General features: G+C 72.5%; 51 protein-coding genes (2 of these 51 cut by a window edge). 35 read left to right on the top strand and 16 right to left on the bottom strand.

All coding sequences use genetic code 11. The annotated features are described in order from the left end of the window. From ACZ6J5_RS26620 to ACZ6J5_RS26650, 7 genes are all read left to right on the top strand, one after another. Positions 1-1609 carry the 3' portion of a putative bifunctional diguanylate cyclase/phosphodiesterase gene (locus ACZ6J5_RS26620; RefSeq protein ID WP_469395600.1) on the top strand. 527 nt of this gene lie to the left of the window's left edge, so only the last 1609 of its 2136 coding nucleotides appear in the window; its start codon lies beyond the left edge, outside the window; its stop codon occupies positions 1607-1609. Between the two features lie 104 nt (positions 1610-1713). Then, positions 1714-2010 (top strand): Asp-tRNA(Asn)/Glu-tRNA(Gln) amidotransferase subunit GatC, encoded by a 297-nt coding sequence (gene gatC, locus ACZ6J5_RS26625; protein ID WP_362470412.1) that lies wholly within the window; start codon positions 1714-1716, stop codon positions 2008-2010. Positions 2011-2016: 6 nt separating this feature from the next. Next, entirely contained in the window at positions 2017-3519 is a 1503-nt protein-coding gene (gene gatA / locus ACZ6J5_RS26630; RefSeq protein ID WP_469395603.1) for an Asp-tRNA(Asn)/Glu-tRNA(Gln) amidotransferase subunit GatA, read from the top strand. 62 nt (positions 3520-3581) lie between these two features. After that, on the top strand, positions 3582-3761 hold the full coding sequence (locus ACZ6J5_RS26635) for a hypothetical protein (protein WP_469395709.1): 180 nt from the start codon (positions 3582-3584) through the stop codon (positions 3759-3761). Positions 3762-3776: 15 nt separating this feature from the next. After that, positions 3777-5288 carry an Asp-tRNA(Asn)/Glu-tRNA(Gln) amidotransferase subunit GatB gene (gene gatB / locus ACZ6J5_RS26640; RefSeq protein ID WP_469395605.1) on the top strand — a complete coding sequence of 504 codons (1512 nt, stop codon included), beginning with the start codon at positions 3777-3779 and terminating at the stop codon, positions 5286-5288. Between the two features lie 154 nt (positions 5289-5442). Further along, positions 5443-6729 (top strand): AAA family ATPase, encoded by a 1287-nt coding sequence (locus ACZ6J5_RS26645; protein ID WP_469395606.1) that lies wholly within the window; start codon positions 5443-5445, stop codon positions 6727-6729. Next, complete coding sequence (locus ACZ6J5_RS26650) at positions 6726-7361, top strand: hypothetical protein (RefSeq protein WP_469395608.1); 636 nt, start codon at positions 6726-6728, stop codon at positions 7359-7361. Before ACZ6J5_RS26645 ends, ACZ6J5_RS26650 begins: the two co-directional genes overlap by 4 nt. A gap of 22 nt (positions 7362-7383) precedes the next feature. Here the strand turns inward: ACZ6J5_RS26650 and ACZ6J5_RS26655 are convergent, their stop codons facing one another. Further along, a complete protein-coding gene (locus ACZ6J5_RS26655) occupies positions 7384-8031 on the bottom strand; it encodes an RICIN domain-containing protein (RefSeq protein WP_469395610.1) in 648 nt (215 codons plus the stop codon). A gap of 146 nt (positions 8032-8177) precedes the next feature. Here ACZ6J5_RS26655 and ACZ6J5_RS26660 point away from each other — a divergent pair, with 146 nt between their 5' ends. Then, complete coding sequence (locus ACZ6J5_RS26660; RefSeq protein WP_469395612.1) at positions 8178-8729, top strand: DinB family protein; 552 nt, start codon at positions 8178-8180, stop codon at positions 8727-8729. A gap of 43 nt (positions 8730-8772) precedes the next feature. On the opposite strand, the gene ACZ6J5_RS26665 is transcribed toward ACZ6J5_RS26660, so the two are convergent. Beyond that, positions 8773-9096: a DUF397 domain-containing protein gene (locus tag ACZ6J5_RS26665; protein ID WP_469395613.1), complete on the bottom strand. Its 324-nt coding sequence runs from the start codon at positions 9094-9096 to the stop codon at positions 8773-8775. Beyond that, positions 9093-9833: a DUF5753 domain-containing protein gene (locus ACZ6J5_RS26670; RefSeq protein WP_469395615.1), complete on the bottom strand. Its 741-nt coding sequence runs from the start codon at positions 9831-9833 to the stop codon at positions 9093-9095. Before ACZ6J5_RS26670 ends, ACZ6J5_RS26665 begins: the two co-directional genes overlap by 4 nt. 200 nt (positions 9834-10033) lie before the next feature. Between ACZ6J5_RS26670 and ACZ6J5_RS26675 the strand changes: the two genes are divergently transcribed. The 4 genes from ACZ6J5_RS26675 (at position 10034) to ACZ6J5_RS26690 (ending at position 16725) form a co-directional block, all read left to right on the top strand. Further along, positions 10034-10447: an ATP-binding protein gene (locus tag ACZ6J5_RS26675; protein WP_469395617.1), complete on the top strand. Its 414-nt coding sequence runs from the start codon at positions 10034-10036 to the stop codon at positions 10445-10447. 133 nt (positions 10448-10580) lie between these two features. After that, the gene (locus tag ACZ6J5_RS26680) at positions 10581-11999 is read left to right on the top strand and encodes a ricin-type beta-trefoil lectin domain protein (RefSeq protein ID WP_469395619.1); all 1419 of its coding nucleotides are present in this window, start codon (positions 10581-10583) and stop codon (positions 11997-11999) included. A gap of 245 nt (positions 12000-12244) precedes the next feature. After that, a complete protein-coding gene (locus tag ACZ6J5_RS26685; protein WP_469395710.1) occupies positions 12245-14341 on the top strand; it encodes a phosphocholine-specific phospholipase C in 2097 nt (698 codons plus the stop codon). Between the two features lie 134 nt (positions 14342-14475). After that, positions 14476-16725 (top strand): MMPL family transporter, encoded by a 2250-nt coding sequence (locus ACZ6J5_RS26690; RefSeq protein ID WP_469395621.1) that lies wholly within the window; start codon positions 14476-14478, stop codon positions 16723-16725. A 25-nt stretch (positions 16726-16750) separates the two neighbouring features. Here the strand turns inward: ACZ6J5_RS26690 and ACZ6J5_RS26695 are convergent, their stop codons facing one another. From ACZ6J5_RS26695 to ACZ6J5_RS26710, 4 genes are read right to left on the bottom strand one after another with little or no spacing between them, the layout of a single operon-like run. Continuing rightward, positions 16751-17509 (bottom strand): iron ABC transporter ATP-binding protein, encoded by a 759-nt coding sequence (locus ACZ6J5_RS26695; protein WP_469395623.1) that lies wholly within the window; start codon positions 17507-17509, stop codon positions 16751-16753. Next, positions 17506-18471 carry an iron chelate uptake ABC transporter family permease subunit gene (locus ACZ6J5_RS26700; protein ID WP_469395625.1) on the bottom strand — a complete coding sequence of 322 codons (966 nt, stop codon included), beginning with the start codon at positions 18469-18471 and terminating at the stop codon, positions 17506-17508. Before ACZ6J5_RS26700 ends, ACZ6J5_RS26695 begins: the two co-directional genes overlap by 4 nt. After that, on the bottom strand, positions 18464-19429 hold the full coding sequence (locus tag ACZ6J5_RS26705; protein WP_469395627.1) for an ABC transporter permease: 966 nt from the start codon (positions 19427-19429) through the stop codon (positions 18464-18466). Before ACZ6J5_RS26705 ends, ACZ6J5_RS26700 begins: the two co-directional genes overlap by 8 nt. Before the next feature lie 14 nt (positions 19430-19443). Continuing rightward, positions 19444-20445 (bottom strand): ABC transporter substrate-binding protein, encoded by a 1002-nt coding sequence (locus ACZ6J5_RS26710; protein WP_469395628.1) that lies wholly within the window; start codon positions 20443-20445, stop codon positions 19444-19446. Between the two features lie 351 nt (positions 20446-20796). On the opposite strand from ACZ6J5_RS26710, the gene ACZ6J5_RS26715 reads away from it, so the two are divergent. Both ACZ6J5_RS26715 and ACZ6J5_RS26720 read left to right on the top strand, forming a co-directional pair. Beyond that, positions 20797-20973, top strand: a complete 177-nt coding sequence (locus ACZ6J5_RS26715) for a hypothetical protein (protein ID WP_469395630.1) — start codon at positions 20797-20799, stop codon at positions 20971-20973. 7 nt (positions 20974-20980) lie between these two features. Next, positions 20981-24040: a helix-turn-helix transcriptional regulator gene (locus ACZ6J5_RS26720; RefSeq protein WP_469395632.1), complete on the top strand. Its 3060-nt coding sequence runs from the start codon at positions 20981-20983 to the stop codon at positions 24038-24040. On the opposite strand, the gene ACZ6J5_RS26725 is transcribed toward ACZ6J5_RS26720, so the two are convergent. From ACZ6J5_RS26725 to ACZ6J5_RS26735, 3 genes are all read right to left on the bottom strand, one after another. Then, positions 24037-24261, bottom strand: coding sequence for a DUF6191 domain-containing protein (locus ACZ6J5_RS26725; protein ID WP_469395634.1), 225 nt, complete (start codon positions 24259-24261; stop codon positions 24037-24039). The genes ACZ6J5_RS26720 and ACZ6J5_RS26725 overlap by 4 nt on opposite strands. Positions 24262-24274: 13 nt before the next feature. Continuing rightward, entirely contained in the window at positions 24275-25393 is a 1119-nt protein-coding gene (locus ACZ6J5_RS26730; RefSeq protein WP_469395636.1) for a PQQ-dependent sugar dehydrogenase, read from the bottom strand. 357 nt (positions 25394-25750) lie between these two features. Then, positions 25751-26755 (bottom strand): aldo/keto reductase, encoded by a 1005-nt coding sequence (locus tag ACZ6J5_RS26735; protein WP_469395638.1) that lies wholly within the window; start codon positions 26753-26755, stop codon positions 25751-25753. A 75-nt stretch (positions 26756-26830) separates the two neighbouring features. On the opposite strand from ACZ6J5_RS26735, the gene ACZ6J5_RS26740 reads away from it, so the two are divergent. The 8 genes from ACZ6J5_RS26740 (at position 26831) to ACZ6J5_RS26775 (ending at position 37780) form a co-directional block, all read left to right on the top strand. Next, positions 26831-27793, top strand: coding sequence for a 2-hydroxyacid dehydrogenase (locus ACZ6J5_RS26740; protein ID WP_469395640.1), 963 nt, complete (start codon positions 26831-26833; stop codon positions 27791-27793). A 701-nt stretch (positions 27794-28494) separates the two neighbouring features. Next, positions 28495-31251, top strand: coding sequence for a putative bifunctional diguanylate cyclase/phosphodiesterase (locus ACZ6J5_RS26745; protein ID WP_469395712.1), 2757 nt, complete (start codon positions 28495-28497; stop codon positions 31249-31251). A 221-nt stretch (positions 31252-31472) separates the two neighbouring features. Then, a complete protein-coding gene (locus tag ACZ6J5_RS26750) occupies positions 31473-33320 on the top strand; it encodes an acetolactate synthase large subunit (protein ID WP_469395642.1) in 1848 nt (615 codons plus the stop codon). A 38-nt stretch (positions 33321-33358) separates the two neighbouring features. Next, positions 33359-33886, top strand: coding sequence for an acetolactate synthase small subunit (gene ilvN / locus ACZ6J5_RS26755; RefSeq protein ID WP_362470351.1), 528 nt, complete (start codon positions 33359-33361; stop codon positions 33884-33886). Positions 33887-34014: 128 nt separating this feature from the next. Then, positions 34015-35016 carry a ketol-acid reductoisomerase gene (gene ilvC / locus ACZ6J5_RS26760; RefSeq protein ID WP_362470349.1) on the top strand — a complete coding sequence of 334 codons (1002 nt, stop codon included), beginning with the start codon at positions 34015-34017 and terminating at the stop codon, positions 35014-35016. 236 nt (positions 35017-35252) lie between these two features. Further along, a complete protein-coding gene (serA, locus tag ACZ6J5_RS26765; RefSeq protein WP_469395644.1) occupies positions 35253-36842 on the top strand; it encodes a phosphoglycerate dehydrogenase in 1590 nt (529 codons plus the stop codon). Between the two features lie 96 nt (positions 36843-36938). Next, entirely contained in the window at positions 36939-37517 is a 579-nt protein-coding gene (locus tag ACZ6J5_RS26770; RefSeq protein WP_469395646.1) for a TetR/AcrR family transcriptional regulator, read from the top strand. Positions 37518-37630: 113 nt separating this feature from the next. Beyond that, the gene (locus ACZ6J5_RS26775; protein WP_469395648.1) at positions 37631-37780 is read left to right on the top strand and encodes a hypothetical protein; all 150 of its coding nucleotides are present in this window, start codon (positions 37631-37633) and stop codon (positions 37778-37780) included. 11 nt (positions 37781-37791) lie between these two features. On the opposite strand, the gene ACZ6J5_RS26780 is transcribed toward ACZ6J5_RS26775, so the two are convergent. Beyond that, positions 37792-38994 (bottom strand): PucR family transcriptional regulator, encoded by a 1203-nt coding sequence (locus ACZ6J5_RS26780; protein ID WP_469395650.1) that lies wholly within the window; start codon positions 38992-38994, stop codon positions 37792-37794. A 194-nt stretch (positions 38995-39188) separates the two neighbouring features. On the opposite strand from ACZ6J5_RS26780, the gene ACZ6J5_RS26785 reads away from it, so the two are divergent. Next, the gene (locus ACZ6J5_RS26785) at positions 39189-40130 is read left to right on the top strand and encodes a proline dehydrogenase family protein (RefSeq protein ID WP_469395652.1); all 942 of its coding nucleotides are present in this window, start codon (positions 39189-39191) and stop codon (positions 40128-40130) included. Between the two features lie 35 nt (positions 40131-40165). Continuing rightward, positions 40166-41806 carry an L-glutamate gamma-semialdehyde dehydrogenase gene (pruA, locus tag ACZ6J5_RS26790; RefSeq protein ID WP_469395654.1) on the top strand — a complete coding sequence of 547 codons (1641 nt, stop codon included), beginning with the start codon at positions 40166-40168 and terminating at the stop codon, positions 41804-41806. Between the two features lie 407 nt (positions 41807-42213). Here pruA and ACZ6J5_RS26795 read toward each other — a convergent pair whose 3' ends face one another. After that, positions 42214-42699, bottom strand: coding sequence for a glycine-rich domain-containing protein (locus ACZ6J5_RS26795; protein ID WP_469395656.1), 486 nt, complete (start codon positions 42697-42699; stop codon positions 42214-42216). Positions 42700-43113: 414 nt separating this feature from the next. Between ACZ6J5_RS26795 and ACZ6J5_RS26800 the strand changes: the two genes are divergently transcribed. The 4 genes from ACZ6J5_RS26800 (at position 43114) to ACZ6J5_RS26815 (ending at position 45364) form a co-directional block, all read left to right on the top strand. Beyond that, positions 43114-43482: a hypothetical protein gene (locus ACZ6J5_RS26800; RefSeq protein WP_469395657.1), complete on the top strand. Its 369-nt coding sequence runs from the start codon at positions 43114-43116 to the stop codon at positions 43480-43482. Beyond that, positions 43451-43987, top strand: coding sequence for a DUF6879 family protein (locus ACZ6J5_RS26805; RefSeq protein ID WP_469395659.1), 537 nt, complete (start codon positions 43451-43453; stop codon positions 43985-43987). Before ACZ6J5_RS26800 ends, ACZ6J5_RS26805 begins: the two co-directional genes overlap by 32 nt. An 11-nt stretch (positions 43988-43998) precedes the next feature. After that, positions 43999-44865: a helix-turn-helix domain-containing protein gene (locus ACZ6J5_RS26810; protein WP_469395661.1), complete on the top strand. Its 867-nt coding sequence runs from the start codon at positions 43999-44001 to the stop codon at positions 44863-44865. A gap of 70 nt (positions 44866-44935) precedes the next feature. Then, positions 44936-45364, top strand: coding sequence for an ester cyclase (locus ACZ6J5_RS26815; protein ID WP_469395663.1), 429 nt, complete (start codon positions 44936-44938; stop codon positions 45362-45364). Between the two features lie 107 nt (positions 45365-45471). Here the strand turns inward: ACZ6J5_RS26815 and ACZ6J5_RS26820 are convergent, their stop codons facing one another. Then, positions 45472-46257, bottom strand: coding sequence for a hypothetical protein (locus ACZ6J5_RS26820; protein WP_469395665.1), 786 nt, complete (start codon positions 46255-46257; stop codon positions 45472-45474). Next, complete coding sequence (locus ACZ6J5_RS26825; protein WP_469395667.1) at positions 46254-46595, bottom strand: PadR family transcriptional regulator; 342 nt, start codon at positions 46593-46595, stop codon at positions 46254-46256. The genes ACZ6J5_RS26820 and ACZ6J5_RS26825 overlap by 4 nt, the downstream gene beginning before the upstream one ends. Before the next feature lie 255 nt (positions 46596-46850). On the opposite strand from ACZ6J5_RS26825, the gene ACZ6J5_RS26830 reads away from it, so the two are divergent. Further along, entirely contained in the window at positions 46851-46982 is a 132-nt protein-coding gene (locus tag ACZ6J5_RS26830) for a hypothetical protein (protein ID WP_469395669.1), read from the top strand. Here ACZ6J5_RS26830 and ACZ6J5_RS26835 read toward each other — a convergent pair. Then, positions 46976-47755 (bottom strand): class I SAM-dependent methyltransferase, encoded by a 780-nt coding sequence (locus ACZ6J5_RS26835; protein ID WP_469395671.1) that lies wholly within the window; start codon positions 47753-47755, stop codon positions 46976-46978. The two genes, ACZ6J5_RS26830 and ACZ6J5_RS26835, sit on opposite strands and share 7 nt — an antisense overlap. Before the next feature lie 134 nt (positions 47756-47889). Here ACZ6J5_RS26835 and ACZ6J5_RS26840 point away from each other — a divergent pair, with 134 nt between their 5' ends. Together ACZ6J5_RS26840 and ACZ6J5_RS26845 are read left to right on the top strand one after the other, a co-directional pair. Continuing rightward, the gene (locus ACZ6J5_RS26840) at positions 47890-48930 is read left to right on the top strand and encodes a 3-isopropylmalate dehydrogenase (RefSeq protein WP_469395673.1); all 1041 of its coding nucleotides are present in this window, start codon (positions 47890-47892) and stop codon (positions 48928-48930) included. Positions 48931-49176: 246 nt separating this feature from the next. Beyond that, positions 49177-50268, top strand: a complete 1092-nt coding sequence (locus tag ACZ6J5_RS26845; RefSeq protein WP_469395675.1) for a branched-chain amino acid aminotransferase — start codon at positions 49177-49179, stop codon at positions 50266-50268. A 3-nt stretch (positions 50269-50271) separates the two neighbouring features. On the opposite strand, the gene ACZ6J5_RS26850 is transcribed toward ACZ6J5_RS26845, so the two are convergent. Further along, positions 50272-51702 (bottom strand): cytosine permease, encoded by a 1431-nt coding sequence (locus tag ACZ6J5_RS26850; protein WP_469395677.1) that lies wholly within the window; start codon positions 51700-51702, stop codon positions 50272-50274. Between the two features lie 220 nt (positions 51703-51922). Between ACZ6J5_RS26850 and ACZ6J5_RS26855 the strand changes: the two genes are divergently transcribed. The 4 genes from ACZ6J5_RS26855 to cimA form a co-directional block, all read left to right on the top strand. Beyond that, positions 51923-52942 (top strand): agmatine deiminase family protein, encoded by a 1020-nt coding sequence (locus tag ACZ6J5_RS26855; protein WP_469395678.1) that lies wholly within the window; start codon positions 51923-51925, stop codon positions 52940-52942. Between the two features lie 285 nt (positions 52943-53227). Then, positions 53228-53782, top strand: a complete 555-nt coding sequence (locus ACZ6J5_RS26860) for a TetR/AcrR family transcriptional regulator (protein ID WP_469395714.1) — start codon at positions 53228-53230, stop codon at positions 53780-53782. Between the two features lie 66 nt (positions 53783-53848). Then, positions 53849-55180, top strand: coding sequence for an MFS transporter (locus ACZ6J5_RS26865; RefSeq protein WP_469395680.1), 1332 nt, complete (start codon positions 53849-53851; stop codon positions 55178-55180). Between the two features lie 281 nt (positions 55181-55461). Further along, positions 55462-56006, top strand: the 5' end (the start) of a protein-coding gene (gene cimA, locus ACZ6J5_RS26870) for a citramalate synthase (protein ID WP_469395682.1). It continues 1072 nt past the right edge of the window; 545 of the gene's 1617 nt are visible here — the first part of the coding sequence; the start codon lies at positions 55462-55464; the stop codon falls past the right edge of the window.

Raw genomic sequence — 56006 nt, forward strand, 5'->3', positions numbered from 1 at the left:
CTACCTCGTGGTGACCCGGCTGCTCCTGTGGTACGCCCTCGCCCCCCAGGGCGGCTCGCTGCCCACCGCCGCCCGCACCGCCCTGCTCCGGCAGGGCCTGGTCGCCGTCGCCCTGCTCGGCATCGCGCCCCTGATCTGCGTCGTCGCCGTCGCCCACCCGGCCCTGCTGCCCCTCTTCGTCGTCCCGCTGATCGCCCTCGACTCCACCCTGTGGATCGCCCGCGCCCGCGCCGAGGAGCAGCTCCGCGACCCGCTCACCGGCCTGCCCAACCGCCAGTGGCTGCTGGAACGCACCTGGACGGCCCTGGAGGAGGCCGAGGGCCAGGGCGTGCGCTCCGCGCTCGTCCTCATCGACCTCGACCGCTTCCGCTCGGTCAACGACACCCTCGGGCACCTCGCGGGCGACCGGCTGCTCCTCCAGATCGCCGAGCGGCTCCGGCTCGCCCTGCCGCGCGGCGCCGAGGCCGCCCGGCTCGGCGGCGACGAGTTCGCCGTCCTGCTGCCCACCGCCGACTCCACCACCAGCGCCCAGCGGGTCGCCCGCCACCTGGTCGCCGAGCTGTCCTCCCCGCTCGACCTCGACGGCCTCACCCTGGTCCTGGAGGCCAGCGCGGGTGTCGCCGTCTTCCCCGAGCACGCCCTGGACGCCGAGGGACTGCTGCGCCGCGCCGACGTGGCCATGTACCAGGCCAAGCGCGACCGCACCGGCGTCGAGGTGTACGAGTCGAAGCGCGACTCCAACACCCCGGACCGCCTCGGCCTCCTCGGCGACCTGCGCCGCGCCCTCGACGCCGGCGAGGTCGAGCTGCACTACCAGCCCAAGGTCCGTTTCGACGGCCAGGTGGCCGGCCTGGAGGCGCTGGTCCGCTGGGTGCACCCCGAGCGCGGCAAGGTCCCCCCGGACGAGTTCATCGCCATCGCCGAGTCCTCGGGCCTGATGCCCCACCTCACCGAGTACGTCCTGGAGACCGCCCTGGCCCAGGTGGCCCGCTGGCGCGCCCAGGGGCTCAACGTGCCGGTCGCGGTCAACGTCAGCCCCCGGGACGTGCACACCCCCGGCTTCGCGGGCGCCGTCGCCGCCCGGCTGGCCCGGCACGGCGTCCCGGCGGGCGCCCTCCAGCTGGAGATAACGGAGCACGTCCTCCTGGAGGACCCGCAGCGGGCCGCCGACACCATGGCCGGGCTCACCGGCCACGGCGTCAAGATGTCCCTCGACGACTTCGGCACGGGCTACTCCTCCCTCGTCCACCTGCGCCGCCTGCCGGTCAGCGAGCTGAAGATCGACCGCTCCTTCGTGGCCCGGCTCGCCGTGGACAACGAGGACGCCGAGATCGTCCGCTGCACGGTGGACCTGGCGCACTCGCTGGGCCTGCTCGTGGTCGCCGAGGGCGTCGAGGACGACGAGACCTGGGAGCGGCTGCGGGACCTGGGCTGCGACGCCGTCCAGGGCTGGCTGGTGGCCGCCGCCATGCCGCCCGGCGAGACCACCGCCTGGCTGCGCGCCCGGGGCGAGCACGGCTGGCGCCGCCCCTCGGAGATCGCGGCGGCCGCCGCCGCGCTGGAGGCCGCCTCGGCCGTCGAGCACCCCTCGGGACACGTGGTGCAGTGACCCTCCGCCCGCGCCGGGAGACCGGCGCGGGCAACCGTTTCACGGGCAGCGGCGCGGGCCCCCTAGGATTGGGCCAACACCATCAAGCACCCCTGAGGATCCGCATGCCTGGCATCACGCGCGAGGAGGTCGCCCACCTCGCCCGGCTGGCGCGTCTGGAACTCGCCGACGAAGAGCTCGATCACTTCGCCGGCCAGCTCGACGACATCATCGGCGCGGTCGCCCGCGTCTCCGAGGTCGCCGACCAAGACGTACCGCCGACCTCCCACCCGCTGCCGCTGACCAACGTCATGCGCGCGGACGAGGTCCGTCCGTCGCTCACCCCCGCGCAGGCGCTCTCCGGCGCCCCGGCCCAGGAGCAGCAGCGTTTCAAGGTGCCGCAGATCCTGGGGGAGGACTAAGAAGTCATGACGGACAACAGCATCATCATCAAGCTCACCGCCGCCGAGACCGCGGCGAAGATCGCCTCCGGCGAGCTCACCGCCGTCCAGGTCGCCGAGGCCCACCTGGCCCGGATCGACGCCGTCGACGAGAAGGTGCACGCCTTCCTGCACGTCGACCGCGAGGGCGCGCTGGCCCAGGCCCGCGCCGTCGACGAGAAGCGCGCCCGGGGCGAGAAGCTGGGCCCGCTGGCCGGTGTCCCGCTGGCGCTGAAGGACATCTTCACCACCGAGGGCATCCCGACCACGGTCGGCTCCAAGATGCTCGAAGGGTGGATCCCGCCCTACGACGCGACGCTGGTCAAGCGCCTGAAGGCCGCCGACGTGGTCATCCTGGGCAAGACGAACATGGACGAGTTCGCGATGGGCTCCTCCACGGAGAACAGCGCGTACGGCCCGACCGGCAACCCCTGGGACCTCACCCGGATCCCCGGCGGCTCCGGCGGCGGCTCCTCGGCCGCGCTCGCCGCGTACGAGGCCCCGCTGGCCATCGGCACGGACACCGGCGGTTCGATCCGGCAGCCCGCCGCCGTCACCGGCACGGTCGGCGTCAAGCCGACCTACGGCGCGGTCTCCCGCTACGGCATGGTGGCCTTCTCGTCCTCGCTCGACCAGGGCGGCCCCTGTGCCCGCACGGTCCTCGACGCGGCCCTGCTGCACGAGGTCATCGCCGGGCACGACCCGCTGGACTCGACCTCCATCGACGCCCCGGTCCCGCCGGTCGTCGAGGCGGCCCGCAACGGCTCGGTGGCCGGGATGCGCGTCGGCGTCGTCAAGCAGTTCCGGGGCGAGGGCTACCAGGCCGGCGTCGTGCAGCGCTTCGACGAGTCCGTCGAGCTGCTGAAGTCGCTGGGCGCCGAGATCGTGGAGCTGGACTGCCCCACCTTCGACCTGGCGCTCTCCGCGTACTACCTGATCGCGCCGTCGGAGTGCTCCTCCAACCTGGCCCGCTTCGACGGTCTGCGCTACGGCCTGCGGGCCGGCGACGACGGCACCCGCTCCGCCGAGGACGTCACCGCGCTGACCCGCGAGGCCGGTTTCGGCCCCGAGGTGAAGCGCCGCATCATCCTCGGTACGTACGCGCTGAGCTCGGGCTACTACGACGCCTGGTTCGGCTCGGCGCAGAAGGTCCGCACGCTCATCACCCGCGAGTTCGAGGCCGCCTTCGAGCAGGTCGACGTGATCGTCTCGCCGACGACCCCGACCACCGCCTTCGCGATCGGCGAGCGCGCCGACGACCCGATGGCGATGTACCTCGCGGACCTGTGCACCATCCCGACCAACCTGGCGGGCAACGCCGCCATGTCGCTGCCCTGCGGCCTCGCGCCGGAGGACGGGCTGCCGGTCGGTCTGCAGATCATCGCCCCCGCCCTGAAGGACGACCGCCTGTACAAGGTCGGTGCCGCCGTCGAGGCCGCCTTCGTGGAAAAGTGGGGCCACCCGCTGCTTGAGGAGGCTCCGTCGCTGTGAGTACCAGTGCACTGCAGAAGGCCAAGGGCTTCAAGAAGTCCAAGACCGGCACGTACGTGTCGATGGGCACCACCGCCTTCGGCGCGTTCACCGTGGCCAAGCAGGTCAGGAAGGCGCGCGCCGAGCACGACACGCTGAAGCTCGTCGACGCCGTCGTGTCCGCCGCCGCCATCGTCACCGGCCTCGCGATCCTGTACCGCGAGCTGAAGCGCCTCGGCGACGACGACGTCCTGCTGGGCTGAGAGGGAAGTTCCACCGTGACTGTCACTGAACTGCTGTCGTACGAAGCCGCGCTGGCCGCGTACGACCCCGTCATGGGCCTTGAGGTCCATGTCGAGCTGGGCACCAAGACCAAGATGTTCTGCGGCTGCTCGACCGAGCTCGGCCAGGACGCCAACACCCAGACCTGCCCGACCTGCCTCGGCCTGCCGGGCGCGCTCCCGGTCGTCAACGCGATCGGCGTGGAGTCCGCCGTCAAGATCGGTCTCGCGCTGAACTGCGAGATCGCCGAGTGGTGCCGCTTCGCCCGGAAGAACTACTTCTATCCGGACATGCCGAAGAACTTCCAGACCTCCCAGTACGACGAGCCGATCGCCTTCGACGGCTACCTCGACGTGCAGCTGGAGGACGGCGAGATCTTCCGCGTGGAGATCGAGCGCGCCCACATGGAGGAGGACACCGGCAAGTCCACCCACATCGGTGGCGCGACCGGCCGCATCCACGGCGCCTCGCACTCGCTGCTCGACTACAACCGGGCCGGCATCCCGCTGATCGAGATCGTCACCAAGCCGATCGTCGGCGCGGGCGAGCGCGCTCCCGAGGTCGCCAAGGCGTACGTCGCGGAGCTGCGCGAGCTGATCAAGGCCCTGGGTGTCTCCGAGGCGCGCATGGACAAGGGCCAGATGCGCTGCGACGTCAACCTGTCGCTGATGCCGAAGGGCACCGAGACCTTCGGTACGCGCTCGGAGACGAAGAACGTGAACTCGCTGCGCTCCGTGGAGCGGGCGGCGCGCTTCGAGATCCAGCGGCACGCGGCCGTCCTCCAGTCGGGCGGCTCGATCCTCCAGGAGACCCGTCACTTCCACGAGGAGGACGGCTCCACCACCTCCGGCCGGATCAAGGACAACGCCGAGGACTACCGCTACTTCCCGGAGCCGGACCTGGTCCCGGTCGCCCCGGCCCGCGCCTGGGTCGAGGAGCTGCGGGCGGCCCTGCCCGAGCTGCCCCGGGTGCGCCGCAACCGGCTGCGCGAGGAGTGGGGCGTGTCCGAGCTGGACATGCAGGCCATCCTCAACGCGGGCGCGGTCGAGCCGATCGTCGCCACCATCGAGGCGGGCGCCGACGCGGCGTCGGCGCGCAAGTGGTGGATGGGCGAGCTGGCCCGCAACGCGAACGAGCGGGGCGGCGCGCTCGACGAGCTCCCGATCACCCCGGCGGACGTGGCCCGCGTGTCGGCCCTGGTCGCCTCCGGCGACCTGAACGACAAGCTGGCCCGCCAGGTCATCGAGGGCGTCCTCGGTGGCGAGGGCACCCCGGACGAGGTCGTCGAGAAGCGCGGTCTGAAGGTCGTCTCCGACGACGGCGCGCTCGGCACGGCCGTGGACGAGGCCATCGCGGGCAACGCGGCCATCGCGGACAAGATCCGAGGCGGCAAGGTCGCGGCGGTCGGCGCCCTGGTCGGCGCGGTCATGAAGGCCACCCGTGGCCAGGCCGACGCGGCGAAGGTCAAGGACCTGATCCTGGAGAAGCTGGGCGTCAGCGAAGGCTGATCCCGTACGGCTCACGGGGGCGGCCCCGCACCGGAACTCCGGTGCGGGGCCGCCTTCGTCGTACGGCGTGCGCCCACGTGGCCGGGGGAGCCGGCGCCGTTAGGGTGGGAAGGGACGCTGCCGAGGTACGGCGACACGAGGAGCAGAGCCCAGGATGATCACCCAGATCCGGATCAACGGGTTCAAGTCGTTCCGCGACTTCCGGCTCGACGTGCCGCCGACGCTGATCATGCTGGGTGCGAACGGGGCCGGGAAGTCCAACCTCCTCGACGCCCTCCGGCTCGTCGCCGGAACGGCGGACCGGGGCTTCGAGGAGACCGTCCGCAGGGACCGGCGGCTGGCGCCCGTCGACCTGTTCCGCAAGGACCAGGGCCGGGAGTTCCGGGGGCTGACCATCACCGTCGGCTCGCTGGTGGCGTCCCCTTACGGGCCGCTGCCCCTGCGGATCCGGCTCCTCGTCACGCGCCTCGGGTCGGGCCGGGTGGCCCTCGGGCCGAAGAGCGGCGTCTGGGTCGGCACCGTGGGCGAGTTCGACGGGGGGACGGACGGTTTCGGACCCGACGCCGAACTGCGGGATGCCGTGACGCGGGCCCGCACGGAGTTCATCGCCGCGGACAAGGCCGCGTTCGTGCCGCTCCAGGGGTCCCTGGGCAGCCCCTTGACCGTCGAAGAGGAGGAGTTCCTCCGGTCGGAGGACTCGGAAGCCTTCCTCGGGGATCCCGGTGCGGGCCTGCGGCTGCTGGCCGCGCGTGAGTGCGCGTCCTGGGCCCCCCTCGTCCTCGATCCCTCGGCCATGCGCCTGCCGTCCCCCGCCTTCGTCCATGGCCGGCTCGCCCCCGACGGGGGGAACCTGGCCCCGGTGCTCCAGCGGATCGAGGAGCGCCCGCCGCTCTGGCGCCGGTTCGTCGCGGATCTCGCCGCGCTGGTCGACGGGGTCGAGGACGTACGGGTCGTGTACGACGAGCGCCGCCAGGAGCTCGACTTCGAGGTGGCCTTCAGCCATACGGGATGGCTGGCGCCGCCCGCCCTCTCGGACGGCACGCTGCGCATGGCGGCCCTGCTCGCGGCGGCGGCCGATCCGGGCTGGCCCGGCGGGATGTGCGTCGAGGAGATCGAGAACGGGATGAACCCCGAGTACGTCGCCGAGCTGGTGCGCCGGCTGCGGCGCGGGACCGGGGTGCTGCCCGAGGCGTCCGCGTACCGCCAGCTCATCGCCACGACCCACTCTCCGGCCCTGCTCGGCGCGCTCCGGCACGACCTGTCCGGCAGCCTCGTCTTCCTGGAACAGGCGGACCGCGTCGATCCGGCCGACGGGACGATCTCCCGCGCGACCGTGGCCAGGCCGCTGCGGGCCTTCGACCGGGAGCGGGAGCCGGGGGAGAGCGTGTCTCCGGAGCGGGTGGAGCGGCTGCTGCGGAAGCTGAACGGGGCCGGGGAATGAGGACGTTGCTGCCGGGGCTTCTCGTCGAGGGCAGCGACGGGCCCTATCTGCGCAGCCTGGTCAAGCGACAGCTCGACGAACTCGTGCTCGCGGGCGGCGCGGGGACGGTGGACGTGCTCGCGTGCGAGGTCTCCCCGGTCCGCTCCAACGACCGGCCGGAGCGGGTCCTGGCGGCGGCCGAGGAGCTCGCGGCCGACTGCGACATCGTCTTCGTCCACGGCGACCAGGACGCCGCCGAGGCCCGCCACAAGCTGGTCGCCGAGCTGGAGCGGCGGCTGGCCGCCGCCCCGCGCGCCGGGGTGTCCGTCCCCCTCGTGCCCGTCCTGACGACCGAGTCGTGGATGCTGGCCGACCGGAAGGCCCTGGAGTCGGTCGTGGGCGAGCTCGCCGCGTACCCGTACTCCGGGCCCCAGGCGGTGGAGAAGCGCGTCGCGCTCAAGGGCGGCAACACCAGGCTGACCCCCAAGGAGGTCTGGAAGGCCCTGCTGGGCGGCGACGGGCCGGAGGTGCTGCACGACGGCGCGGAGCTGCTGGTGCGCCGTACGGATCTCGCCGTGCTCGCGCAGGTGCCCTCGTACCGGACCTGGTACGAGGACACGGAACGCGCCCTGCGCGAGCGGCGGTTCCTGTAGGACCCGGCGCCGCGCCGCGCGGCTACTTCCAGTAGTGGTCGCGGTAGGTGCCGCAGGTGTACTGGATGACGGGCGCCGTGGCGTCCGTTCTGCCGTTCAGGACCGCGAGGCACTTGCCGCTGTTCCAGTTCACGAACTGGTTGGCCTGCTTGGCGCTGTCGTAGCGGAGCGCCCAGTACTGGTCCACGTACAGGCCGCAGGGGTACTGCGTGGCCGGGACGAGGTCGCCGGTGCCGGCGGCGTCGACGGACAGGCACATGCCGCTGTTCTTGTTCCGGACCGAGTACCAGCGCTCGCCGCGCCCGTCGCCCTCGTACCGGACCTCCCAGTAGTGGTCGGCCCAGCTTCCGCATCCGTACTGGTTGAGCTGCGTGGCGGGGTTCTGGCTGCCGCCGGGCACGGCGAGACAGAGACCGGAGTTGTAGTTCCGGATCCAGCCGTACGCGTTGATCCCGAGCGGTGCGACGGACTTGGGGTCCACTCCGGGCCGGGGCACCGGCTTGTCGCCGGTGGCGGCGGCGGCGCGGGCCGCGGCGCGGGCGTCGACGGGGGCCGGCGCCTTCTCCGCGGCGGCGGAGCCGGTCGCGGCGGCGCCCAGGAGCAGTCCGGCGGCGGCGGCGAGCGCGAGGGCGGGGCGGCTGAGCGACCGTGCGATCTGTCGGGTGTTCACGAGTCCTCCCATGTGGAGATCCGATGACCCGGACATGCTGGCAGCGGCCCGACAGCGGTAGCTGACATTCCGTCAGGTCTGGCCGGTACTCGCGATCCGCCCCCTCGCGCGGGCGCGCCCCCACCTGTTCGCTAAGGTCTCCGGCCATGACCGAGAGCACGAACGAAGCATGGCCGGAACCTCCCCTCGCCGGCACCGAGGCGGCGGCGATCCTCGGCGCCCTCGAACGGCAGCGGGCCACCCTCGCCTGGAAGTGCTCCGGCCTGGACGCCGCCGGTCTGCGCGCCACGCTCGGCCCCTCCGCCCTCACTCTGGGCGGTCTGCTCAAGCACCTGGCGCACGTGGAGGACAGCCACTTCGCCCGGCTGTGGCTCGGCGCCCCCGTCGGGGCTCCCTGGGACACCGTCGACTGGGAGGACACGCCCGACTGGGACTACCGCTCCGCCGCCGAGGACACCCCCGAGCGACTGCGCCTTCTGTGGGCGGAGTCGGTCGCCCGGTCACGGGCCGTCGTCGCCGAGGCGCTCGACGCGGGAGGGCTGGACCAGCTCGGCGCCTACGTCACGCGCGGCGGCGAACGCCCGAACCTGCGCCGCATCCTCCTCGACCTCATCGAGGAGTACGCCCGCCATGCCGGTCACGCCGACCTCATCCGCGAATCCGTCGACGGGCTGACGGGCGAGGACCCGCCGAGGTGAACCACGCGGCGGGCCCCGGCCGGCGGCCGGGGCCCGCCTGCTCCTAGGCGATGACCTCGGCGACCTCGCCGACCTCGGCCAGGAAGCCCGACCAGGCGGCGGGGGAGACGGTGAAGACGGGGCTGACGTCGCCCAGCTTGGAGTCCCGGACGTGCACGGCGGCGGGGTGAGCGGCCACCTCGACGCAGTTGCCGCCCTCGTCGCCGCTGTAGCTGGACTTGGACCAGTCATAGGCGACTTCCAGGCAGTTGCCGCCCTCATCGCTGCTGTAGCTCGACTTGCGCCACTCGTAGGCGACTTCGAGGCAAGCGCCGCCCTCGCTGCCGCTGTAGCTGGACTTGAACCACGACAGTACTGCTGTGCTCATGTCTCTCCTGCCAGACGATCCAGCAGGCCCATGGTGTCTTCGGGTGTCAGGGCCTGCGATCGCAGCATTCCATATTTGGCCTGGAGGATGCCGACCTCGTCGGGATCGTCGATGAGGAAGCTCACCCGCTGGCCCTCGATGTAGGCGACGTGTTCGTGGGCGGGGGTCTCGATGAGCACCATGGGCCCGTCGAGCCCGGCGTGCTTCGTGCGCGCCTTGGGGATGATCTGGAGTGCTAGGAAGGGGAGTTCGGCCAACTCGCGCAGGTGTTGGATCTGGTCGCGCAGCACCTCACGCCCGCCGATAGCTCGCTCCAGGACGGACTCGTCCAGCAGGAAGGACATCATCGGCGGCCACGGCTTCTGCTCGAAGATCCGCTGTCGGTCCAGCCGGTCGAGCATCCGTTCCTCCGCCTCCTGCGGAGTGATCGGGGGGTACAGGCAGTCGAAGACCGCGCGGGCGTAGTCGGGGGTCTGGAGCAGGCCGGGGACGACGCCGTTCTCGTACCAGCACAGGCTGAGCGCCTGCGCCTCCAGCTCGATGAACTCCTGCACGAACGCCGGGAAGCGCTCCTTCTTCGGCGCCTTCTCCACCAGCACCGTCAGCGCGCCGCCGGTGTTCAGGATGCCGTCGAACTCACCCGCCAGCACCAGGCGCAGCGCCCGCCGCCCCTGCTCGATCGAGCCGAGCGTCTCCAGGGCCACACATGCCTCGGTGGCCAACTGGGGCTGGGTCATCCCCGCCTGTCTCCGGTAATGCGCCACCAAAGCGCCGGTCGCCACCCATGCGGGCACCTTCTTCCTGGGATTCGTCGCGCCTGTCATGAGGCGTGGATTCCCCGCGCCGCGCCCGCGCGACGCATCCGGAACCCGTACAAAGAATTTGTACGGGTCGGAGCGCTGGGGCGCGTGGGGCGCGCGTCGCCACCGTGATCGCCATGAACGACGAACTTCCCCTGTTCCGCGAGGTTTTCTACCGCCGCGAGCACCGTTCCGTGCCCCTCGCCCGCGACTTCGTCCGCAAGGCGCTGGCCGACTGGGGAGTGGACGCCCGCACGGACGACGTACTGGTGTGCGTCAGCGAGCTCGCCACCAACGCCCTCCGGCACGGCGTCCCGCCGGGCCGCGGCTACCGGCTCCACCTCTACCTGGAGCGCCCCGGCCCGCTCCGGATCGAGGTCCACGACAGCGGCGACGGCACGCCCGCCGTCGTCCGTACCCCTGCGGGCGAGTCCGGGCGCGGGCTGCTGCTCGTCGAGGCGCTCGCGGACCGGTGGGGGGTGGGGGAGCGGGACCCCGGGAAGATCGTCTGGTGCGAGTTCGGGGGAGCTGAGGGGTTGAGCCGCGGGTGAGCCATGGGTGAGCCACGGGTGATCCGTCGGGCGGAGGCGCGATGCGGTGGCGCGATGCGGTGGCGCGATGTGGATACGATCGCGCGGATCCGCAAACGATCTTCCATTCGCATCGAACCCACGGGGAAACGCCTTGTCCGTCTCATCCACCTCACGCAGAGCCCTGGCCTTCCTGGCCGCGGGCTGCCTCTCGCTCATAGGGCTCCAGGCCGGGCCGCTGGCGTCCGAGGCCGCCGCGGCCACGGACAGCGGCCGGTTCCAGGGCGTCAACTGGGCCGACCCGCGCGACAACTACGCGAGTGACGAGCTGGTCCTGTCGGGGCTCTCGAAGACCGACGACTTCTCGACCACGTACGCCAAGTCGGCGGCGATCGTCGGGCAGTTCCAGAGCAAGTTCGGCGTCAACACGGTCCGGCTGCCGGTCAACCCGGCCACCGTCAACGGCCCGTACTGGCAGTCGTACACCGGCGCCATCGACGCCGCCCTCCACAAGGGCGTCAAGGTCCTCCTCGGCTACTGGGAGGCCCCGGGCACCAAGGACGGGAAGATCGACGACCAGGCGTCCTACGACGCCATGTGGACGACGATCCTCGCCAAGTACGGGGACTCCCAGCAGGTCTACTTCGAGCCGATGAACGAGCCGTTCGGCTACACGGCCGCCCAGTGGACCGACGTGGCGGCCGGCTGGCTCGGCACCCACGGCCGCAACATCTCCCGCGAGCGGGTCTTCGTCGGCGGCACCGGCTACAGCGAGGACGTGCGCCCGGTCTGCGCCGACTCCCGCCTCGCCGGCACCCACCTCTCGCTGCACCACTACGGCTTCTGGCACGGCGACTGGACCGACCGCGCCCAGTGGGCGGCCGACCTGCGCACCAAGGTCGGCGGCTGCGCCTCCCGCACGGTCCTGACCGAGTTCGGCTCCAACCTGGCGAGCGGGCTCGACTACAACGGACCGGTCAACGGCTCGAACGAGATCGCGTACCTCCAGGGCGACACCGACACCCTGCGCGAGCTCGGCATGGGCTCGGTCTACTGGCCCGGTCTGCGCAACGGCGACTGGTACAGCCTCACCGAGCTCCAGGGCACCGGCACCGACCTCACCCTGCGCACCACCAACCAGTCCGCCGCCGACCGGCTCGCCTGGGCCTGGTTCGGCACCGGCCGCCCGGCCGTCCAGAACGGCGTGCTGCGCGGCGTCGGCTCCGGCCACTGCCTCGACGTGCCCGGCGCCTCCAAGGAGGCCGGCAGCTCGCTGATCGTCTGGTGGTGCACGGAGGGCTCGCCCAACCAGCAGTGGGCGTACACCCCGGAGAAGGAGCTGCGGGTCTACGGCACCATGTGCCTGGACGCCGACCACGGCGGGCGCGGGCTGATCATCTGGTACTGCAACGGCGGCGACAACCAGAAGTGGACCTTCAACGCCGACGGCACGGTGACCAACCGGATGAACGGCTTCAACATCGACGTCTCCGGCGAGGCCACGGCCCCCGGCAGCTCGGTCGCCCTCTGGTACGGCAACGGCGCCCCCAACCAGCGGTGGCAGCGCAGCTGACCCGGGGCTGATGCGGGGCTGACGGGGGCTGACCAGGGCTGACCAGGGCTGACCGGGGCCGATCCGGCCACCCGGGCGCGCGGCGGTGTACGGCGGTCTTCCGGCCTCCGTTCACCGCCGCGCCGTCACGAGGTCTTCTCGTGGACACCCGGTCTCATTAGCGTCCCTGACGTACCAAGCCAATGGCTCGAAGGCGAACCATTGGCTGTCAGGTCCGCTACTGGAGGTCGGTCTTGTCCACGGAGATGAACCCTGAGCTGTCCCGCAGGAGGCTGTTCGCGCTGGGCGGCGGCGCCCTCGGGGTCGCCGCCGCCGGATCGCTGCTGCCGCCGTCGCTCCAGGCGGCGATGGCCGCCGAGCCGGCCGCCGGGGGGCTCTCGGCGGTGAAGCACGTGGTGATCCTCATGCAGGAGAACCGGTCCTTCGACCACTACTTCGGCACCCTGCGCGGCGTCCGGGGCTTCGGCGACCGCAACGCCATCGAACTGCCCAGCGGAAAGCCGGTCTTCGAGCAGCCCGCCGCCGGACGGACCGTGCTGCCCTTCCCGGTGCGCGGCGCCGCCGAGACGCAGCAGAAGGACCTCCAGTACATAGGCGACCTCGACCACTCCTGGAGCGGCGGCGCGAAGGCCTGGCGGGGCGGCTGGATGGACGGCTGGGTCACCGCCAAGACCGCCGCCACCATGGCGTACTACGACCGGCGGGACATCCCGCTGCACTACGAGCTCGCCGACACCTTCACCATCTGCGACGCCTACCACTCCTCCATCCACTCCTCCACCAGCCCCAACCGCAACCATCTGTGGTCCGGCTGGACCGGATTCGAGGCCGACGGCAGCCGTGCCGTCAGCAACGCCGCCTACGCGGAGGGCACCCACCCCGGCTACGGCTGGTCCACCTACGCCGAGCGGCTCGAAGCCGCCGGGCGGAGCTGGAAGACGTACACCGAGTGGGAGAACTTCACCGACAACAACATCGAGTTCTTCACCAGCTTCAAGAAGATCGCCCGCAAGGCGCTCGCGCCCACCGGCGGGCACACCTTCATGGAGTCCTTCTACGCAGCCGTCCGCGGCACGGACGACCTCGCCGAGCGGGCCAGGCTCCTCGGACTCCTGGAGCGGGGCGTCGCCACGCTCACCGCCGCCGAGCGCTCCCTCTTCGAGCGCGGGCTGCGCCGGGTCGAGACCGGCACCCTCGCCGACGCCTTCCGCGCCGACGTCGCCGCCGGGACCCTCCCCGAGGTCTCCTACCTGGTGCCCTCCGCCGTGGACTCCGAGCACCCCGGCGCCTCCTCCCCGGTCGCCTCCGCCTCCCTCGTCTACAAGGTGCTCGACGCCCTCGGCGCCCACCCGGACGTCTGGCGGCACACCGTCGTGCTGATCAACTACGACGAGAACGACGGCTTCTTCGACCACGTGCCCCCGCCGGTCCCCGCCGCCGACGACCCCGCCGGGGACGCCGAGCGCTACAAGGGCCAGCCCACCGGCCTCGGCATCCGGGTCCCGCTGCTCGTCGTCTCCCCGTGGACCGTCGGCGGCTACGTCTGCTCCGAGACCTTCGACCACACCTCCGTGATCCGCTTCCTGGAGCGCCTCACCGGCGTCCGCGAGTCCAACATCACCCCCTGGCGCCGCGCCGTCACCGGCGACCTCACCTCCGCCTTCGACTTCAAGCGCACCCGGCGGCAGCCGCCCGTCGAGCGCCCCGGCGCCATCCCGCCCTTCACCGGCCGCTGGCGCCCCCAGCCGCCCGCCGTGCAGACCATGCCCGTCCAGGAGCCCGGCTGCCGCCCGGCCCGCCCGCTGCCCTACCAGCCGGACGCCTCCGCCACGGTCGGCGACGGCGCCGTCACGCTGGCGCTGCGCAACACCGGCCGGTCGAGCGCGCACCTCGCGCTCTACCCGTACGCGGGCGAGTTCGCCGTCCCGCAGCACCGGGACGTGCGGGGCACCGCCGAGTGGACCGTCCCCCTCACCCGGGACCGCTACCGCTTCACCGTCACCGGGCCCAACGGCTTCCGCCGCGAGTTCGAGGGCCCGGCGGCCGGGGGCGCCCAGCTCGCCTCGCGCGTCGACCACCACGACCGCGACCTCCACCTCACCCTCCGCAACGAGTCCCGGACCGCCGTCGCCTTCACCGTGCGCCCGCTCGGCTACGTCGACGAGCGGGACCTGCGGGGCTGGACCCGCACGGTCACCGTGAAGGCCGGCCGGAGCCGTACCGTCGTGCACTCCGCCGCCGACGCCCACGGCTGGTACGACATCGAGGTCACCGGCCCCGACGGCTTCCGGCGGCGGCTGATGGGCCACATCGAGAACGGGCGTGCCAGCGTCTCCGGGTAGCCCGTCCCAAGGGGGCCGGGACCTCCGTCCCGACCCCCTCCGGACCCTCTGTGAGGATCGCCACGAAACGGACAAACGATCACGTTTGGCTGTAACAGTGGGGCCAGTACCGATCCACCCAGGGAGCGCGTCCGTTGGCAGCCATCGCACGGTGGTGCATCAAGCACCGCCTCGTCGCCGTCCTGATCTGGCTGCTCGCCCTCGGAGGCGCCGCGACCGGCGCGGCGATCGCCGGCACCGCGTACTCCAACGACTACGAGGTCCCCGGCACCGAGTCCGGCCGCGCCACCGCCCTGCTCGAACGGGGCTTCCACGGCGCGGGCGGCGACACCGACACCATCGTCTGGCACACCGACCGGGGCAGCGTCCGCGCCGAGGGCGTCGAGCGGCGGATGACCGCCATGCTCGACAAGGTCGCCCACCTCCCCGGCATCGCCTCCGTCACCTCCCCGTACGGCCCCGACCGGGGCCAGATCAGCGAGGACGGGCGCACCGCCTACGCCACCGTCGTCCTCGACGCGCAGGCCGCCGACATGCCGGTCGGCCAGGCCGAGGCCCTGGTGGACACCGCCCGCGCCGCCGCGACCGACGACGTCCGGGTCGCCCTCGGCGGCAGCGCCGTCGCCCTCACCGAGGCCCCCGGCGGGCACATCGCCGAAGCCGTGGGCGTCGTCGTCGCCGCCCTCGTCCTCTTCGTCGCCTTCGGCTCGTTCGCCGCCTCCCTGCTGCCCATCGCGACCGCCCTCGTCAGCGTCGGCATCGCCTACTCCGGCATCGTGCTCCTCGGGCACCTCATGACGGTCGCCGACTTCGCCCCGATGCTCGGGATGCTCATCGGCCTCGGCGTCGGCATCGACTACGCGCTCTTCATCGTCACCCGGCACCGCAAGGGCCTCAAACGCGGCCTGCCCGTGCCCGAGGCGGCCAGGATCGCCGTCGCCACCACCGGCCGCGCCGTCGTCTTCGCGGGCGCCACCGTCTGCATCGCCCTGCTCGGGATGCTGATCCTGCGGCTGAGCTTCCTCAACGGCGTCGCCATCGCCGCCTCCCTCACCGTCGTCCTCACGGTCGCCGCCTCCGTCACCCTGCTGCCCGCGCTGCTCTCCCTCATCGGGATGCGCGCGCTCAGCCGCAAGGAGCGCCGCCGGCTCGCCGAGCACGGCCCCCAGCCCGAGCTGCCCACCGGCTTCGCCGCCCGCTGGTCCGCCTTCGTCGAGCGGCACCCCAAGCTGCTCGGCGGGATCGCCGCCGTCGTCATGCTCGTCCTCGCGCTGCCGACCCTCTCGCTCCACCTCGGCACCTCCGACCAGGGCAACAACCCCGCCTCCGCGACCACCCGGCAGGCCTACGACCTGCTCGCCGACGGCTTCGGGCCCGGCGTCAACGGGCCGCTGACGCTCGTCGCCTCGCTCGACGGCGCCGAGGCCAAGGTCGCCATGAACGAGCTGCCCGCCGCCCTCGCCCACACCAAGGGCGTCGCCTCGGTCTCCCCGGTCACCTACAACGGCACCGGCGACACCGCCGTGCTCACCGTCGTACCCGAGTCCTCGCCGCAGTCGAGGGCCACCAGCGAGCTCGTCGACCGGCTCCGCGACGACGTCCTCCCGGCCGCCTCCGAGGGCACCTCGCTCCAGGTCCACGTCGGCGGCGTCACCGCCTCGTACGACGACTTCGCCGCGATCATCGTCGGCAAGCTGCCGCTCTTCGTCGGCGTCGTCATCGCCCTCGGCTGCGCGCTCCTGCTGCTCGCCTTCCGCTCCATCGGCATCCCGCTCAAGGCCGCCGCCATGAACGTCGCCGCCGTCGCCTCCGCCTTCGGCGTCGTCGTCGCGATCTTCCAGTGGGGCTGGGGCAGCGAACTCCTCGGCCTCGGCAGCGCCGGACCGATCGAGCCCTTCCTGCCCGTGATCATGGTCTCGGTGCTCTTCGGCCTCTCCATGGACTACCAGGTCTTCCTGGTCAGCCGGATGTACGAGGAGTGGCTGGAGACCGGCGACAACCGGCGGGCGGTCCGGGTCGGCCTCGCGGAGACCGGCCGCGTGATCAACTCCGCGGCGGTCATCATGATCTCCGTCTTCCTCGCCTTCGTCCTCACCGGCGACCGGGTGATCGCGATGTTCGGCATCGCCCTCGCCGCCGCCGTCGCCCTCGACGCCTTCGTCCTGCGCACCCTGCTCGTCCCCGCCCTCATGCACATGCTCGGCGGCGCCAACTGGTGGCTGCCCCGCTGGCTCGACCGCCGGCTGCCCCGCATCAGCATCGAGCCCCCGGAGTGCCGGGCGGCGGCGGACGCGCGGGAGGGCGCGGCCGGGACGGACACGGCCGACCACCCGGCGATCCCCGGACAGCGGGCCACGCCGGAGGCGCCGGCCCGGCGGCCCTAGGGCCGGGTCCGGTGCGCCTCAGACGTCACGCGTAGTAGACGGCCGTCCGGCGCCCGTCCACGTCGTGGACCCGCACGGGGGTGTCGTAGACCTCGCTGAGCACCTCGGCCCGCATCATCTCGGCCACGGTCCCGGCGGCGGCGACGCGGCCGTCGCGCAGCGCGAGGATGCGGTCGGAGTAGGCGGCGGCGAAGTTGATGTCGTGCACGACCATGACGACGGTCTTGCCCAGCTCGTCCGCGGCCCGGCGCAGCTGGGACATCATCCGGACCGAGTGCTTCAGGTCGAGGTTGTTCAGCGGCTCGTCGAGCAGGACGTAGTCGGTGTCCTGGGCGACCACCATGGCGACGTAGGCGCGCTGCCGCTGGCCGCCGGAGAGCTGGTCGAGGAAGCGGTGCGCGAGGTCGCCGAGGTCGAGGAAGTCCAAGGCGTCGTCGATGTGCGCCTGGTCGGCGGGGGTCAGCCGGCCCCGCGAGTGGGGGAAGCGGCCGAAGGCGACGAGCTCCCGCACGGTCACCCGGGCGGTGAAGTGGTTCTCCTGCCGCAGTACGGACAGCACGCGGGCCACGTCGCGGGTCCTGGCGCGGTGCACGTCCAGGCCGTCCACCGTCACGCGACCGGTGGTGGGCTCGGCGAGCCGGCCGATGAGGGTGAGCAGGGTCGACTTCCCCGCGCCGTTGGGGCCGATGAGCGAGGTGAACCCGCCCTTGGGGATGGTCCCCGAGAGGGGGCCGAGGACCACGGTGTCCCCGTAGGTCTTGCTGAGGTCGGTGAACTCGATCACAGGGCGCCCTTCCGGAGCAGGTGGACGAGGAAGACGGCGCCGCCGAGGAACTCGATCACCACGGTGAGCATCCCCGCCGCGTAGAAGACGTGTTCCATGATGAACTGGCCGGTCACCAGGGTGAGAAGGCCGAGCAGGAAGGCCATGGGCAGGACGACGGCGTGCCGGTGGGTGCCCGCCACCCGGTAGGCGAGCATCGCCACGACGAACCCGAAGAAGGTCATCGGCCCCGCCAGCGCCGTGGACATCGCGACCAGCACCGACACCAGGGCCAGCATGGCCACCAGCTCCCGGCGGTGGGCGACGCCCAGCCCGGTGGCCGCGTCCCGGCCGAGGAGCAGGGCGTCCAGGTGGTGGCGGCGGGTCCAGACGACGCCGCCGGCGACCAGGCAGACCGCGGCGGCCAGCGGCAGATGGGTGGCCTCGACGCTGCCGAGCCGCATGAAGAGCCGGGCGGAGAGCACGTCGAAGTCGGCGGTGGAGAGCATCCGCTGGAGGAAGACCGACAGGCTGCCGAAGGCGAGACCGAGGACCACGCCCACGAGGAGCAGCACGTGCAGGTTGCCGCCCCGGCCGAAGAGCCTGCCGAAGAGCAGGGTGGTGAAGGCGACCATCAGCAGGGTCTGGGCGATCAGCTTGGGCAGTCCGTCGGTCGCGGCGAGCGCGCTGCCGCCGAGGACGAAGACCATCAGGGTCTGCGTCAGGGTGTAGACCGAGTCGAAACCCATGATCGACGGGGTGAGGATGCGGTTCCCGGTGACGGTCTGGAAGACCACGGTGCCCACCGCGTGGGCGAACGCGGCGACCGTCATCGCGCCGAGCAGGGTCAGCCGCCGGTCGATCGCGAAGGCCAGGTCCCCCTCCACGAAGAGGAGGAGGAAGGCGGCGATCGCGACGGCGGCCAGCCCGGCGACCGTCCAGAGCCTGACGGAGCTCGTCGGCGAGGCGCTTTTCTCAGGCATGGGCCCTCCCGTGCTGTCGCAGGGTCATCACCACGAAGACCACCGCTCCCACGACGCCGAGCACCACGGAGACCGGGATCTCCATGGGGAAGATCACCAGGCGGCCGATCAGATCGCAGACGATCAGCAGCGCCACGCTGCCGAGCACCACCCAGAAGAGGTTCTTCCGGACGTCGTCGCCCCGGACGAGGGAGACCATGTTGGGCACGATCAGCCCGAGGAAGGGGAGGAAGCCCACCACCACGGCGGTGACGCCGGTCGCCAGCGAGACCAGGGCGAGCCCGGTGAACAGGGTGCGCCGGTAGGGCAGTCCGAGGCCGGTGGCCGTGTCGCGGCCGAGCCCGGCGAGGGTGAAGCGGTCGGCCGCCACGTACAGCACGGCGACGATGCCGGCGACCACCCAGATCGGTTCGTAGCCGCCTCGGACGACGGAGCTGAAGCCTCCGGAGCGCCAGGTCGCCAGCATCTGGAGCAGGTCGGTGCGGGCGGCGACGTAGAGCGTGACGGCGCCGACGACGGCACCGAGCATGATGCCCACGATGGGGACGATGACCTGTGACCTGAGCGCCACCCGGTCGAGCACGGCCAGGAAGGCCATCGCCCCGGCGAGGGCGAAGAGGCTCGCGACGCTCATCTTCACCAGGGGCGGGGCGGCGGGCGCCCAGATCGTGAGCAGCAGCACGCCCAGGGCCGCCCATTCGCTGGTCCCCGTGGTCGTCGGCTCGACGAAACGGTTCTGGACGAGCATCTGCATGATCAGGCCGGACACGGCCATGGCGGCGGCCGCGAAGACCAGGGCGAGGGTGCGCGGGACCCGGGAGATGAGGAACATGTTCCGGGCGGCCGGGTCGGTGAGGAGCGCGGGGACGTCGATGTCGTAGCCGCCGACCATGAGCGAGGCGCAGACCAGCGCCAGGACGAGGAGCACGGCGAGCGCGGCGGGGATACGGCGGCGCATGGGGGCCTCCGGGACTAGCGGGAGGCGGTGAAGGCGGCCGTCAGCTGCTCGAAGGCCTTGGTGTACGCCTCGATCCCCTCGGTGAGGTAGAAGTCGGACGGCAGATAGACGACCTGGTTCTTCTTCCGGAACGTGGTGTCGGCCCAGGCCTCCTGCCCCTCGACCAGCCGGCGCGCCGGGGTGCCCTTGTCGCCGCCCTCGGCGACGGCGGAGTCCCGGTCGAGCAGGATCATCCACTCGGGGTCGAGCTGGGCGATCGTCTCGGGCGCGAGTCCGGAGTTGTTGTGCACCGAGGTGCTGTCCTTGCCCTCGGCCGGCAGGACGTTCCGCAGGTCGAGCCGTTCGAGGAGGCGGCCGATGCGGCTCGCGCCGTTGTCGATCCGTCCGGCGCTGGTGACGCCGAGGAAGACCCGCTCCCCGTGGACGGCCTTCGCGGCGGCGTCCTCGGCCGCGTCGAGCTTCGCGACGAGCTCCCCGGCCTTCTTCTCCTGGCCGAAGATGCGGCCCAGGGTCGCGGTCTGCTTGCGCAGGGCGTCGACGTACTTCTCGTCGGAGGGGGCGATGTCGATCGTCGTGGCGATCTTCGAGAGCTTGTCGTGGTGGCTGGAGAAGCGGTAGCCGCCGATGATCAGGTCGGGCCTGGCGGCGTTGAGCGCCTCCAGCCTCGGCTCCTTGTGGTCGCCGACGTCCTTGATGGCGGAGCTCTTCTTCCAGTCCTGGTAGCCCTGGCGCGGCAGCAGCCCCTTCGGGACGGCGACCGGCTCGACGCCGAAGGCCCGGACCGTCGCGAACGCCGTGTTGTCGAGCACCGCCACGCGTATCGGCTTCACCGGGACCTCGACGTCCCCCTTGTTGGTGGAGACCGTGGTCGTCCGCCCGCCGGACGCGCCTTCGCCGCCGCCCGGGGCGCCGCAGGAGGCGAGCGACAGCCCGGCGGCGAGGGTGGCGGCGGTGGCGACGAGCGGGCCGCGGAGACGGGTGCGGAGGCGGAGACGGGCGCGGGGACGGGGACGCACGGGGAGGGCTCCTGTCGTCAGGGAGGGGGGGACGCGGGCGGAGGCAGCCGGGCACAACGGTGTGAACGGGGCAATTCGCACGCCACGAGTTAGGCAAACCTAACCCAGTGGCGATCTTCTCGGCAAAAGCCCCCCTTCGGGCACCCTGAGGGGGCCTCAGGGCATCCCTAAGGCCCCCTCGCCGCCGCCTAAGGCCCCCCGGGCGCCGAACATCCGGCACTCGCCCGATGTGGCCGCACCCCCTGGCGGACGAAAGTAGAGGCATCGCAGGGAGCGCCACCGGAACCGGAGCCGCTGCCGACACCGAAGCCGCTGCCGACACCGGTACGGCGAGAGCCCGAGGAGCACGCCATGTTCACCTACGAACTCCACACCCTCCGCCACGCCGAGCTCCTCCGTGAGGCCGCCGCCGAGCGCCTGGCCCACGAGGCCGCCCGGGCCGGCAAGGGCCGCCGCTGGACGCGCCGCCAGGATCCCGAGGGGCGGGTGAGCGCCACCGCCCAGCACCGCTTCGCCCGGGCCGCGTGACCCCCTTATGGGTGCGAACGCGGACGCCTGTGCGATGCTCGGCGCCGTGGAGACCAAGTCAGTGAGTCCCGTGTTCGTCGGCCGGGCCGGCGAACTGACCGCCCTCACCGAGGCGCTCTCCCGCGCGACCGCGGGAGAGCCCCAGGCCCTGCTCGTCGGCGGTGAGGCGGGTGTCGGGAAGACCCGCCTCATCGAGGAGTTCACCGCCCTCGCCCACACCCAGGGCGCGGTCGTCGCCCTCGGCGGCTGCGTCGAGATCGGCGCCGACGGACTCCCCTTCGCACCCTTCTCGACCGCCCTGCGCGCCCTGCACCGCCGCCTCCCCGAGGAGCTGGCCGCGGCCGCCGACGGACACCAGGGCGAACTGGCCCGGCTCCTCCCCGAGTTCGGCGACCTCACCCACCACGAGCCGGCCGCCGAGGACTCCACCGCCCGCCTCTTCGAGCTGACCGTACGGCTCCTGGAGCGCGTCGCCGCCGACCGCACCGTCGTCCTCGTCCTGGAGGACCTGCACTGGGCCGACGCCTCCACCCGGCACCTGCTCGCCTACCTCTTCCGCACCCTGCACCGGGGCCGGATCGTGGTCGTCGCCACCTACCGCGCCGACGACATCCACCGCCGCCACCCGCTGCGCCCCCTCCTCGCCGAACTGGACCGGCTGCGCTCCGTCCGGCGCATCGAACTCGCCCGCTTCACCCGCACCGAGGTGCACCGCCAGCTCACCGGCATCCTCGCCGCCGAACCCGCCCCCGCCCTCCTCGACGAGGTCTTCGAACGCTCCGACGGCAACGCCTTCTTCGTCGAGGAGCTCATCGCCTCCCACGGGTGCGGCACCGCCCTCGGCTCCCTCAGCGAATCCCTCCGCGACCTCCTCCTCGTCCGCGTCGAGGCCCTCCCCGACGACGCCCAGCGCGTCGTCCGGGTCGTCGCCGAGGGCGGCTCCACCGTCGAGTTCGACCTGCTCGCCGCCGTCGCCCGACTCGCGGAGGACGAGCTCATCGAGGCCCTGCGCGCCGCCGTCGGCGCCAACATCCTGCACGCCGCGCCCGACGGCGACGGCTACCGCTTCCGCCACTCCCTCGTCCGCGAGGCCGTCAGCGACGACCTGCTGCCCGGCGAGCGCTCCCGGCTCAACCGGCGCTACGCCGAGGCCCTGGAGGCCGGACCCGGCCTGGTCCGCGCCGACGTCCGCGCCAACCGGCTCGCCACGTACTGGTACCACGCCCACGACGCCGCCCGCGCCCTGCCCGCCGTGCTGCGCGCCTCCGTCGAGACCCGCAAGCGCTACGCCTACGCCGAGCAGCTCCGGCTCCTCGAACGCGCCATGGAACTCTGGGACGACGCCCCCGCCGAGGTCCGCCGCGCCCTGCGCCCCATGGACTACGCGGAGGCCTACCCCTCCTGCGGCTGCGACCCCGAGACCCCGCTGAGCTATCTCGACCTGCTCGCCGAGGCCGCCGTCGCCGCCCGGCTTTGCGGCGAGCGCGAACGCGCCCTGAAGATCGCCAAGATGGCCCACCGGCTGCTCGACGGCGCCGGGGACGACGACCCGCTGCGCTCCGCCTGGTTCTGGGTCGAACGGGCCCGCCTCCAGTCCAACCTCGCCCGGGGCGACGGCTGGGACGAGATCGCCCGCGCGCAGGAGCTCGTCCGAGGTCTGCCGCCGTCCGCCGTCCACGCCGTCGTGCTCGCCTTCGCCGCGAGCTGGGGAATGCTCCGCAAGCCCGGCGCCGACGCGCTGGCCGCCGCCGAACGGGCCGTGGAGTACGCCCGCCTGGTCGAGGCCGAGGGCACCGCGCTCGCCGCCCGGCTCACCCTCGGCACCATCAGGGTCTCCGCCGGCGACACCGAACCGGGCCTCGCCGAGATGCGCGAGGTCGGCGAACGCACCCTGGCCCTCGGCCACTTCCACGAGGCATCCCGCGCCGCCGTCAACATCTCCTCCGCCCTGGAGGGCCTCGGCCGCTCCCGCGAGGCCGCCGAGGTCGCCACCCGGGGCATCGCCATGGCCCGCTCCCACGGCCTGGTCGACAGCGCCGGCTGGATCCGCGCCAACCTCGCCGAATCCCTGCTCTCGCTCGGCGACTGGGACCGCGTCCAGGAGGAGTGCGAGCTGCTGCTGGGCACCGGCGCCGCCGGATCCAAGCCGGGCGGCACCGCCCTGCTCCAGCTCGCCCACCTCGCCGTCGGACGCGGCGAGCCCGCCGCGGCCGCCGCCCGGCTCGCCGAGGCCGCCGCCCGCTACGGCAGCCGCGACCCGATCCCGCAGTACACGCTGCCCATGGCGCACCTGACCGTCGCCATCGCCGCCGCGGAGGGCCGCCTCACCGACGTCCGCGCGGAGCTCGCCGCGCTCGCCGCCTCCGGCTTCCCGGCCGGCACCCACCGCTACGGCTGGCCGCTCGTCCTCGCCGCCGTCACCGCCGAGGCCGACGCCCACGGGCTCCCGGCCGCCGCCGAGGGCCGCGCCGCCGCCCTGGACGCCGTGCGCCGCGCCGTGCGCTCCCTGGCCGCCCCGGCGCCCCTCTGGCAGGCGTACGGCCTCCAGGTCTCCGCCGAGCTGGCCCGCGCCGAGGCCCGGGACACCGCCGAGCGCTGGGCCGAGGTCGTCGCCGCCTTCGAGCCGCTGGAGCGCCCGCACGAGCTGGCCCGCGCCCGGCACCGGCTCGCCGACGCGCTGCTCGCCGGGGGCGGGCGGCGCGAGGAGGCCGCCGCCCTGATGCGCGAGGCCCACGCCACCGCCGTACGCCTCGGAGCGCACCCGCTGCGCGAGGACGTGGAGCTGCTCGCCGCCCGCGCCCGCCTCCCGCTGCGCGCCCCCGAGGGCGCGGCACCGGAGCCTGAGGAGCCCGCCGCCGAGACCTTCGGGCTGACGCCGCGCGAGCAGGACGTGCTGCGGCGGCTCGCCGAGGGGCGGACCAACCGGCAGATCGCGGAGGAGCTCTTCATCTCGCCGAAGACGGCGAGCGTGCACGTCTCCAACATCCTCGCGAAGCTGGGCGTGGCCGGCCGAGGCGAGGCCGCCGCCCTGGCCCACCGCCTCCGCCTGCTGGAACCGGCGCCCTAGGCGTCGGTGCCGGTGCCGGTGTCGGGCGCGGCGTCGGCGCCCGGCTCCGGCGTGGCCCCGGGCGCGGGGAGCCGCATCACAACCTTGCCCGACGTGAGGTCTATCGGCCCCTTGTGCGGATCGGCGTCGCCCATGTCCTCACGGGTCAGGGCGAGCCGCTGCCGCTCGTCGTCGGTGTGCTTGCGGCCCGGCGCGAACAGCTCTTCCATCAGGTTGAACATCCGCCTCGCCCTCCTACCCGACCTCCAGCCGGAGGATCTCGTCGTCACCGGGCCCGGGGGTGCCCCGGGTGTCGGTCTCACTCGTCACGAGCCAGAGCCGGGAGCCGTCGCCGGTCGCCAGGACCGTGCGCAGCCGCCCGTGCTCACCCGTCAGGAACGCCCGGGGCTCTCCGGAACGTTCCGCTCCGGAGAGCGGTACGCGCCACAGTCTCTCGCCCCGCAGCCCGGCCATCCAGACCGCCCCCCGCGCGTACGCGACGCCGCTCGGCGAGGCCTGGGCCGTGGGCCACTGGGCGACCGGGTCGGTGTACCCGGCCCGGCCCGCGCGGCCCTCCACGACCGGCCAGCCGTAGTCGCGCCCCGGCCGGATCAGGTTGAGCTCGTCCCAGGTGTTCTGGCCGAACTCGGACGCCCACAGGCGCCCCGCCGGGTCCCAGGCCAGTCCCTGGACGTTCCGGTGCCCGTACGAGTAGACCACGGAGCCCGGGAAGGGGTTGTCCGGGGCCGGACGGCCCTCCGGCGTCATCCGCAGGATCTTGCCGCCGAGCGAGCCCTTGTCCCGCGCCAGCCCGGTCCGCCCGGTCTCCCCGGTCCCCGCGTACAGCATCCCGTCCGGCCCGAAGGCGATCCGCCCGCCGTTGTGGACGAACCCCTTGGGGATGCCGGTCAGCACCGGCTCGGGCGCGCCGGGCCGGTCGCCCGCCCCGCCGCCGTACCGCATCCGCACGATCCGGTTGTCCGTGGCCGAGGTCAGGTACGCGTACACCCAGCCGTCCCGCACGGCCACCCCGAGCAGCCCGCCCTCGCCGCCCGGCACCACCCCGGGGACCACGCCGAGCGGGGTCTGCCGCCCGGTCCGCGCGTCGACCCGGGTCAGCGTCCGCTCGTCCCGCGAGGACACCAGCAGGTCCCCGCCGGGCAGCTCGGCGAGCCCCCAAGGCGACTTCAGGTCCCGGGTGAGCACCCCGGCGGCCCGGACCCCGCCCGGGGACACCGACGGCGCCGCGTCCGCCGTGGGCGCCGGGGCCGACGAGCGGCCCGCACCCCCCTCCGACGGCGCGGCGCACCCGGCGGCCAGCAGCAGTACGGCGGCGGCGCCCGCCAGGACGGCTCGGTCTCGGCTTCGGCCCATGCTCCCGGTCCCTTCCGGCGACGGTCTCCCTCCCTTGATACACGGCCCCACCGCCAACCGGCTCCCGCGCGGGACCGGTCAGTCCCAGGGGCTCCGGCCGGATACCCGGCCCCGCGCGGGATCGCTCAGTCCCAGGGCTCCGGCCGGATACCCGGCCCCGCGCGGGATCGCTCAGTCCCAGGGCTCCGGCCGGATACCCGGCCCCGCGCGGGACCGGTCAGTCCCAGGGCTCCGGCCGGATACCCGGCCCCGCGCGGGATCGCTCAGTCCCGGGGCTTCCGCTCGGTACCGGGCCCGGCGCGGGACCCGTCCGTCCGGGGGCTCCGGCTTGATACCGGCCCCCGCGCGGGGCCCCGATCAGTCCCAGGACTCCCGCGCGGGCGGCAGCGCGGCGATCTCCGCCAGGTCCGCCCCGCTCAGCACCAGCTCCGCCGCGCGCGCGTTCTCCACCGCCCAGCGCTCCCGCTTCGCGCCCGGGACGGGCACCACGTGCGGACCGCGCGCCAGCACCCACGCCAGCGCCACCTGCGCCGGGGTCACCCCGGCGCCGTGCCGGGCGGCCACCCGCCGCAGCCCCGCGATCAGCGGCTGGTTGGCCGCCATCATCTCGGCCGTGAAGCGCGGGTGCCGGGCCCGCGGGTCGTCCGCCTCGAAGCCGCCGCCCGGGGTGAGCGTCCCGGTCAGGTAGCCGCTGCCCAGCGGCATCGCGGCGAGGAAGCCCACGCCCCGGTCCGCGCACCACGGCAGCAGCCGCTCCAGCGCCTCCGGCGCCCAGACCGACAGCTCCGCCTCGACCGCCGCGACGGGGAAGACCTGCTGGATCCGCTCAAGCTGCCGGATCGTTCCCTCGTAGCCGCAGCCCGGCCGGCCCCGCCGCCGCGCCCGCGCGCCCACCGCGCACAGCCCGAGCGCCCGCACCTTGCCCGCGCGCACCAGCTCGGCCATGGCGCCCCAGGTCTCCTCGACCGGCACCTCGGGGTCGGCGCGATGGAGCTGGTAGAGGTCGATCACATCGGTCTGGAGCCGCCGCAGCGAGGCGTCACAGGCCCTGCGCACGTACCCGGGACGCCCGTTGGCCACGACGTGCTGGTCGCCGCCGACGAGCAGCCCGCACTTCGTCGACACGAAGACGTCCGCCCGGCGCTCCTTCAACACCCGCCCCAGCAGCAGCTCGTTGGTGAAGGGCCCGTACATGTCGGCGGTGTCGAGCAGGCTCGTCCCGGCGTCCAGCGCCGCGTGCACGGTCCGCAGCGAGCGGTCACCGCGCCGTTCCGAACCGCTGTACGCCCAGCTCATCGGCATACATCCGAGGCCCACCGCACCCACACCGAGCGCCGTCGCCCCGATCGTCCTGCGCTCCACCCGCCCGTACCCCTCCCTGTGCCGCCCCCCAAAGTAACCAATGGCGCGCGTGGTTCTTCGCATAGCCTCCCGGTCATGACGTTCGATGACACCGCCGCTGACGTGTGGCTTCCGATCCCCGCCGCCGAGATCGAGGGACTCCCCGCGCCGGGCGCGTCGGGCCTGAACTACCTTCTCTGGGACGGCGGACCGGAGTTCCCCGCCGATCCCGCGCGCTGCGCGTTCTACGTCGTGCCGTACATGAAGGGCGAGGAGATCGCGGTCCGCCCGCTCGCCGGGATGAGCTCCGTCCGGGTCGTGCAGACGCTCTCCGCCGGTATCGACCACGTGACGCCCGGCATCGACCGGCTGCGCCCCGGCGTCCGCCTCTGCAACGCCAAGGGCGTCCACGAGGCCAGCACCGCCGAACTCACCCTCGCCCTGATCCTCGCCTCGCTGCGCGGCATCCCCGGCTTCGTCCGGGGCCAGGACGCGGAGCGGTGGCGCGCGGGCTTCTACCCGGCGCTCGCCGACAAGACCGTGCTGATCGTCGGGTACGGATCGATCGGCGCCGCCATCGAGGACCGCCTCGCCCCCTTCGAGTGCGCCCGGATCGTGCGCGTCGCGCGCTCGGCGCGTGCAACCGAGCGCGGTCCCGTACACCCGCTGGCCGAACTGCCCGCGCTGCTGCCCGAGGCCGACGTGGTCGTGCTGTCCACGCCGCTCACCCCGGAGACCCGCCACCTCGCCGACGCGGGCTTCCTGGCCCGGCTGAAGGACGGGGCGCTGCTGGTCAACGTGGCCCGCGGGCCCGTGGTGGACACCGCCGCGCTGCTGAAGGAGGCGGAGAGCGGCCGGATCACCGCCGCGCTCGACGTCACCGACCCGGAGCCGCTGCCCGCCGGACACCCCCTGTGGCACGCGCCCGGCGTGCTCATCAGCCCCCACGTCGGCGGCTCCACCTCGGCGTTCATGCCGCGCGCCAAGCGCCTGCTGGCCGCGCAGCTCCAGCGGTTCGCCGCCGGGGAGGAGCCCGCGAACCTGGTCCTGACCACCTGAGACGCGCGCTCCCGGCACGCGATCGGCACGCGCCCCCCAGACCGTCACGGAGAGTACTGCGACCCTGTCCCTGAGTGACGATCCTGGTGTATCGTCCCGGAGCGGGGGACTGCGCCAAGGACGGGCAGACGCTGGGGAGCGAAGTGACGGGTCATCAGAATCCGAGGGGGGTGACGGGTGGAGCACGCCCGAGCGAGCGAGAATCCGACGCGGCGGGGCCTTCGGCGCCCCGCCCGCGCCCCGCAGCCGCCCTGCCGGAGCAGCCGGCCCCGCCGGGCCGCCGCCGGTCCGCCGCGACCGGCCCCGGCCCAGCCACCGACACCGCCCCCGCCGCGCCGGACCCCGCCGCGCCGGGCGGGGGCCGGGGCGCCCCCGGCGTCCCGGTGCCCCGGGCCGGCCGTGCCCCGGCCGCACCGCCCGGCGGCGCGCCGGGCGGCTGGGACACCGCCCCCGGCCCGGAGGACGCCGGAGCCTCCTGCGGCCACGCCGTGCCCCGCCCCGACGAGGCCGAGAGCCTCTGCGGACCCGGCGCCCACGGGCACCCCGGCGAGGACCCGGAGGCCGCGGTGAGCGCCCCCGGAGCCCTCGTCCACCACCGGCCCCCGGGCGACCGGACGGGGACCCGCCCCGGCCTCGGCGCGCCCGGCTCCGGCTCCGGCTCCGGCCGCCAGGGACCCGGCGCCGGGGGAGTCCTCACCCAGATCGGCCTCGGCCTGGTCTGCGGGGGCTATGCCACCGGCGCCGCCCTCGGCTGGGGCTCCGAGGAGCTCGCCCTGGTCATGGGCGACTTCGGGCTGAGCGCCGCCGCGCTCGCCGCCGCCGTCTCCTGCCTCCTCTACGCCCGCCGCCACCGCGGCAGCTTCCGCCCCGCCTGGCTGCTCTTCGCCTTCTCCTCCTTCATGGCCTCCGCGGGCAACGCCGTCTGGGGCTGGTACGAGGTCGTCCTCGCCGTCGACGTGCCCAGCCCCTCGCTGGCCGACCTGTGCTTCTTACTCTTCGCCCCGCCCGCCATCGTCGGCCTGCTGGTCCTCGCCAAGAAACCCGTGACCCGGGCCGGCTGGGTCTGCCTCGCACTCGACGCCTGGCTCATCGGGGGCTCCCTGCTCACCCTCTCCTGGAGCCTCGCCCTCGCGCACACCGCGCGGGTCGAGGTCGCCGAGGGCGAGAGCGTCGCCCGCTCCGCGCTCTCCCTGGCCTATCCGCTGCTCGACATCGTCCTCGTCAGCATGGTCCTCGCCCTCCACTTCCGCCGCTCCGCGCTCAACCGCTCCGCGGTCAACACCGCCATCGCCGCCCTCGCCCTCACCGTCCTGTGCGACGCCCTCTTCACCTCGCCGCTGCTCCGCGAGCACTACAGCTCCGGCCAGCTCCTCGACGCCGGCTGGTTCGGCGGCTCCCTGCTGCTGGCCTACGCCCCCTGGGGCGCCCGGCGCGCCGCTGACCCGGCCGCCCCGCGCGTCCAGCGCGCCCGGCACCCGCACAGCCGCCCCCTCGCCGGCTCGCTCGCCGCCCTCACGCCGTACCTCGCGGCGGCCGTCTGCACGCTGAGCATCCTGTACAACGTCGTCGAGGGCCGCCGGGTGGACCGCGTGGTCGTCCTCACCGGCTGCACGGTCGTGCTCGCCCTGGTGCTGCGCCAGGGCATCATGCTGCTCGACAACATCGCCCTCACCCACGAACTGGCCCAGAAGGAGAACCACTTCAGATCCCTGGTGCAGGGCTCCAGCGACGTCATCATGATCGCCGCGCCCACCGGGATACTCCGCTACGTGAGCCCCGCCGCCTCCGGGGTCTACGGGCGCGAGGCCGAGGAGCTGGTCGGCTCCGAGCTGGCCTCGATCATCCACCCCGAGGACCTCGGCGCCGTCGTCCACGAGGTGCGCCGTTTCCTCGCCGCGCCTCCGTGCGAGGAGCCCACCACCCGGATCGAGTGCCGCTTCCGCTCCGGCCGAGGCGAGTGGCTCAACGTCGAGTCCACGGTCAACCGGCACCAGGGCGGCCTGATCTTCAACAGCCGCGACGTCACCGAGCGCGTCCGCCTCCAGGCCCAGCTCCGGCACAACGCCGAGCACGACCCGCTCACCGACCTGCCCAACCGGGCGCTGTTCACCGAGCGGGTCCGCGGCGCCCTCAGCGGCCGGCGCTCCTCCGACCCCGGCACCGCCGTGCTCTTCATCGACCTCGACGGCTTCAAGGGCGTCAACGACCGGCTCGGCCACCAGGCGGGCGACGAGCTGCTGGTCCAGGCCGCCCGCCGGCTCCAGGACTCCGTCCGGGCCGGGGACACCGCCGCGCGGCTCGGCGGCGACGAGTTCGCCGCGCTCATCCTCGGCGACGGCCACCGGGACCGGGCCGCCCGCGAGTGCCAGGTGTTCGAGATCGCCGACCGGCTGCGGGTCACGCTCTCCCAGCCGTACCGCGTGGACGCGGCCAACGAGGTCCGGGTCGCCGCCTCCATCGGCGTCGCCTTCGCCGAGCCCGGTATCGGCGCCGGCGACCTGCTGCGCAACGCCGACCTCGCCATGTACCGGGCCAAGGCCGCCGGAAAGGACCGCGTCGAGCTCTACGCCCCCCAGATGCAGGCCGAGATCGTCCGCCGCACCGAGCTCGCCGCCCGGCTGCGCACCGCGCTGCACGACGGCGAGTTCGCCCTGCTGCACCAGCCCGTGGTGGACCTGAGCACCGGCCGGATCACCGCCGTCGCCGCCCAGGCCCGCTGGCGCTCCGCCCAGGGCATCCTCTTCACGCCCGCCGAGTTCCTCCGGGTCTCCGACGACGGCGAGCGGACCGCCGAGCTCGGCCGCTGGCTCCTCGAAGAGGCCGTCGAGCAGGCCGCCGAGCGGGCCGGCATCGGCCACCGCACCCCCGTCACCATCCGGCTCTCCGCCCGACGGCTGCTCGACCGCTCGCTCCCGCTGGGCTCGATCGAGGCCCTGCTGACCCGGCACGGCCTGCCCTCCGGCTCCCTCGTCATCGAGCTGGCCGAAAGCGACCCCCGCGACCCCCGGGTCAGCTTCGACGAGCTGGAGCAGCGCCTCGCCGCCCTGCGCCGCCTCGGGGTGCGGATCGCCCTGGACGGCTTCGGCAGCGGACACGCCGCCATCAACGCTCTGCGCCGGCTCCCGGTCGACATACTGAAACTGGACCGGGGCCTGGTCGAGGGCATCGTGGAGTCGGCCAGGCTGCGCAAGATCACCAGTGGTCTGCTCCGGATCGCCGGCGACCTCGGGATGCAGTCGGTGGCCGAGGGAGTGGACATGCCGGAGCAGGTGCTGGCCCTGCGCTCCATGGGCTGCACCCACGGCCAGGGCATGGCCTTCGCCGGTCCGCTGGACGAGTACCGGCTGCGCCGCGCGCTGGTGCGGGACGAGTATCCGCTGCCCGGAGCGGTCCCGGTGACCGCCGGAAACGGTCCCTCGTTGCGCTCACATGTTGAGACGCCCATCCCACCCACTTGACAGTAACCGCGCGTCGGGTGGAGGGTCAGTGCCATGCGCACCCGAATTCTCGTACTTGGAAAGCGCGTCGGCTGAGGCAGGGCCAGTGAAGGCCCGCCTGTAACGCTCCGACGCGCTCCCCTCGCTTGCCTCCCGGCACGAGGGGTTTTTTGTTGCACCGGATCCCCCCGAAGACGTACCAAACCCTCGCAAAAACCCTCTGCTTCGAGAAGAGAATGCTGATGACCGAGCAGGCCACCGGGCACCATCCGCAGCCGCGGCCCCGTAACGGCGCGCAGCCCGCCCCCACCGTCGAGCACGTCACCGGTGCGCAGTCCCTCATCCGCTCTCTCGAAGAGGTCGGCGCGGACACCATCTTCGGTCTCCCCGGTGGCTGCATCCTCCCGGCGTACGACCCGCTGATGGACTCGAAGAGGGTCCGCCACATCCTGGTCCGCCACGAGCAGGGCGCGGGCCACGCGGCCACCGGCTACGCCCAGGCGACCGGCAAGGTCGGCGTCTGCATGGTCACCAGCGGCCCCGGTGCGACCAACCTGGTCACCCCGATCGCCGACGCCCACATGGACTCCGTCCCGATGGTCGCGATCACCGGCCAGGTCGCCTCCAAGGCGATCGGCACGGACGCCTTCCAGGAGGCGGACATCTGCGGCATCACCATGCCGATCACCAAGCACAACTTCCTGGTCACCAAGGCCGAGGACATCCCGCGGACGATCGCCGAGGCCTTCCACATCGCCTCCACCGGCCGCCCGGGCCCGGTCCTGGTCGACATCGCCAAGGACGCCCTGCAGGCGAAGACCACCTTCAGCTGGCCGCCGCAGACCGACCTGCCCGGCTACCGCCCGGTGACCAAGCCGCACGCCAAGCAGATCCGCGAGGCCGCCAAGCTGATCACCGGCGCCAAGCGCCCGGTCCTGTACGTCGGCGGCGGCGTCCTGAAGGCCGGCGCCACCGCCGAGCTGAAGGTCCTGGCCGAGCTGACCGGCGCCCCGGTCACCACCACCCTGATGGCGCTGGGCGCGTTCCCCGACAGCCACCCGCTGCACGTCGGGATGCCCGGCATGCACGGCTCGGTCACCGCCGTCACCGCGCTGCAGAAGGCCGACCTGATCGTCGCCCTCGGCGCCCGCTTCGACGACCGCGTCACCGGCAAGCTGGACAGCTTCGCCCCGTACGCCAAGATCGTCCACGCCGACATCGACCCGGCCGAGATCGGCAAGAACCGCACCGCCGACGTCCCGATCGTCGGTGACGCCCGCGAGGTCATCGCCGACCTGGTCCAGGCCGTCCAGGCCGAGCACAGCGAGGGCCACAAGGGCGACTACACCGCCTGGTGGAGCGACCTGAACCGCTGGCGCGAGACCTACCCGCTCGGCTACGACCTGCCGGAGGACGGCAGCCTCTCGCCGCAGCAGGTCATCCAGCGCATCGGCCAGCTCGCCCCGGCCGACACCATCTACGCGGCCGGCGTCGGCCAGCACCAGATGTGGGCCGCCCACTTCATCGACTACGAGCGCCCGGCCACCTGGCTGAACTCCGGCGGCGCCGGGACGATGGGCTACGCGGTCCCGGCCGCGATGGGCGCCAAGGCCGGCCAGCCGGACCGTCCGGTCTGGGCGATCGACGGCGACGGCTGCTTCCAGATGACCAACCAGGAGCTGGCCACCTGCGCCCTGAACAACATCCCGATCAAGGTCGCCATCATCAACAACGGCGCCCTCGGCATGGTCCGCCAGTGGCAGACGCTGTTCTACAACCAGCGCTACTCCAACACGGTCCTGCACTCCGGCCCGGACGACGTCAACCCGCAGGCCCGGGGCACCCGCATCCCCGACTTCGTCAAGCTGTCCGAGGCCATGGGCTGTGTCGCGCTGCGCTGCGAGTCCCCGGAGGACCTCGACAAGGTCATCGCCGAGGCCAACGCGATCAACGACCGCCCGGTCGTCGTCGACTTCATCGTCCACGAGGACGCCCAGGTCTGGCCGATGGTCGCCGCCGGCACCTCCAACGACGAGGTCATGGCCGCGCGGGGCGTCCGCCCCGACTTCGGCGACGGCGAAGACGACTGACGAGCGAAGCCGAAGAGTCAAGGGAAGTGACCCACACCATGTCCACCAAGCACACGCTCTCGGTCCTGGTCGAGAACACGCCCGGCATCCTCGCCCGGATCGCCGCGCTGTTCTCCCGCCGCGGCTTCAACATCGACTCGCTCGCCGTCGGTGTCACCGAGCACCCCGACATCTCCCGCATCACCATCGTGGTCAATGTCGAGGACCTGCCGCTGGAGCAGGTGACCAAGCAGCTCAACAAGCTGGTCAACGTCCTGAAGATCGTCGAACTCGAGCCCAGCGCCGCGATCCAGCGCGAGCTCGTCCTGGTGAAGGTCCGCGCCGACAACGAGACCCGCTCCCAGATCGTCGAGATCGTCCAGCTCTTCCGCGCGAAGACCGTGGACGTCTCGCCCGAGGCGGTCACCATCGAGGCCACCGGATCGGGTGACAAGCTCGAAGCGATGCTCAAGATGCTGGAGCAGTTCGGCATCAAGGAGCTCGTCCAGTCCGGCACCATCGCCATAGGGCGTGGCGCCCGGTCCATCACGGACCGGTCCCTGCGGGCCCTCGACCGCAGCGCCTGACGCTCCCGGCAGTCGACGGGCACCGGCCGCCGGTCCATCCGGCGGTCCGCCTGACGAGACCCGAAAACCTTCCTCCCGCACCCCGCCGTACGGTGGGACGCAACACCAGCACCTCAAGGAGATACCCAGTGGCCGAGCTGTTCTACGACGCCGACGCCGACCTGTCCATCATCCAGGGCCGCAAGGTCGCCGTGATCGGGTACGGCAGCCAGGGCCACGCCCACGCGCTGTCGCTCCGTGACTCGGGTGTCGACGTCCGCGTCGGTCTGCACGAGGGCTCCAAGTCCAAGGCCAAGGCCGAGGAGCAGGGCCTGCGCGTGGTCACCCCGGCCGAGGCCGCGGCCGAGGCCGACGTCATCATGATCCTGATCCCGGACCCGATCCAGGCCCAGGTCTACGAGGAGTCCATCAAGGGCAACCTGAAGGACGGCGACGCGCTGTTCTTCGCCCACGGCTTCAACGTCCGCTTCGGCTTCATCAAGCCCCCGGCCAACGTGGACGTCGCCCTGGTCGCCCCGAAGGGCCCGGGCCACCTGGTCCGCCGTCAGTACGAGGAGGGCCGAGGCGTCCCCGCGATCGCCGCGGTCGAGCAGGACGCGACGGGCAACGCCTTCGCGCTGGCGCTCTCCTACGCCAAGGCCATCGGCGGCACCCGCGCCGGCGTCATCAAGACGACCTTCACCGAGGAGACCGAGACCGACCTCTTCGGCGAGCAGGCCGTCCTCTGCGGTGGCGCCTCCGCGCTCGTCAAGGCGGGCTTCGAGACCCTGGTCGAGGCGGGCTACCAGCCGGAGATCGCCTACTTCGAGTGCCTGCACGAGCTGAAGCTCATCGTCGACCTCATGTACGAGGGCGGCCTGGAGAAGATGCGCTGGTCCGTCTCCGAGACCGCCGAGTGGGGCGACTACATCACCGGCCCGCGGATCATCACCGACGCCACCAAGGCCGAGATGAAGAAGGTCCTCACCGACATCCAGGACGGCACCTTCGCCAAGAACTGGATGGACGAGTACCACGGCGGTCTGAAGAAGTACAACGAGTACAAGACCCAGGACGAGCAGCACCTCCTGGAGACCACCGGCAAGGAGCTGCGGAAGCTCATGAGCTGGGTGAACGACGAGGAGGCGTAAGCCCCTCGGTGCGGGGCCGGACAGGGTGTCCGGCCCCGTGCCACAACGTTGGACACCCCGTCCAACCACGGACGGGTGATCCTTCCAACGAGGCGTACGACGTGCGCCGACGCACCACTACACTGCTCAACAACATACGCGTCAGGCCCACAGCGTCGTGCGCTTTCACGCGGCAAGCCCCCTCCACGCCTGCGGCCGTCGGGACGGCCGTCCGCACTGGATCTGTGAGGACTCACGTGAGCTCGAAACCTGTCGTACTCATCGCTGAAGAGCTGTCGCCCGCCACCGTCGACGCACTGGGCCCGGACTTCGAGATCCGGCACTGCAACGGCGCGGACCGCGCCGAGCTGATCCCCGCGATCGCCGACGTCGACGCCATCCTCGTCCGCTCCGCGACCAAGGTCGACGCGGAGGCCATCGCCGCCGCGAAGAAGCTCCGGGTCGTCGCCCGCGCCGGTGTCGGTCTCGACAACGTGGACGTCTCCGCCGCCACCAAGGCCGGCGTGATGGTCGTGAACGCCCCGACCTCCAACATCGTGACCGCCGCCGAGCTCGCCTGCGGCCTCCTGGTCGCCACCGCGCGCAACATCCCGCAGGCCAACACCGCGCTGAAGAACGGCGAGTGGAAGCGCTCGAAGTACACCGGCGTCGAGCTCAGCGAGAAGACCCTCGGCGTCGTCGGCCTCGGCCGCATCGGCGTCCTGGTCGCCCAGCGGATGTCCGCCTTCGGCATGAAGATCGTCGCGTACGACCCCTATGTGCAGCCCGCCCGCGCCGCCCAGATGGGGGTGAAGCTGCTGGCCCTGGACGAGCTCCTGGAGGTCGCCGACTTCATCACCGTCCACCTCCCCAAGACGCCCGAGACCCTCGGTCTCATCGGTGACGAGGCGCTGCACAAGGTCAAGCCCTCGGTCCGGATCGTGAACGCCGCGCGCGGCGGGATCGTGGACGAGGCCGCGCTGTACTCGGCGCTGAAGGAGGGCCGGGTCGCCGGCGCCGGCCTCGACGTGTACGCGAAGGAGCCCTGCGTCGACTCGCCGCTCTTCGAGCTCGACGAGGTCGTCTGCACCCCGCACCTGGGCGCCTCCACCGACGAGGCGCAGGAGAAGGCCGGCATCGCGGTGGCCCGTTCGGTGCGCCTCGCGCTCGCCGGCGAGCTGGTCCCCGACGCGGTCAACGTGCAGGGCGGCGTCATCGCCGAGGACGTGAAGCCGGGTCTGCCGCTGGCCGAGAAGCTGGGCCGGATCTTCACCGCGCTGGCCGGCGAGGTCGCGGTCCGCCTCGACGTCGAGGTGTACGGCGAGATCACCCAGCACGACGTGAAGGTGCTCGAACTCTCCGCGCTCAAGGGCGTGTTCGAGGACGTGGTCGACGAGACCGTGTCGTACGTCAACGCCCCGCTGTTCGCGCAGGAGCGCGGCGTCGAGGTGCGTCTGACCACGAGCTCCGAGTCGCCCGACCACCGCAACGTGGTCACCGTGCGCGGCACGCTCTCCGACGGCCAGGAGGTCTCGGTCTCCGGCACGCTCGCGGGCCCGAAGCACCTCCAGAAGATCGTCGCGGTCGGCGACTACGACGTGGACCTGGCGCTCGCCGACCACATGGTCGTGCTGCGCTACGAGGACCGTCCCGGCGTCGTCGGCACGGTCGGCCGGATCCTCGGCGAGGCCGGGCTGAACATCGCGGGCATGCAGGTCTCCCGTACCGAGGAGGGCGGCGAGGCGCTCGTCGTCCTCACCGTCGACGACACCGTCCCGGCGACCGTGATCGCCGAGATCGCGGAGGAGATCGGCGCGGCCTCGGCCCGCTCGGTCAACCTGATCTGACGCCGTCCCCCCGGGTCCCCGGGCGGCGCGCACACCGTACCCGGCCGCTAGACGCTCGTCTTACACGGACGTCTAGCAGCCGGGTACAGTGCTGTCATGGGACACAAGGAAGACCTGCTCGAAGGCGCCAAGCGCTGCCTCCTGGAGAAGGGCTACGCCCGCACCACCGCCCGTGACGTGGTGGCCGCCTCGGGCACCAACCTGGCCTCCATCGGCTACCACTACGGCTCCAAGGACGCCCTGCTCCAGCAGGCGTTCCTCGCGCTGACCGAGGAGTGGGGCGAGCGGATCGGCGGCGCGGACGCCGGGGACGGCCCGGGGCTCCCGGCCGATCCGTACGAGCGCTTCCGCGCGGTCTGGGAGCGCCTGATCGGCGCCGCCGAGGCCAGCCGCCCGGTCTGGAAGCTCCAGACCGAGGTCGTCACCCGTCTCGACGACGACGAGAAGCTCCGCGAGGCCATCAAGGAGCCGCAGCGCGAGGGCCGGCTCGGCATGGCGGAGGGGATGCTCGGCCTCGACCCGGCGGCCGATCCCGAGCGGGCCAGGGTCGCCGGACTCCTCCTCCAGGCCCTCGCCACCGGCGTGATGATCCAGTGGGTGGTCGACCCGGACACCGCCCCGACCGCCGAGGACCTCACGGCGGGGCTGCGGGTGCTGATGGGGGAGGGGGGCTGAACCCCCGTGTCGGGAAACGGTCACGAACGGTGCGGAACGCTCGCGTCCGCGCCGCCGCCGCTGGTGTCATGGCGGGGACCGACGCCCGACCCGCACCGCCTCCAGGAGGTCCCATGTCCCAGCGCCGCCGTGTCACCAGGATCCTGATCGGCCTGTTCGCCGCCGGACTGCTCATCGGCGCCGCCGGCCAGCTCGCCAAGCTCGGCTCGGACGCGCCCGCCGCGACCGTCGCCATGAACAAGGCGGAGCTCGTCGGGGCCTGAGCCACCGGCTCCTACAGCTTCGCCGCCTTGAGCGCCATGTGGATCAGCAGCCGGTCCTCGCCCGCGTCCAGGTCGAGACCGGTGAGCTGTTCGACGCGGGAGAGGCGGTAGTAGAGGGTCTGCCGGTGGATGCCGAGGGCCGTCGCCGTGCGGCCCGCCTGGCCCGCGTGGTCGAGGAACACCTCGGCGGTGCGGGCCAGTTCGGCGTGGGCCGGGGACAGCAGGGCGCGGACCGCCGGGTCCGGGCCGTCCGGCGGGAGGGCGGTCAGCAGGCGGTACGGGCCGATGGCGGACCACTCCGCGAGCGGGCCCAGGCGCGGCTGGGCGGTCGCCGCGCGGGCGGCCGAGCCGGCCTCGCGCCAGGAGGCGTCGAGGTCCGCGAGCCCGCGCCGGGGCGTGCCGACCCCGGCGACGGCCGCCGGGTCCGCCGGGCCGCGCAGCCGGGTGGCGGCGGTGACGGCGGGCGAGAGGTTGTCGGCCGAGCGGAGCCGGACCAGCACGGCGAGCGCGCGCGCCGGGACGGGGGCGGCGCCGGGCGGACCGGAGCCGCCGGACGCGCCGGGGTGCCCGCCCGGGGCCGCCGCCGGGCGCCACGGCACCGTGCACAGGGCCGCCGCGCCCGGGACCGTACGCGGGGACGGCAGCTCCTCGCCGGGCCAGGGGGCCAGGCAGACCAGGGCGTGCAGCCCGTCCGCGTCCGGGCCGAGGGCGGTGCGCAGGGCGGCCAGCGCCATGTCGTACTGCCAGCCGCGCTCCGCCGTCAGGGCGGCCCGCAGCTCGCGGGAGAGGTCGGCGCCGGCCCGCTCCTCGGCGGCGAGCAGCTCGCCGATCCGGGCGGCGACCTCCATGGCGGCGGTGAGCCGCGCGTGCGAGGGGCCGGGCTGGGCGTCGAGCAGCCAGACGTAGCCGAGGACCACACCCCGATGGCGTACCGGCAGGCAGATCCGGTCCCGGAAGACGCCCGCGTCGGGGGCGGCCGGGATGCGGACCGGGCCGGTCGCCCGGGTGATGCCGAAGCCCTCGAACCAGGCGCGGACGGCGGGGGTGGACTTGCGGGTGAGGATCGACCGGGTGCGGACCGGGTCCATGGCCTCGTCGTCCTCGCTGTCGTGCGCGCCGAAGGCGATCAGCCCGAAATCACGGTTCTCCAGGGTCGCGGGGGCGCCGAGCAGCGCCGAGATCTCGTCCACAAGGTCCTGGTAGTCGCCTTTCACCGAGCCATTCTCCCACCGCGCGGACCGTCCTTCAGACAGATGTCTGAGCGCGTGTCCACGGATGCGTGACAGCTGTAGATGGCGGACGATCGGAGCGGTCCTTAGGTTTCACGGTGGTTCTTCGTGCTGTTCCCCGTTCCTTACGGAAGGTCGGGTACGGCACCTTTCGTCACCCTGCCCTCTGGAGGTGCCCCGTGCTGGGTCCCGTGATCCTCGCCGCGTCGCGCAGCGACAAGATGCGCCGTTTCGTGTCGGCCGCCCCCGGGACCAAGCAGGTCGTGGCGCGCTTCATCGCCGGCGAGTCGGTGAACGACGTCGTCCCGATCGTGCGGGAGCTGGCGGCCCGCGGCCTGGAGGTCACCCTCGACGTGGTCGGTGAGGACATCACCACCGTCGAGCAGTCCCACGCCGCCCGCGACGCCTACCTGGAGCTCATCGGGCGCCTCAAGGAGCTGGGCCTGGGCGCCCGCGCCGAGATGTCCGTGAAGCTGTCCATGTTCGGCCAGTCGCTGGACCCCGAGGGCCCCGGCAGCGGCCACGAGCTGGCCCTCGCGAACGTCCGCCCGGTCGTCGCGGCCGCCGCCGAGATCGGCACCACCGTCACCCTCGACGCCGAGGACCACACCACCCTCGACTCGATGTTCGCCATCCACGAGGAGCTGCGGAAGGACTACCCGCAGACCGGCTGCGTCATCCAGGCGTACCTCTTCCGCACCGAGGACGACGCCCGCCGCCTCGCCGCCAACGGCTCGCGCGTGCGGATCGTGAAGGGCGCCTACAAGGAGCCCGCCGAGGTCGCCCTCCAGGACAAGCCGGAGATCGACAAGGCGTACGTCCGGATCATGAAGATCCTGATGGAGGGCGAGGGCTACCCGATGATCGGGTCCCACGACCCGCGCCTGATCGCCGTCGGCCAGGAGCTCGCCCGCCGGGCCGGCCGCAAGCTGGACGAGTACGAGTTCCAGATGCTGTACGGCATCCGCGGCGAGGAGCAGAACCGGCTCGCGGCCGAGGGCCACCGGATGCGCGTCTACACCGCCTACGGCACCGACTGGTACGGCTACTTCATGCGCCGCCTCGCGGAGAAGCCGGCCAACCTGCTCTTCTTCGTCCGCTCCATCCTCACCAAGGGCTGAGCCCCACCACCCCTCAAGAAGGAGTCCCGCGACCCATGGACGCTGTCACCCAGGTCCCCGCTCCGGTCAACGAGCCGGTGCACGGCTACGCCCCCGGTTCCCCCGAGCGCGCCCGGCTGGAGGTCAAGCTCAAGGAGCTGGCCGACAACCCGCGCGAGCTGCCGATGACCATCGGCGGCGTCAAGCGCATGGGCGGCGGCGAGCGCGTCGACGTCGTGCAGCCGCACAACCACAAGGCCGTCATCGGCACCTTCGCCGGCGCCACCCAGCAGGACGCCCAGGACGCGATCGACGCGGCCCTGGCCGCCGCCCCGGCGTGGCGCGCGATGGCCTTCGACGACCGCGCGGCGATCATCCTGCGCGCCGCCGAGCTGCTCGCCGGCCCGTGGCGCGAGACGCTGGCCGCGTCCACCATGCTCGGCCAGTCGAAGACCGCCCAGCAGGCCGAGATCGACACCCCGTGCGAGCTCGTCGACTTCTGGCGCTTCAACGTGGCCTACGCCCGCCAGATCCTGGCCGAGCAGCCGCCGGCGAACTCGCCCGGCGTGTGGAACCGCCTGGACCACCGCCCGCTGGAGGGCTTCGTCTACGCGATCACGCCGTTCAACTTCACGGCCATCGCGGGCAACCTGCCCACCGCCCCCGCCCTCATGGGCAACGTGGTGGTCTGGAAGCCGTCCCCGACCCAGACCCACTCCGCCGTGCTCCTCATGGAGCTCCTGGAGGAGGCCGGCCTGCCGAAGGGCGTCATCAACCTGGTGACCGGCGACGGCATCGCCGTCTCCGAGGTGGCCCTGAACCACCGCGACCTGGCCGGCATCCACTTCACGGGTTCGACCAAGACCTTCCAGCACCTGTGGAAGACGGTCGGCAACAACATCGAGAAGTACCGCTCCTACCCCCGGATCGTCGGCGAGACCGGCGGCAAGGACTTCGTCGTCGCCCACCCGAGCGCCGACCGCGCGATCCTGAAGACCGCGCTGACCCGAGGCTCCTTCGAGTTCCAGGGCCAGAAGTGCTCCGCGTCCTCGCGCGCGTACGTCCCGGCCTCCATCTGGAACGACGGGTTCAAGGAGGAGTTCGCGGCCGAGGTCGACGGCATCACCATGGGTGACGTCACCGACCTGTCGAACTTCATCGGCGCCGTCATCGACGACCGCTCCTTCGCCAAGAACAAGGCCGCGATCGACCGCGCGAAGGCCGACGCCTCCTGCACGATCGTCGCCGGCGGCACCTACGACGACTCGGAGGGCTACTTCGTCCGCCCGACCGTCATCGAGTGCACCGACCCGGAGAACGAGGTCTTCACGACCGAGTACTTCGGCCCGATCCTCGCGGTGTACGTGTACGACGACAGCTCGGACGCGGCGTACGACGCGATGCTGACCCAGATGGAGTCCGTCTCCGACTACGCCCTGACCGGCTCGGTCATCTCGGGCGACCGCGCCGCCGCCGCGTACACGATGGAGAAGCTCCGCTTCGCCGCGGGCAACTTCTACATCAACGACAAGTCGACCGGCGCCGTCGTCGGCCAGCAGCCCTTCGGCGGCGGCCGCGCCTCCGGCACCAACGACAAGGCCGGCGCCCCCCAGAACCTGATGCGCTGGACGCTGACCCGCGCCATCAAGGAGACCCTGGTCCCGCCGACCGAGTACGGCTACCCCCACATGGGCTGACGCCCACCCGCCTCCCCCCGCGTGGGGGAGGCCCCTGATCACCGCCCCCTTCCTCGGTCCCCCAACCGAGGTCGGGGGCGGTTTCCATAGGGGGCACGTGAGGCGGCTCCGGCCGGAACGGTGTCCGGCCGGAGCGTGAGGAGCGAGCGGCTAGGCCCGAACCGTTGAGGTCGGCACGGTGCCGTCGCCCGTACAGGCGAGGCACGGCTGGCTGTACACCACCCGGCGGTCCGCATCGACGAGGACGACGCGCCGAGCACCATTGCAGCTACGGCAGCGGCCGGGGCCGCGACGGGTCCGGAGGAACCGGCGAGCGCGGCGCAGCTCGGCGAGGTGGCCGAGGAGGTCGTCCGCGTCGTCGTTCTGCCACAGAGCGTTCACGGTGAGTCAGCCTAGCGTCGGGGCGGCTAGTTCGGGTGGGCGTCGCTGCAGTTGGCCTCGCAGTTCCCGTCGCCGCAGCTCGTGTGCTCGCACGTGGCGGCGATGGACACGCTTCCGGTGGACGGCCCGAGCCACAGCGTTCGGTCGACCTGGTAGCCGGCCTCGGCGATGCGGGCCTGGGTGTACTGCAAGGCGGTCGGGTCGTGGCGGGTGGGATCGGGGCGCTCGGGGAGATGGTGGACGAACCTGCCCCCCAGGGCGGTGCAGAGGCGCTGGTAGGTACGCGTGTGCAGGATCAGGGCGTGCCAGCCCTCGTCGACCGTCCTGGACGGGCGCATACCGCCGGGGAACTGCGCGGCGGCGGCGACGAACTTGAGTGCCTCCTCGGCGATCCGCCGGCCGTCGGCCTCGCTCATGCCCGGGTTGTTGTCGAGGACGGTGGCCGTGACCCCGTCTAACTCCTCTCGGGTGAGCAGGGATGCCGCGTCCCGGACGGGCGTGATGGTATTCATGACGGTGCCTCTCGTCGCTGGACGGGCGGGTCCCGGCCGAGATCCTGGCGAGCTTCCTCCTGGGGGCCGTCGTCACGTGGCGACCGCCTGCCCGAGGAAGCCCCTCTGCTCACGGCACGGTGCGCATACGCTCTGCCACTCGCCCACGAGGAGGGATGTGCTCGCAGGACCTCGGTGCATGTCGCACCATCCGGCCTGATGAAGCGCACATCGGCAGGGCGTCCACGCGCTGGTCGCCGGCAGTTCGGCGGGCCGGTCATGCCGCGCGTACGACACGGGGCACCGGGCGCCGTCGGGCCCGACTCGGTAGACCTTGATCGTCATCATGCTGAGGCTCCACTCGGCCGGTCAGCGGGAACGGGACGACCGTAGGGAGGAAGTGCGCAGGCGCACCAGTCATGTGCACGGTTGTGCATGAACTTCCTGGACCTGTGGCTCTGGGAACCGGGCCTCTTGACGCGAAGGTGCGGCGAGGCCACGTTGGTGCACATCAACGCACACCTCGAGAGGGAGAGCTGCCCCATGGCCTTACAGTTCATCGGCGTAGACCCTGAGAGCGGACACAGCGGAAGTCCCACGGCATGGGTAGCGGAGACGGGCGACATCGTTCTCCAGAGCTACATCGCCGACGAGGCAACCCGTATCGAGTGCATCGAGAAGAACGCCCCCGGCCACGACAAGGTCGTCCCCGAGGGGGAGACCGTGGTCCGGATCCCTGCCAGCCTGGTGCCGATCCTGAAGGAGGCGTGTGATGCAGCAGAGCGAGCCGCCGCGCTTCGGTGACCTGCTCGCGGGTGCGCGCCACTCCGCTGTCCACCTGGAGCTCCGCGACGGCTACGCCGTGCCGGATGAAGCAGAGGACTACGAGCACTGGCGCAAGACCGGCGAGCGGGACGCGGACCCCGGCTCGCCCTACTGGGCGCCGTGGGTCGCCATCGTCCAGGCGGCGACTGCGCGCGGAGTCTCCGTGCGCCGGGTCCGGATCGTGTCGGAGCCGGTGAGCGACTACATCCGCTACGAGCACGCCGGCACCGTCGTGAACGTGCACGCCGGCGAAGAGGTCCGGTGGCTCCCCCGGCACCAAGCGGTGGGGCTGCTCGTCCCAGCCGTCGACGGCTGGGTCTTCGACAGCGCTCGGCTGCTGATCAACCACTTCACCGGCTCCGGCGACTGGGCGGGCCAGCCGCTGGAGGTGCGAGACGAGCCCGACCTGGTCGCCGCCTACGCAGCCGCGGTCGACTCGGTGTGGGCGCGTGCCATCCCGCACGACCAGTACGAAATCCACTAGCAGGAGCACACATGCCCGTCTCCCCCTCGTCCTCGGCGCAGGCCGCCCGCGAGCTCGTCGCGCGGCAGCTACTCGACCTGCGCCGGGACGCGGGGCTGACGATCGTCGATCTCGCCACGGCCTGCCGGTGGAGCCACTCCAAGGTCAGCCGCATTCAGAACGCGAAGACGCCGCCGTCGACGGCCGACATCATCGCCTGGTGCCGGGTGTGCGGTGCGGACGGACGGGCACAGGACCTCGTCGCGCTCTCGCGCGACGCCCAGACCATGTACCAGGAGTGGCGCCGCCGGGCACGCGCCGGGCTGCGTCAGCTCCAGAGCAGCTACCTTGCCCTCTTCGAGGCAACCAGCTCGTTCCGTGTCTATTCGCCCACAGTCGTGCCCGGCCTTCTCCAGACAGAGGGGTACACGCGCGCCCTCCTGTCGGGAAACGCCAGACTGCTCGGCATCCCGGATGACTCCGCCGAGGCCGCCGCAGCTCGCGCGAGCAGATCGCGGATCATCCACCAGGCAGGGCGGCGTTTCGTCTTCGTCATCGAGGAGAGCGCCCTCCGCTACCAGCTCGGCAGCAGCGACGACATGGCGGCCCAGCTCGGACACCTCCTGACGGCGGGGGCCCTCCCCGCCGTCTCCCTCGGCATCATCCCCATGGACACTCCCGGCCGGCGCCTCTGGCCCCAGGAGGTCTTCCACCTCTACGACGACACCCTCGCCTCCATCGAGCTGCTGTCCGCCGAGGTCAACATCACACAGCCGTCCGAGATCGCCCTCTACGAGCACGCGTTTACCGAGCTGCGCAGCATGGCGGTGTACGGATCCGCTGCCCGCGCGCTCGTCGTCGCGGCAATCGAGGCCCTGCCTGCTTCAGCGGCAGGCTGAACAGGAAGGTGTCCCCGGGACGGGTGTCCCCGGGCCCGGGTGTCCCCGGGGCGGGTGTCAGACTGGGGCCGTGAACGACGCCAAGGAAACCGTCCGTCAGTTCCTGCTGCAGGTGCGCTCGGGGCTGCACCCGGAGCGGGCCGACCGGTTCATGGCCGGCCGGGTCCGGGCCCACCAGGTCGTCTCGGAGGCGCCCGAGGTCGTCGAGCGGACGCCCCGGCAGTACACCGAGCACGTCCAGGAGATGCTGGACGCGTACGGCGCCTTCGCGCTGACGGTGGACGAGCTCATCGCCGAGGGCGACCGGGTCTACGCGCGCTGGACCCAGACCGGCCGGCACATCGGCCCGGTCGACGGCCACGAGCCGACCGGCGCGCCCGTCACCGCGACGACCAGCGCGGTCTATCGCGTCGAGGACGGGCTGATCGTCGAGTACTGGATCCAGATCGACCGGCAGGGCGTCGCCGCCCAGCTCCGGTCGGCGTCCGCCGGTCAGTGATCCGGGGCGGCCCGGGAAGCGATCCGGGGCGGTCCCGGGGGGTGATCCGGGGGGTGATCCGGGGCGGCCCTGGAGGTGATCCGGGGCGGCCCGGGAGCGGGTGTCCGCTACGGTCCCGGGTGTTCCCCGGCACCGCTCCGCGCCGCCGCCACCCTGCCCCGGTCCGTCTCCAGCTTCGCCGTGTACACCGCCGACAGGGCTCCGCCCAGGGCGATCAGGAGCGCGAGGCCCGGCAGGCCCAGGGAGAGGTAGGCGGCGACCGAGCCCGCGGCCCAGAGGGCGAGGAGGGCCTTGGCCCGGCGGCTCGGGAAGAAGTGGCGCGCCGGGGGTGCGGGGACCTCGGCCAGGGTCGCCGCCGGGCCCGTCGTCGCCGCCTTCGGGCGCTTGAAGTAGCCGTACACCAGCCACTCCCCGCACAGCTCCCAGCCCTCCGGGTCCAGTTCGCCGAGGACCTTGGCGCGGCGGCGCAGGCCGATGACCTCGCGGCGGTACTCCCAGGCGAGCGGTGCCCCGGGAGCGCGGCGGCAGACGAAGCGGCCCAGCGGGTCCAGGTGCTCGACCTCCCAGCCCTGGTCGCCGTGGACGGCCAGCATCCGGCGGTCGTTGAACAGGTCCGCCGTCCAGGTCCAGCGCTCGGCCGCCCCGTCCGGCTCGCCGGGTGCGGGCGCCGGGCCGCCGAGCGAGGCCGCGAAACCGGCGGCCGGGCCGAACTCCTCCTCGGGGCCGGTGCCCGACTCGGCGAGATGGCCGCGCAGCTCCTCCGCCGTCCGGGTGATCTGCTCCTCGGGCACCCCCGCCCGGGTCAGCGCCTCGCCGAGTGCGGCGAACCAGCGGTCGGTGGCGTCGGCGACATCGGTGGCGGCCCGGCCGGCCGGGTCTTGCGCGGTGCTCATCGTTCCGTACCCCCTGTGTGCAGCTTGGTCTCCACGGCCCGGTGGAAACGGCTCCAGGCCGTGCTCTCGGCCGCGAGATGGGTCCGCCCGGTCTCGGTCAGGCGGTAGTAGCGGCGTCCGGGGCCCCGTTCGGCGGCCCGGAACTCGGCCTCGACGAGGCCGGCCTCCTCCAGGCGGTTCAGTACGGGATACAGCGTCCCGCCCTTGATCTCGCCGACGCCCGCCTCCGCGAGCGACTTGGCGATCTCGTACCCGTAACTCTCACCGTCGGTCAGGCAGGAGAGGACGAGCAGGTCGAGGACTCCCTTGAGCCAGCTGGATCTGCGGTCTGCGGCCATGAACAGATCTCAGCACTATCTAGGTAGGAAAGCAATCTAGATGGGGATGTGGGGGCCGTCTCAGATAGTAGGAAGTCCGAGTAATTGTGGAGACAGTTCGAGCGAGCTGTCCTAGCTTTGTAGAAGCCGAACGTCCCGCTCCATCGAGCGCAGGGCGGTCGAGAGCGCCACGCCCCGAGCAGGCAACCCCTGCGGCGGCGCTCCCCGCCCCTTCCGGCGCCTTCGATCACGCTGATCTCAAGGAGTCGATCCCTCATGGCCGCTCAGACCACCCGCCGCGTCCGCCACTCCGCCGCCCGTCCCAGCGACGAGGCCCGCAAGAACGCCGCCGCCGCCCTCCAGCGCTCCCTCGACCGCCGGGACAACGGCGGCGAGACCGGTCACTGACCGGACCCGCCACCGCCCCCGGGCTTCCGGGCCTCGATCAGGGTGCGGGCCGAGTGGGCCGTGAACGGCCCCCGCTCGCGGATGAGCGCGTCCAGCGCGCGCAGCCTCGGCAGCTCGGCCTCCACCGTGAAGCCCGGCACGATCCAGATCACCTTGCGGAGGAACCAGACCACGGCCCCGACGTCGTGGAACTCCATCCGCAGGCGCTCCGTCCGCACGTCCACCACGTCGAGGCCGGCCGCCCGCGCCGCCGCCGCCTCGTCGTCGGGGTGGCGCAGCCGGGCCGCGTCCGGCTGCGGGCCGAGGAAGAACTCGACCAGCTCCCAGACGCTGGCCGGGCCCACGTGCTGGGCGAGGTACGTGCCCCCGGGGCGCAGCACCCGGGCGATCTCCGCCCACCACACGGTCGCCGGATGGCGGCTGGTCACCAGGTCGAAGGCGCCGTCCCCGAAGGGCAGCGGCGGCTCGTCCGGGTCCGCGACCACCACCACCCCGCGCGGGTGCAGCAGCTCCGTCGCCCGGGCGATGTTCGGCGGCCACGACTCGGTGGCCACCGCCGTCCGGGGCAGCTCCGGCACCCCGGCCAGCACCTCGCCGCCCCCGGTCTGGACGTCCAGCGCCGCCTCCGCCCTCGCCAGCCGTTCGCCCATCAGTCGCTGATAGCCCCAGGACGGGCGCTCCTCGGTCGCCCGGCCGTCCAGCCAGGAGAAGTCCCAGCCGTCCACCGGCGCCCGGGACGCCTCCGCCACGAGTTCCTCGAAAGTGTGTGTCATCCCTCCATCATCAGCCGTGGCCGGCCGTGACCGGGACCCGCCGGGCCCCGGCGCGTCCCGCCCCGCGTCCGGGCGGATCGTCCGCATCCTGGACATCATGTGTCAGACGATGGGACGAAGAGTAGGGTGCCGACATGTCTCACAGCATCGATCTCGCAGTCATCCCCGGCGACGGCATCGGCCAGGAGGTCGTGGCCGAAGGCCTCAAGGTCCTCGCGGCCGTCCTTCCCCAGGATGTGAAGCTGGAGACCAAGGAGTACGACTTCGGCGCCAAGCGCTACCACGCCACCGGTGAGACCCTCACCGACGCCGACCTCGACTCCCTCAAGGGCCACGACGCCATCCTGCTCGGCGCGATCGGCGACCCCTCGGTCCCGTCCGGCGTCCTGGAGCGGGGCTTCCTGCTGAAGCTGCGCTTCGCCTTCGACCACCACGTCAACCTGCGTCCCTCGAAGCTGCTCCCCGGCGTCGCGACCCCGCTCGCCGGCCAGCCCGAGATCGACTTCGTCGTCGTCCGCGAGGGCACCGAGGGCCCGTACACGGGCAACGGCGGCACCATCCGCAAGGGCACCGAGCACGAGGTCGCCACCGAGGTCTCCGTCAACACCGCCTACGGTGTCGAGCGCGTGGTCCGGGACGCCTTCGCCCGCGCCCAGGCCCGCCCCCGCAAGAAGCTCACGCTGGTCCACAAGAACAACGTGCTGACCTTCGCGGGCCACCTGTGGACGAACATCTTCAACGCGGTCGCGGCCGAGTTCCCCGAGGTCACCACCGACTACCTGCACGTCGACGCCGCGACGATCTTCCTCGTCACCGACCCGGCCCGCTTCGACGTCATCGTCACCGACAACCTCTTCGGCGACATCATCACCGACCTCGCCGCCGCCGTCTCCGGCGGAATCGGCGTCGCCGCCTCCGGGAACATCAACCCGAGCGGCGCCTTCCCGTCCATGTTCGAGCCGGTCCACGGCTCCGCCCCGGACATCGCGGGCCAGGGCAAGGCCGACCCCACGGCCACCGTGCTCTCCGTCGCGCTGCTGCTGCGCCACCTCGGCTACGAGTCCGAGGCGGCCCGCATCGAGGAGGCGGTCGCCGCCGACCTCACCGAGCGCGGCGACACCCCCCGTACGACGGCCGAGATCGGCGACGCGCTCGCGGTACGCGTAGCGAGCTGACCCGCCGCTGAACGTTCCACCTCCCAGCCGCCGGGTCGCACTCCGCACCCGGCGGCTGTACCTACGCGGTCGCCGGGTGCCACCATCGAACCCTGGACCGCGTCACACACCGTTTCCGTCCACCGGTGCCCACGAGCGATAATCGAACGTGGGGCCGCGATTGCGGGAAAGCTCGGACGTCCTAGCAGTACTGCGTAGCGGCGTGAGCGCGGTCCGACACACACAACCGGTGAAGGACAAGCACTCATGACGACGCCCACCATCGAGCTCAAGCCCTCCTCCAGCCCGCTGTCCGACGCGGAGCGCGAGGCGATCCTGGCCAACCCGGGATTCGGCCGGCACTTCACCGACCACATGGTCACCATCCGCTGGACGGAGGGCCGAGGCTGGCACGACGGGCAGCTCGTGCCCTACGGCCCCCTCTCCCTCGACCCCGCGACGAGCGTCCTGCACTACGCCCAGGAGATCTTCGAGGGCCTGAAGGCCTACCGCCGCCCCGACGGCTCCGTCGCCACCTTCCGCCCCGACGCCAACGCCCGCCGCTTCCAGTCCTCCGCGCACCGCCTCGGGATGCCCGAGCTCCCGGTCGAGACCTTCATCGAGGCCTGCGACGTCCTGGTCCGCCAGGACGCGGCCTGGGTCCCGGCGCACGGCGGCGAGGAGTCCCTGTACCTGCGCCCGTTCATGATCGCCACGGAGGTCGGCCTGGGCGTCCGCCCGGCCAACGAGTACCTCTTCGTCGTCATCGCCTCCCCGGCCGGCGCCTACTTCCCGGACGGCGTGAAGCCGGTCGCCATCTGGGCCTCCGAGGACCGCGTCCGCGCCGTCCCCGGCGGCGTCGGCGACGCCAAGACCGGCGGCAACTACGCCGCCTCCCTGCTCGCCCAGGCCGAGGCCGCCGAGAAGGGCTGCATCCAGGTCGCCTACCTCGACGCCGTCGAGCACAAGTGGGTCGAGGAGCTGGGCGGCATGAACCTGTACTTCGTGTACGGGGACCGGATCGTCACCCCGACCCTCACCGGCTCCCTGCTCGCGGGCGTCACCCGCGACTCGCTGCTCCAGGTCGCCCGCGACCTCGGTTACGCGTCGGAGGAGGCCCGCGTCTCCATCGACCAGTGGCAGGCCGACACCGAGGCCGGCACCCTCACCGAGGTGTTCGCCTGCGGCACCGCCGCCGTCATCACCCCCGTCGGCACGGTCAAGTCCGCCCGAGGCGAGTGGCACCACTCGGGCGGCGAGCCCGGCGAGGTCACCATGAAGCTGCGCGAGGCCCTGCTCGCCATCCAGACGGGCAAGGCCGAGGACGCGCACGGCTGGGTCCACCAGCTCGGCGAGTAGCGGTCAGCCCCTGCCGGCCAGGGCGCCCGGGGCGGTCTCCGTCCCGGGCGCCTCGCGTGCCGGGGACGGTGTCAGCACCGCGTACAGCACGCCGCCGACGACCCCCGAGAAGACGAAGCTGCAGTCCACCCCGCCGGTCAGGGACAGCAGTGGACCCTCGTACAGCGGGGTCGAGACGGCGGCGAGGCCGACCGCCGCGCCGATCGCCCAGGAGACGGTGGCGCGCGGGTGCCAGCCCGCCGCGTACCAGTACACGCCGCCGCGCGAGCGCCGGTTGTAGACCTGGAGCGCCTCCGCGTCGTACGCGCCCCGGCAGCGCACGTGCCCGATCAGGGTGATCACCGCCCACGGGGTGCCGATCGCGGTGAGCAGCAGCACGAACGAGGTCATCGCGGTCTGCGCGTCCGAGGCGAAGTGGCCGAGGAAGACGAAGGCGGTGGCGACCGCCGCGACCACCAGGGTGGCGCGGGCGCGGGTCGCCTTCGGCAGGATCGCGTCGAGGTCCAGGCCCATCGAGTAGAGCATCAGGCCCGCGTTGCCGACCGAGCCGGCGGTCGCCGCGAGCAGCAGCGGGACCAGGTACCAGGCGGGCGAGGCGGCGACCAGCGGGCCGGCGTACTCGGCCCCGGCGCGCGAGGCCAGCGCCGTGAAGGTGCCGAAGAGCTGGGGGACCAGCAGGCCGACGACGAGGCCCAGACAGGTGGCCCGCCAGACCTTCCTCGGGCTGTGCTTCGCGGGGGAGATATAGCGGGTGTAGTCGCCGAGCAGGGTGATGAAGGCGACCGGTCCGCTGAGCCCGGCGGCGACGGCGGCGAGCAGCCAGGTGGGCCAGAACGAGCCCAGCAGGAGCGGGGTGTCCGGTACGGGCGCGGCGCTGAAGTCCCCGGCGTACGCGAGGAGTCCGAGCGCGAGCAGCAGGGTCATGCCGATCGCGAGCGCCTGGCTCAGCTTGAGCAGCAGCCGGTAGCCGTAGACGGCGCCGACCACGGTGAGGGCGGCGAGCAGGGCGTACACCAGGGTGTGCGCGGCCCCGCCGGTCGGCAGGCCGACCAGCCGCTCCAGGGTGCCGACCATCACGTCGCCGCCGATCCACAGGGTCAGCGCGGTGTAGCCGAGGGAGAGCAGCAGGCCGACCACCGAGCCGACGAGCCGGCCCCGTACGCCGAAGAAGGCGCCGGAGGAGGTGGAGAGGTTGGTGGCGGTGCGCAGCGAGACCAGCGCGAGCGGGGCGGTGACGGCCACGCCGACGAGGGTGCCGGTGACGACGGCGCCGACCGAGGCCCACAGGCCGAGCCCGAAGGAGACGGGCAGCCAGCCGAAGACGATCACGCCGAGGCAGAGGTTGGAGCCGAGGAGGATCGAGACGAGGTCGCGGGGGCCGCTGGTGCGCTCCGCCTCGGGGATGGTGTCGACTCCGCGCTGTTCTATCGCCATGGGTGGGGGCTCCTGGGGGCAGGGGGCAAGGAGGGAGGCGTGGGGGGTGGATATGGATTTAGAGTGCCGCTCAATGTGACCCACGTGAACCTCCGGCGTCAATGCTTGGAAGCTGAGGTCACAGCATTTAGAGTGTTGTTCAAACGTGAGGTGACTGGCGTGCGCCACCGGCCCCACGGAACGTGACCGCCGCCACCCCCGACCGCGAGGACCGCAGCTCATGACGACGTACCGAATGCCCGCCGAGTGGACCCCGCACGAGCGCACCTGGATGGCCTGGCCGAGCCCCAACCCGACCTTCACCAACCCGGAGGAGCTCGCCGGGGCCCGCGCCGCCTGGGCCTCCGTCGCCCGCGCCGTGCGCCGCTTCGAGCCGGTCACCGTGGTGGTCGCCCCCGGCGACGCCGAGTCCGCCCGCGCCCTGCTGGGCGAGGGGATCGAGCTCGTCGAGCGGGAGCTGGACGACGCCTGGATGCGGGACATCGGCCCGACCTTCGTCACCGACGGCGAGCGGCTGGCCGCGGTCGACTGGGTGTTCAACGGCTGGGGCGCCCAGGACTGGGCCCGCTGGGAGCACGACTCCAAGATCGCCCGCCACGTCGCCGACGTGGCCGGCGTCCCCGTGCTGCCCTCCACCCTGATCAACGAGGGCGGCGCGATCCACGTCGACGGCGAGGGCACGGTCCTCCTCACCGACACCGTGCAGCTCGGCCCCGGCCGCAACTCCGACTGGACCCGCGTGGAGGTCGAGGCCGAGATCCACGCGAAGCTCGGCACCAGCAAGGCGATCTGGCTCCCGCACGGCCTGGCCGGCGACTACGGCCAGTACGGCACCCAGGGCCACGTCGACATCGTCGCCGCCTTCGCCCGCCCCGGCACCGTCCTGGTCCACAGCCAGCAGGACCCGGCCCACCCGGACCACGAGCGCTCGCGCCTGTACGTGAACCTGCTGCGCGGCCAGACCGACGCCCAGGGCCGCCCGCTGGAGGTCATCGAGGTCCCGGCGCCGACCGTCCTGAAGGACGAGGAGGGCGACTGGGTCGACTACTCGTACATCAACCACTACCTGTGCAACGGCGGCGTGGTCCTGTGCGCCTTCGACGACCCGAACGACGAGGTCGCCGCGGAGACCTTCCGGGGCCTCTTCCCGGAGCGCGAGGTCGTCCTGGTCGACGCGCGCACGATCTTCGCGGGCGGCGGCGGCATCCACTGCATCACCCAGCAGCAGCCGGCGGTCTGAGCGGACGGAAATCCCTTTGAGGCGGCTCCCCGGAGCCCCTAGGGTGATCACCAAGGCGGGGTCGTAGTACAGAGGTAGTGCGCCGCGACATCATCTCGGAGGACGCCGGTTCGAATCCGGCCGCCCCGCCCCTCACTCCTCCGTGCTCCCCCTCGTTCCCCAGGGGACGGCCCAGGCGGCCCGATCATGTAGAACGTACGAGTGAGTCAGAGCAGCGACCCCGCCCCCCACACCCGCCGCCGCAACCAGGCCGCCCCGCCCCGCGAGGACGTGCTGGCCGCCGCCATGGACACCATCGCCGAGCGCGGGCTCGACGGGCTGACCATGGCCGGGCTCGGGCGGCAGGTCGGGATGAGCAGCGGGCACCTGCTCTACTACTTCCGCACCAAGGACGAGCTGCTGCTGCGCACCCTGGAGTGGAGCGAGGGGCGGCTCGGGGCCGAGCGCAGCGCCCTGCTGGCGCGGCCGGGCAGCGCGCGCGAGCGGCTCGACGGCTACGTCGACGTGTACGTGCCGGCCGGGCCGCGCGACCCGCACTGGACGCTCTGGCTGGAGGTCTGGAACCGCTCGCAGAACGCCGACGACGACGCCCGCGCCCGGCAGGCCGCCATCGAGGGGGCCTGGCACCGGGACCTCGTCGCGATCCTCGCCGAGGGCGTCTCGCGCGGGGAGTTCCGGACCGTCGACCCGGACCGCTTCGCGCACCGGATGCGCGCCCTCCTGGACGGCTTCAGCGTGCACGTGGCCGTCGGCATCCCCGGCACCGGACGTGAGCAAGTCCTGGGCCATGTAAGGGAGTTCGTCGATCAAACCCTGATCGGGGGAACTCAAGGCACGTAAGTACTCCCGATCGTTGCACCCCGCACCCTTGTTGCGCCCACGCCTCCTCCGGCACGGTCCTTCCCCATGGGACGAGAGCACTGGAAGAAGATCTGGGTCGGGTCGGCGGGCAACATGGTCGAGTGGTTCGACTGGTTCGTCTACGCGAGCTTCGCGACCTACTTCGCGGGGGCGTTCTTCCCCGAGGGCAACGACACCGCCAAGCTCATGAACACCGCCGGCATCTTCGCCGTCGGCTTCTTCATGCGCCCCGTCGGCGGCTGGCTGCTCGGCCGGGTCGGCGACCGCAAGGGCCGCAAGGCCGCGCTCACCCTCACCGTCACCCTGATGTCCGCCTCGGCCCTGCTCATCGCCGTCGCCCCCACCTACGCCGTCGCCGGCTACGGAGGCGCCGCCGTCCTCCTCGTCGCCCGCCTGCTCCAGGGGCTCTCCGTCGGCGGCGAGTACGCCGCCAGCGCGACCTACCTCACCGAGGCGTCCGCCCCTCGGCACCGAGGCTTCGCCTCCAGCTTCCAGTACGTGTCGATGACCGCCGGCCAGATCGCCGGCCTCGGGCTGCTGATCGTCCTCCAGCACGCCATGTCCGCCGAGGACCTGCACGCCTGGGGCTGGCGCATCCCCTTCGTCATCGGCGCCCTCGGCGCGGCCGTCGTCTTCTACCTGCGCCGCACCATGCTGGAGACCGAGGTGTACGCGGAGACCGCCGACGACGCCGTCGCGCGGGACGACAAGGGCACCGTCAAGGCGCTCTGGGCGCACCGCCGCGAGGCCTTCCTGGTGATCGCGCTCACCATGGGCGGCACCGTGGCCTACTACACGTACACCACCTATCTGACGAAGTACCTGTCCAACTCCGCCGGACTGCCCAAGCAGACCGCCACCCTGGTCTCCTTCTGCGCGCTCATCGTCTTCGCCTGCCTCCAGCCGCTCGCCGGCCTGCTCTCCGACCGCGTCGGACGCCGCCCGCTGCTCATCACCTTCGCGGTCGGCTCCACCCTCCTGACCGTGCCGATCATGACGATGCTCCGCCACGCGGGCTCCTTCTGGCCGGCCCTCGGCCTCTCCCTGCTCGCCCTCCTCGTCGTCACCGGCTACACCTCGATCAACGCCTGCGTGAAGGCCGAGCTCTTCCCGACCGGCATCCGCGCCCTCGGCGTCGCCCTGCCGTACGCGATCGCCAACGCCCTCTTCGGCGGCACCGCCGAATACGTGGCGCTCTGGTTCAAGGACGCCGGGATCGAGTCGGGCTTCTTCTGGTACGTGGCGGGCTGCGCGGCCGTCTCGCTCGTCGTCTACCTCACGATGCGCGAGACCCGCGACATCGACCTGGGCCGGGTCGGCACCCGGGCGCCCGAGGGGGTGCCCGCCGCCGGGGCGGAGAAGGCGCCCGCATCCTGAGACCGGATCCCTTTCGGCCACCCTGCTGTGGCAGACTGCGGGCGTGCTCGCTACCACCATGATTATCGGCAGCAGCGCGCCGGTCCGCAGTGACCGCTGACGCGTGGAACGACCCCCACGCAGGCGGACATCGTGCCCCAGACCCGCGCGCAGACCTCTCGCACCCGCGAGGGGTTTTTTCGTTTTCCGGCCCCACCACCGCCGAAAACGGACCGCGCGTGAGAATGGGGGCAAGTGGATCCAGACTTCCGGAGCCACATCCGACAGGAGCCATCACAGTCATGACCACGGAGAACGGCGAGAGCCCGCGTCCCGACGACAGCTTCCACGTCTTCGACACCACGCTGCGCGACGGTGCCCAGCGCGAAGGGATCAACCTCACCGTCGCGGACAAGCTGACGATCGCGCGCCACCTCGACGACTTCGGCGTCGGCTTCATCGAGGGCGGCTGGCCCGGCGCCAACCCGCGCGACACCGAGTTCTTCGCCCGCGCCCGGCAGGAGATCACGTTCAAGAACGCGCAGCTCGTCGCCTTCGGCGCCACCCGCCGGGCCGGCGGCAGCGCCGCCGAGGACCCCCAGGTCAAGGCCCTGCTGGACTCCGGCGCCCCGGTGATCACCCTCGTCGCCAAGTCCCACGACCGGCACGTCGAGCTCGCCCTGCGCACCACTCTCGAAGAGAACCTGGAGATGGTCCGCGACACCGTCTCCCACCTGCGCGCCCAGGGCCGCCGGGTCTTCGTCGACTGCGAGCACTTCTTCGACGGCTACAAGGCCAACCCCGGCTACGCCAAGGACGTCGTCCGCACCGCCTACGAGGCCGGCGC

The sequence above is a fragment of the Streptomyces sp. NPDC042100 genome (genome assembly GCF_055582325.1).

Bases quoted from the DNA above. Each gene is read 5' to 3' on its own strand.
- gatC (WP_362470412.1), top strand. From the start codon at position 1,714: ATGCCTGGCATCACGCGCGAGGAGGTCGCCCACCTCGCCCGGCTGGCG.
- gatA (WP_469395603.1), top strand. From the start codon at position 2,017: ATGACGGACAACAGCATCATCATCAAGCTCACCGCCGCCGAGACCGCG.
- ACZ6J5_RS26635 (WP_469395709.1), top strand. From the start codon at position 3,582: ATGGGCACCACCGCCTTCGGCGCGTTCACCGTGGCCAAGCAGGTCAGG.
- ACZ6J5_RS26645 (WP_469395606.1), top strand. From the start codon at position 5,443: ATGATCACCCAGATCCGGATCAACGGGTTCAAGTCGTTCCGCGACTTC.
- ACZ6J5_RS26650 (WP_469395608.1), top strand. From the start codon at position 6,726: ATGAGGACGTTGCTGCCGGGGCTTCTCGTCGAGGGCAGCGACGGGCCC.
- ACZ6J5_RS26660 (WP_469395612.1), top strand. From the start codon at position 8,178: ATGACCGAGAGCACGAACGAAGCATGGCCGGAACCTCCCCTCGCCGGC.
- ACZ6J5_RS26665 (WP_469395613.1), bottom strand. From the start codon at position 9,096: ATGAGCACAGCAGTACTGTCGTGGTTCAAGTCCAGCTACAGCGGCAGC.
- ACZ6J5_RS26670 (WP_469395615.1), bottom strand. From the start codon at position 9,833: ATGACCCAGCCCCAGTTGGCCACCGAGGCATGTGTGGCCCTGGAGACG.
- ACZ6J5_RS26675 (WP_469395617.1), top strand. From the start codon at position 10,034: ATGAACGACGAACTTCCCCTGTTCCGCGAGGTTTTCTACCGCCGCGAG.
- ACZ6J5_RS26685 (WP_469395710.1), top strand. From the start codon at position 12,245: ATGAACCCTGAGCTGTCCCGCAGGAGGCTGTTCGCGCTGGGCGGCGGC.
- ACZ6J5_RS26700 (WP_469395625.1), bottom strand. From the start codon at position 18,471: ATGCCTGAGAAAAGCGCCTCGCCGACGAGCTCCGTCAGGCTCTGGACG.
- ACZ6J5_RS26705 (WP_469395627.1), bottom strand. From the start codon at position 19,429: ATGCGCCGCCGTATCCCCGCCGCGCTCGCCGTGCTCCTCGTCCTGGCG.
- ACZ6J5_RS26715 (WP_469395630.1), top strand. From the start codon at position 20,797: ATGTTCACCTACGAACTCCACACCCTCCGCCACGCCGAGCTCCTCCGT.
- ACZ6J5_RS26720 (WP_469395632.1), top strand. From the start codon at position 20,981: ATGGGTGCGAACGCGGACGCCTGTGCGATGCTCGGCGCCGTGGAGACC.
- ACZ6J5_RS26725 (WP_469395634.1), bottom strand. From the start codon at position 24,261: ATGTTCAACCTGATGGAAGAGCTGTTCGCGCCGGGCCGCAAGCACACC.
- ACZ6J5_RS26730 (WP_469395636.1), bottom strand. From the start codon at position 25,393: ATGGGCCGAAGCCGAGACCGAGCCGTCCTGGCGGGCGCCGCCGCCGTA.
- ACZ6J5_RS26740 (WP_469395640.1), top strand. From the start codon at position 26,831: ATGACGTTCGATGACACCGCCGCTGACGTGTGGCTTCCGATCCCCGCC.
- ACZ6J5_RS26750 (WP_469395642.1), top strand. From the start codon at position 31,473: ATGACCGAGCAGGCCACCGGGCACCATCCGCAGCCGCGGCCCCGTAAC.
- ilvN (WP_362470351.1), top strand. From the start codon at position 33,359: ATGTCCACCAAGCACACGCTCTCGGTCCTGGTCGAGAACACGCCCGGC.
- ACZ6J5_RS26770 (WP_469395646.1), top strand. From the start codon at position 36,939: ATGGGACACAAGGAAGACCTGCTCGAAGGCGCCAAGCGCTGCCTCCTG.
- ACZ6J5_RS26775 (WP_469395648.1), top strand. From the start codon at position 37,631: ATGTCCCAGCGCCGCCGTGTCACCAGGATCCTGATCGGCCTGTTCGCC.
- pruA (WP_469395654.1), top strand. From the start codon at position 40,166: ATGGACGCTGTCACCCAGGTCCCCGCTCCGGTCAACGAGCCGGTGCAC.
- ACZ6J5_RS26795 (WP_469395656.1), bottom strand. From the start codon at position 42,699: ATGAATACCATCACGCCCGTCCGGGACGCGGCATCCCTGCTCACCCGA.
- ACZ6J5_RS26800 (WP_469395657.1), top strand. From the start codon at position 43,114: ATGAACTTCCTGGACCTGTGGCTCTGGGAACCGGGCCTCTTGACGCGA.
- ACZ6J5_RS26805 (WP_469395659.1), top strand. From the start codon at position 43,451: ATGCAGCAGAGCGAGCCGCCGCGCTTCGGTGACCTGCTCGCGGGTGCG.
- ACZ6J5_RS26810 (WP_469395661.1), top strand. From the start codon at position 43,999: ATGCCCGTCTCCCCCTCGTCCTCGGCGCAGGCCGCCCGCGAGCTCGTC.
- ACZ6J5_RS26820 (WP_469395665.1), bottom strand. From the start codon at position 46,257: ATGAGCACCGCGCAAGACCCGGCCGGCCGGGCCGCCACCGATGTCGCC.
- ACZ6J5_RS26825 (WP_469395667.1), bottom strand. From the start codon at position 46,595: ATGGCCGCAGACCGCAGATCCAGCTGGCTCAAGGGAGTCCTCGACCTG.
- ACZ6J5_RS26830 (WP_469395669.1), top strand. From the start codon at position 46,851: ATGGCCGCTCAGACCACCCGCCGCGTCCGCCACTCCGCCGCCCGTCCC.
- ACZ6J5_RS26835 (WP_469395671.1), bottom strand. From the start codon at position 47,755: ATGACACACACTTTCGAGGAACTCGTGGCGGAGGCGTCCCGGGCGCCG.
- ACZ6J5_RS26840 (WP_469395673.1), top strand. From the start codon at position 47,890: ATGTCTCACAGCATCGATCTCGCAGTCATCCCCGGCGACGGCATCGGC.
- ACZ6J5_RS26845 (WP_469395675.1), top strand. From the start codon at position 49,177: ATGACGACGCCCACCATCGAGCTCAAGCCCTCCTCCAGCCCGCTGTCC.
- ACZ6J5_RS26850 (WP_469395677.1), bottom strand. From the start codon at position 51,702: ATGGCGATAGAACAGCGCGGAGTCGACACCATCCCCGAGGCGGAGCGC.
- ACZ6J5_RS26855 (WP_469395678.1), top strand. From the start codon at position 51,923: ATGACGACGTACCGAATGCCCGCCGAGTGGACCCCGCACGAGCGCACC.
- ACZ6J5_RS26860 (WP_469395714.1), top strand. From the start codon at position 53,228: ATGGACACCATCGCCGAGCGCGGGCTCGACGGGCTGACCATGGCCGGG.
- ACZ6J5_RS26865 (WP_469395680.1), top strand. From the start codon at position 53,849: ATGGGACGAGAGCACTGGAAGAAGATCTGGGTCGGGTCGGCGGGCAAC.